Origin of the sequence: Paenisporosarcina sp. NPDC076907 (assembly GCF_050269735.1) — a bacterium.
In the GTDB taxonomy this organism is placed as follows: Bacteria; Bacillota; Bacilli; order Bacillales_A; family Planococcaceae; genus Paenisporosarcina.
This window is the reverse complement of the sequence record NZ_JBNNIX010000001.1, coordinates 620,753-678,423: the sequence shown is the minus strand read 5'-3', so window position 1 is coordinate 678,423 and position 57,671 is coordinate 620,753. Positions and strand designations below refer to the sequence as shown.

Annotated in this window: 59 protein-coding genes and 1 riboswitch (1 of these 60 cut by a window edge); of the genes, 11 read left to right on the top strand and 48 right to left on the bottom strand. The window is 42.0% G+C overall.

The genetic code is table 11. The annotated features are described in order from the left end of the window. Positions 1–234: 234 nt before the first annotated feature. The 8 genes from ACQKEV_RS03390 to ACQKEV_RS03355 form a co-directional block, all read right to left on the bottom strand. Positions 235–678 carry a low molecular weight protein arginine phosphatase gene (locus tag ACQKEV_RS03390; protein ID WP_427443365.1) on the bottom strand — a complete coding sequence of 148 codons (444 nt, stop codon included), beginning with the start codon at positions 676–678 and terminating at the stop codon, positions 235–237. A gap of 9 nt (positions 679–687) precedes the next feature. Then, positions 688–1,179 (bottom strand): manganese efflux pump, encoded by a 492-nt coding sequence (locus ACQKEV_RS03385; RefSeq protein WP_427443363.1) that lies wholly within the window; start codon positions 1,177–1,179, stop codon positions 688–690. Between the two features lie 57 nt (positions 1,180–1,236). Further along, positions 1,237–2,271, bottom strand: coding sequence for an L-threonylcarbamoyladenylate synthase (locus ACQKEV_RS03380; protein WP_427443361.1), 1,035 nt, complete (start codon positions 2,269–2,271; stop codon positions 1,237–1,239). An 82-nt stretch (positions 2,272–2,353) separates the two neighbouring features. Then, positions 2,354–2,920, bottom strand: coding sequence for a stage II sporulation protein R (locus tag ACQKEV_RS03375; RefSeq protein WP_427443359.1), 567 nt, complete (start codon positions 2,918–2,920; stop codon positions 2,354–2,356). A 44-nt stretch (positions 2,921–2,964) separates the two neighbouring features. Next, positions 2,965–3,831 carry a peptide chain release factor N(5)-glutamine methyltransferase gene (prmC, locus tag ACQKEV_RS03370; RefSeq protein ID WP_427443357.1) on the bottom strand — a complete coding sequence of 289 codons (867 nt, stop codon included), beginning with the start codon at positions 3,829–3,831 and terminating at the stop codon, positions 2,965–2,967. Further along, a complete protein-coding gene (gene prfA / locus ACQKEV_RS03365) occupies positions 3,815–4,894 on the bottom strand; it encodes a peptide chain release factor 1 (protein WP_427443355.1) in 1,080 nt (359 codons plus the stop codon). The genes prmC and prfA overlap by 17 nt, the downstream gene beginning before the upstream one ends. Before the next feature lie 183 nt (positions 4,895–5,077). Next, positions 5,078–5,692 (bottom strand): thymidine kinase, encoded by a 615-nt coding sequence (locus ACQKEV_RS03360; RefSeq protein ID WP_427443354.1) that lies wholly within the window; start codon positions 5,690–5,692, stop codon positions 5,078–5,080. Between the two features lie 125 nt (positions 5,693–5,817). Further along, positions 5,818–6,033 (bottom strand): hypothetical protein, encoded by a 216-nt coding sequence (locus ACQKEV_RS03355; protein ID WP_427443352.1) that lies wholly within the window; start codon positions 6,031–6,033, stop codon positions 5,818–5,820. 204 nt (positions 6,034–6,237) lie between these two features. On the opposite strand from ACQKEV_RS03355, the gene ACQKEV_RS03350 reads away from it, so the two are divergent. Continuing rightward, positions 6,238–7,080 (top strand): nuclease-related domain-containing protein, encoded by an 843-nt coding sequence (locus tag ACQKEV_RS03350; RefSeq protein WP_427443350.1) that lies wholly within the window; start codon positions 6,238–6,240, stop codon positions 7,078–7,080. Between the two features lie 304 nt (positions 7,081–7,384). On the opposite strand, the gene rpmE is transcribed toward ACQKEV_RS03350, so the two are convergent. The 10 genes from rpmE to ACQKEV_RS03300 all read right to left on the bottom strand — a co-directional run bounded on the left by rpmE (position 7,385) and on the right by ACQKEV_RS03300 (position 16,558). After that, positions 7,385–7,600: a 50S ribosomal protein L31 gene (gene rpmE / locus ACQKEV_RS03345; protein WP_016428276.1), complete on the bottom strand. Its 216-nt coding sequence runs from the start codon at positions 7,598–7,600 to the stop codon at positions 7,385–7,387. Positions 7,601–7,778: 178 nt separating this feature from the next. Next, entirely contained in the window at positions 7,779–9,062 is a 1,284-nt protein-coding gene (gene rho / locus ACQKEV_RS03340; protein ID WP_427443346.1) for a transcription termination factor Rho, read from the bottom strand. Between the two features lie 128 nt (positions 9,063–9,190). Then, positions 9,191–10,159 carry a class II fructose-bisphosphatase gene (glpX, locus tag ACQKEV_RS03335; protein ID WP_427443344.1) on the bottom strand — a complete coding sequence of 323 codons (969 nt, stop codon included), beginning with the start codon at positions 10,157–10,159 and terminating at the stop codon, positions 9,191–9,193. Between the two features lie 87 nt (positions 10,160–10,246). Then, complete coding sequence (locus tag ACQKEV_RS03330; protein ID WP_427443342.1) at positions 10,247–11,545, bottom strand: UDP-N-acetylglucosamine 1-carboxyvinyltransferase; 1,299 nt, start codon at positions 11,543–11,545, stop codon at positions 10,247–10,249. 32 nt (positions 11,546–11,577) lie between these two features. Continuing rightward, entirely contained in the window at positions 11,578–12,228 is a 651-nt protein-coding gene (fsa, locus tag ACQKEV_RS03325) for a fructose-6-phosphate aldolase (protein WP_427443340.1), read from the bottom strand. An 80-nt stretch (positions 12,229–12,308) separates the two neighbouring features. Next, complete coding sequence (locus ACQKEV_RS03320) at positions 12,309–13,166, bottom strand: class II fructose-bisphosphate aldolase (RefSeq protein WP_427443338.1); 858 nt, start codon at positions 13,164–13,166, stop codon at positions 12,309–12,311. Between the two features lie 100 nt (positions 13,167–13,266). Next, positions 13,267–13,626 carry a response regulator gene (locus tag ACQKEV_RS03315; protein WP_269927674.1) on the bottom strand — a complete coding sequence of 120 codons (360 nt, stop codon included), beginning with the start codon at positions 13,624–13,626 and terminating at the stop codon, positions 13,267–13,269. 262 nt (positions 13,627–13,888) lie between these two features. Continuing rightward, the gene (locus ACQKEV_RS03310; RefSeq protein ID WP_427443336.1) at positions 13,889–15,484 is read right to left on the bottom strand and encodes a CTP synthase; all 1,596 of its coding nucleotides are present in this window, start codon (positions 15,482–15,484) and stop codon (positions 13,889–13,891) included. Positions 15,485–15,775: 291 nt separating this feature from the next. After that, entirely contained in the window at positions 15,776–16,327 is a 552-nt protein-coding gene (gene rpoE / locus ACQKEV_RS03305; RefSeq protein WP_427443334.1) for a DNA-directed RNA polymerase subunit delta, read from the bottom strand. 66 nt (positions 16,328–16,393) lie between these two features. After that, positions 16,394–16,558 (bottom strand): hypothetical protein, encoded by a 165-nt coding sequence (locus tag ACQKEV_RS03300; protein ID WP_427443333.1) that lies wholly within the window; start codon positions 16,556–16,558, stop codon positions 16,394–16,396. Positions 16,559–16,722: 164 nt separating this feature from the next. Between ACQKEV_RS03300 and ACQKEV_RS03295 the strand changes: the two genes are divergently transcribed. Together ACQKEV_RS03295 and ACQKEV_RS03290 are read left to right on the top strand one after the other, a co-directional pair. Next, on the top strand, positions 16,723–17,103 hold the full coding sequence (locus tag ACQKEV_RS03295; RefSeq protein ID WP_427457703.1) for a hypothetical protein: 381 nt from the start codon (positions 16,723–16,725) through the stop codon (positions 17,101–17,103). A 57-nt stretch (positions 17,104–17,160) separates the two neighbouring features. Continuing rightward, positions 17,161–18,255 carry a hypothetical protein gene (locus ACQKEV_RS03290; RefSeq protein ID WP_427443329.1) on the top strand — a complete coding sequence of 365 codons (1,095 nt, stop codon included), beginning with the start codon at positions 17,161–17,163 and terminating at the stop codon, positions 18,253–18,255. Positions 18,256–19,526: 1,271 nt separating this feature from the next. Here the strand turns inward: ACQKEV_RS03290 and icmF are convergent. The 18 genes from icmF to ACQKEV_RS03200 all read right to left on the bottom strand — a co-directional run bounded on the left by icmF (position 19,527) and on the right by ACQKEV_RS03200 (position 39,190). Then, on the bottom strand, positions 19,527–22,787 hold the full coding sequence (gene icmF, locus ACQKEV_RS03285; RefSeq protein WP_427443328.1) for a fused isobutyryl-CoA mutase/GTPase IcmF: 3,261 nt from the start codon (positions 22,785–22,787) through the stop codon (positions 19,527–19,529). Continuing rightward, the gene (locus ACQKEV_RS03280) at positions 22,784–23,419 is read right to left on the bottom strand and encodes a TetR/AcrR family transcriptional regulator (protein ID WP_427443326.1); all 636 of its coding nucleotides are present in this window, start codon (positions 23,417–23,419) and stop codon (positions 22,784–22,786) included. The genes icmF and ACQKEV_RS03280 overlap by 4 nt, the downstream gene beginning before the upstream one ends. A gap of 12 nt (positions 23,420–23,431) precedes the next feature. Further along, positions 23,432–24,571: an acyl-CoA dehydrogenase gene (locus ACQKEV_RS03275; protein WP_427443324.1), complete on the bottom strand. Its 1,140-nt coding sequence runs from the start codon at positions 24,569–24,571 to the stop codon at positions 23,432–23,434. Between the two features lie 78 nt (positions 24,572–24,649). After that, on the bottom strand, positions 24,650–25,786 hold the full coding sequence (locus tag ACQKEV_RS03270) for an acyl-CoA dehydrogenase (protein WP_427443322.1): 1,137 nt from the start codon (positions 25,784–25,786) through the stop codon (positions 24,650–24,652). Positions 25,787–25,798: 12 nt separating this feature from the next. After that, positions 25,799–26,650 (bottom strand): 3-hydroxybutyryl-CoA dehydrogenase, encoded by an 852-nt coding sequence (locus ACQKEV_RS03265; protein WP_427443320.1) that lies wholly within the window; start codon positions 26,648–26,650, stop codon positions 25,799–25,801. A gap of 35 nt (positions 26,651–26,685) precedes the next feature. Beyond that, positions 26,686–27,879, bottom strand: coding sequence for an acetyl-CoA C-acetyltransferase (locus tag ACQKEV_RS03260; RefSeq protein ID WP_427443318.1), 1,194 nt, complete (start codon positions 27,877–27,879; stop codon positions 26,686–26,688). A 481-nt stretch (positions 27,880–28,360) separates the two neighbouring features. Next, positions 28,361–30,508, bottom strand: coding sequence for a (Fe-S)-binding protein (locus ACQKEV_RS03255; protein WP_427443316.1), 2,148 nt, complete (start codon positions 30,506–30,508; stop codon positions 28,361–28,363). Between the two features lie 282 nt (positions 30,509–30,790). Beyond that, positions 30,791–31,471, bottom strand: coding sequence for a hypothetical protein (locus ACQKEV_RS03250; RefSeq protein ID WP_427443314.1), 681 nt, complete (start codon positions 31,469–31,471; stop codon positions 30,791–30,793). Continuing rightward, positions 31,468–31,947, bottom strand: a complete 480-nt coding sequence (locus ACQKEV_RS03245) for an ECF transporter S component (protein ID WP_427443312.1) — start codon at positions 31,945–31,947, stop codon at positions 31,468–31,470. Before ACQKEV_RS03245 ends, ACQKEV_RS03250 begins: the two co-directional genes overlap by 4 nt. Positions 31,948–31,950: 3 nt before the next feature. Further along, positions 31,951–32,541 carry a cob(I)yrinic acid a,c-diamide adenosyltransferase gene (locus ACQKEV_RS03240; RefSeq protein WP_427443311.1) on the bottom strand — a complete coding sequence of 197 codons (591 nt, stop codon included), beginning with the start codon at positions 32,539–32,541 and terminating at the stop codon, positions 31,951–31,953. Between the two features lie 33 nt (positions 32,542–32,574). Continuing rightward, positions 32,575–32,973: a bifunctional adenosylcobinamide kinase/adenosylcobinamide-phosphate guanylyltransferase gene (locus tag ACQKEV_RS03235; RefSeq protein ID WP_427443309.1), complete on the bottom strand. Its 399-nt coding sequence runs from the start codon at positions 32,971–32,973 to the stop codon at positions 32,575–32,577. After that, positions 32,916–33,521: a histidine phosphatase family protein gene (locus ACQKEV_RS03230; protein ID WP_427443307.1), complete on the bottom strand. Its 606-nt coding sequence runs from the start codon at positions 33,519–33,521 to the stop codon at positions 32,916–32,918. The genes ACQKEV_RS03235 and ACQKEV_RS03230 overlap by 58 nt, the downstream gene beginning before the upstream one ends. Continuing rightward, positions 33,494–34,249 (bottom strand): adenosylcobinamide-GDP ribazoletransferase, encoded by a 756-nt coding sequence (gene cobS, locus ACQKEV_RS03225; protein ID WP_427457700.1) that lies wholly within the window; start codon positions 34,247–34,249, stop codon positions 33,494–33,496. Before cobS ends, ACQKEV_RS03230 begins: the two co-directional genes overlap by 28 nt. Beyond that, positions 34,246–35,079 (bottom strand): cobyric acid synthase, encoded by an 834-nt coding sequence (locus ACQKEV_RS03220; protein ID WP_427443303.1) that lies wholly within the window; start codon positions 35,077–35,079, stop codon positions 34,246–34,248. The genes cobS and ACQKEV_RS03220 overlap by 4 nt, the downstream gene beginning before the upstream one ends. A 12-nt stretch (positions 35,080–35,091) precedes the next feature. Next, a complete protein-coding gene (locus ACQKEV_RS03215) occupies positions 35,092–35,658 on the bottom strand; it encodes a bifunctional adenosylcobinamide kinase/adenosylcobinamide-phosphate guanylyltransferase (protein ID WP_427443301.1) in 567 nt (188 codons plus the stop codon). 112 nt (positions 35,659–35,770) lie between these two features. After that, complete coding sequence (locus ACQKEV_RS03210; RefSeq protein WP_427443299.1) at positions 35,771–37,231, bottom strand: adenosylcobinamide amidohydrolase; 1,461 nt, start codon at positions 37,229–37,231, stop codon at positions 35,771–35,773. A gap of 2 nt (positions 37,232–37,233) precedes the next feature. Further along, entirely contained in the window at positions 37,234–38,229 is a 996-nt protein-coding gene (locus ACQKEV_RS03205) for a FecCD family ABC transporter permease (protein WP_427443297.1), read from the bottom strand. Continuing rightward, positions 38,222–39,190 (bottom strand): ABC transporter substrate-binding protein, encoded by a 969-nt coding sequence (locus ACQKEV_RS03200; protein WP_427443295.1) that lies wholly within the window; start codon positions 39,188–39,190, stop codon positions 38,222–38,224. Before ACQKEV_RS03200 ends, ACQKEV_RS03205 begins: the two co-directional genes overlap by 8 nt. Before the next feature lie 136 nt (positions 39,191–39,326). Beyond that, positions 39,327–39,516: riboswitch (cobalamin riboswitch) on the bottom strand. A 193-nt stretch (positions 39,517–39,709) separates the two neighbouring features. Here ACQKEV_RS03200 and ACQKEV_RS03195 point away from each other — a divergent pair. Continuing rightward, a complete protein-coding gene (locus ACQKEV_RS03195) occupies positions 39,710–39,895 on the top strand; it encodes a hypothetical protein (protein WP_427443293.1) in 186 nt (61 codons plus the stop codon). Between the two features lie 437 nt (positions 39,896–40,332). Here ACQKEV_RS03195 and argS read toward each other — a convergent pair whose 3' ends face one another. Continuing rightward, complete coding sequence (argS, locus tag ACQKEV_RS03190; RefSeq protein WP_427443291.1) at positions 40,333–42,000, bottom strand: arginine--tRNA ligase; 1,668 nt, start codon at positions 41,998–42,000, stop codon at positions 40,333–40,335. Further along, positions 41,997–42,419 (bottom strand): DUF1934 domain-containing protein, encoded by a 423-nt coding sequence (locus tag ACQKEV_RS03185; RefSeq protein ID WP_427443290.1) that lies wholly within the window; start codon positions 42,417–42,419, stop codon positions 41,997–41,999. The genes argS and ACQKEV_RS03185 overlap by 4 nt, the downstream gene beginning before the upstream one ends. Before the next feature lie 311 nt (positions 42,420–42,730). Here ACQKEV_RS03185 and ACQKEV_RS03180 point away from each other — a divergent pair, with 311 nt between their 5' ends. Beyond that, positions 42,731–43,822, top strand: a complete 1,092-nt coding sequence (locus tag ACQKEV_RS03180) for a GGDEF domain-containing protein (protein ID WP_427443288.1) — start codon at positions 42,731–42,733, stop codon at positions 43,820–43,822. A 207-nt stretch (positions 43,823–44,029) separates the two neighbouring features. On the opposite strand, the gene speB is transcribed toward ACQKEV_RS03180, so the two are convergent. Together speB and speE are read right to left on the bottom strand one after the other, a co-directional pair. After that, a complete protein-coding gene (speB, locus tag ACQKEV_RS03175) occupies positions 44,030–44,902 on the bottom strand; it encodes an agmatinase (protein ID WP_427443286.1) in 873 nt (290 codons plus the stop codon). Between the two features lie 3 nt (positions 44,903–44,905). Continuing rightward, positions 44,906–45,739, bottom strand: a complete 834-nt coding sequence (gene speE / locus ACQKEV_RS03170; protein ID WP_427443284.1) for a spermidine synthase — start codon at positions 45,737–45,739, stop codon at positions 44,906–44,908. Between the two features lie 288 nt (positions 45,740–46,027). Between speE and ACQKEV_RS03165 the strand changes: the two genes are divergently transcribed. Continuing rightward, positions 46,028–48,139 (top strand): transglycosylase domain-containing protein, encoded by a 2,112-nt coding sequence (locus ACQKEV_RS03165; protein WP_427443280.1) that lies wholly within the window; start codon positions 46,028–46,030, stop codon positions 48,137–48,139. Positions 48,140–48,808: 669 nt separating this feature from the next. Here the strand turns inward: ACQKEV_RS03165 and ACQKEV_RS03160 are convergent. Beyond that, positions 48,809–49,324 carry a YwhD family protein gene (locus ACQKEV_RS03160; protein ID WP_427443278.1) on the bottom strand — a complete coding sequence of 172 codons (516 nt, stop codon included), beginning with the start codon at positions 49,322–49,324 and terminating at the stop codon, positions 48,809–48,811. Between the two features lie 67 nt (positions 49,325–49,391). On the opposite strand from ACQKEV_RS03160, the gene ACQKEV_RS03155 reads away from it, so the two are divergent. Then, positions 49,392–49,577 (top strand): 2-hydroxymuconate tautomerase, encoded by a 186-nt coding sequence (locus tag ACQKEV_RS03155; protein ID WP_427443277.1) that lies wholly within the window; start codon positions 49,392–49,394, stop codon positions 49,575–49,577. Between the two features lie 203 nt (positions 49,578–49,780). Here the strand turns inward: ACQKEV_RS03155 and ACQKEV_RS03150 are convergent, their stop codons facing one another. The 3 genes from ACQKEV_RS03150 to ACQKEV_RS03140 all read right to left on the bottom strand — a co-directional run bounded on the left by ACQKEV_RS03150 (position 49,781) and on the right by ACQKEV_RS03140 (position 51,957). Continuing rightward, on the bottom strand, positions 49,781–50,287 hold the full coding sequence (locus ACQKEV_RS03150; RefSeq protein WP_427443275.1) for a YwgA family protein: 507 nt from the start codon (positions 50,285–50,287) through the stop codon (positions 49,781–49,783). Positions 50,288–50,305: 18 nt separating this feature from the next. Continuing rightward, positions 50,306–51,610, bottom strand: a complete 1,305-nt coding sequence (locus tag ACQKEV_RS03145; protein WP_427443273.1) for an HD domain-containing protein — start codon at positions 51,608–51,610, stop codon at positions 50,306–50,308. Between the two features lie 122 nt (positions 51,611–51,732). After that, the gene (locus ACQKEV_RS03140; RefSeq protein WP_427443271.1) at positions 51,733–51,957 is read right to left on the bottom strand and encodes a DUF1450 domain-containing protein; all 225 of its coding nucleotides are present in this window, start codon (positions 51,955–51,957) and stop codon (positions 51,733–51,735) included. Between the two features lie 165 nt (positions 51,958–52,122). On the opposite strand from ACQKEV_RS03140, the gene ACQKEV_RS03135 reads away from it, so the two are divergent. Continuing rightward, positions 52,123–52,755, top strand: a complete 633-nt coding sequence (locus ACQKEV_RS03135; RefSeq protein ID WP_427443270.1) for an RsfA family transcriptional regulator — start codon at positions 52,123–52,125, stop codon at positions 52,753–52,755. A gap of 82 nt (positions 52,756–52,837) precedes the next feature. Here ACQKEV_RS03135 and ACQKEV_RS03130 read toward each other — a convergent pair whose 3' ends face one another. Continuing rightward, entirely contained in the window at positions 52,838–53,686 is an 849-nt protein-coding gene (locus tag ACQKEV_RS03130; protein ID WP_427443268.1) for a lipoate--protein ligase family protein, read from the bottom strand. 2 nt (positions 53,687–53,688) lie between these two features. Continuing rightward, on the bottom strand, positions 53,689–54,684 hold the full coding sequence (gene pta / locus ACQKEV_RS03125) for a phosphate acetyltransferase (protein WP_427443266.1): 996 nt from the start codon (positions 54,682–54,684) through the stop codon (positions 53,689–53,691). Between the two features lie 298 nt (positions 54,685–54,982). On the opposite strand from pta, the gene hemQ reads away from it, so the two are divergent. The 3 genes from hemQ (at position 54,983) to gerQ (ending at position 56,856) form a co-directional block, all read left to right on the top strand. Further along, the gene (gene hemQ, locus ACQKEV_RS03120) at positions 54,983–55,732 is read left to right on the top strand and encodes a hydrogen peroxide-dependent heme synthase (RefSeq protein ID WP_427443264.1); all 750 of its coding nucleotides are present in this window, start codon (positions 54,983–54,985) and stop codon (positions 55,730–55,732) included. Between the two features lie 344 nt (positions 55,733–56,076). Continuing rightward, complete coding sequence (locus ACQKEV_RS03115) at positions 56,077–56,496, top strand: cell wall hydrolase (protein ID WP_427443262.1); 420 nt, start codon at positions 56,077–56,079, stop codon at positions 56,494–56,496. Between the two features lie 18 nt (positions 56,497–56,514). After that, positions 56,515–56,856, top strand: a complete 342-nt coding sequence (gene gerQ, locus ACQKEV_RS03110; RefSeq protein ID WP_427443260.1) for a spore coat protein GerQ — start codon at positions 56,515–56,517, stop codon at positions 56,854–56,856. A gap of 288 nt (positions 56,857–57,144) precedes the next feature. On the opposite strand, the gene ACQKEV_RS03105 is transcribed toward gerQ, so the two are convergent. Next, on the bottom strand, positions 57,145–57,525 hold the full coding sequence (locus ACQKEV_RS03105) for a DUF423 domain-containing protein (RefSeq protein ID WP_427443258.1): 381 nt from the start codon (positions 57,523–57,525) through the stop codon (positions 57,145–57,147). Between the two features lie 75 nt (positions 57,526–57,600). Beyond that, positions 57,601–57,671, bottom strand: partial view of a YwdI family protein gene (locus ACQKEV_RS03100; RefSeq protein ID WP_427444810.1) — the final stretch only. Its footprint extends 208 nt past the window's final position; 71 of the gene's 279 nt are visible here — the last part of the coding sequence; the start codon falls outside the window, past its right edge; the stop codon is at positions 57,601–57,603.

The window sequence follows — 57,671 nt, the reverse complement described above, 5'->3', positions numbered from 1 at the left end:
ATAAAGTGTTCGATTTGAGCGATATTTCCTCCGTATGAGCGATAAATGTCGTGAGTGAGCGATAAACCCTCCGTTTTGAGCGTTAAATTTTTCACAAACTCAAAAGTTAGCTTAATCCTGTTTCACCAAGTCTACTAGTTATGAGACATCACTTCTTTCCAACAGCAGCGTAGCGAAAACCAAAACTAATAAGCTTTTACATAACAAAAAAACAGCTCCATCATTCGAGAGCTGTCATTTTTCTTCATTTAACTTAATATGTAATTCATTCGTTAGCTGTGTGAGTTCCAGGAATGTTTGACGGTACATGTGTGCGTCTCCGCCAAATGGGTCGGACACATCATGTGGGCCGTATGGGCGTACGTATTCTTTCAGGGTGAAGATTTTGTCTGCAGCAAAAGGAAAGGCTTGCATAATCAGTTGCTTATGTGCGGTCGTCATTGTCAATACAAGGTCTGCCCAGCGTATATCCTCTTCACTTACTTGACGGGAATAATGTGTGAAATCAATGCCAGCTTCACGAATGACTTGCTTGGCATTTTCAGAAATGTCCCCATCCTCCATGGCATAGATACCTGCAGAACGGACGTCCATTCCTTCCTTATTATGAGACTGGAAAATGGCTTCCGCCATCGGACTGCGGCACGTATTTCCGGTACAGACGAAATAGATGTTCATGTGAATCCCTCATTTATTTAGCAAAGTGAGCAAGCCCATCATGATGAGACAAACCCCTGATATGCGTGTAAGCAATGGCCCCTTGATCAGTTTGCTTTTTAGCGCCATATAAGAGAATGATAGGGCGAAAAAGCCGGCACTGAATAAGAAGAACCATTTGTGTAATTGAAGCATACCAAAAGATAAGCTAACTGAAAAGGTATCAATGCTGACAACAATGGCAAGAAACATGGGGGGAATGATCGTAGATTTAGGTTTTTGTTGGTACAAACACAAATGCACACCTGTTAAAAATAACAGTACACTGGAAATGAGACGCCCACCTTCTACGATGAACGAGGTTACCCATTCTCCCGCCAGGAACCCAAGGAGCGGGAAAATCATATGTAAAATTCCTGTCCAAATGGCAAGGATGAGCGGGAAGCGGATTTTTGGCAACACACTATACAGAGCGACGACATCCAGTGCGGTAAGGAGGCCCGCAAACATTTCTGTAGACAACGAAAAAATCTCCCCTCTCTTTTGCATTGCTACTAGCTTATGCAAAAAAGGAAGAGATTAGGAGTACCACCAGTTGCCATCCGCCGCTTTTTCCAAACGATTGAAAATGGCTGCGCCAACGCCCGTCCGCTCTGGTACTGTCACCAAAATCACGTCTGCCGTGGTCTCATCACAGGCACGTAAATGTGCGTATAAATATTGTGCGGAAGCTTCAAGTTTTTTTTGATCGCCAAATGAAAAGAACCAGTCCGCCTCACTTTGACTGAAATCATCTGGAGCAAGTAAAGCAACTTTCTGTTGTTTCATATGTATAGACTCAATGGCTTTCTTCACTTCATCCACGTCTGGTTGAATTAGATACACAGGAGCGTCCGGTGCATAGTGTGCATATTTCATACCAGGTGCCCGTGGTACAGATGCTTCATCCATTTTTGTTGTATCCGGTTCAATCACTTCTCCGATGACTTCGTGCAACATTTGAGCGGTTACGCCTCCTGGTCGAAGTATTACTGGAGGATCAACTGTGAAATCCACTACGGTTGATTCAAGTCCGATTCCTGTAGCCCCACCATCCAAAATCATTGGAATACGTCCTTCTAAATCTTTTTCCACATGTAATGCGGTTGTTGGACTTGGTTTACCACTGCGATTTGCACTGGGTGCCGCAACGGGTTTATTCAACATCGTCAACAATTCAAGTGCCACAGGATGATTAGGCATCCGCAATCCGACTGTTGATAAACCTGCAGTTACATTGAAAGCGAAGGTATTTGGTTTTGCATTTAAGATCAAAGTTAACGGACCCGGCCAAAATGCTTTAATACATGCTTGAGCTTTATCAGGAACTGTCGTCACATATTTTTCGATATCATTAGCTGCGCCTACATGTACAATCAAAGGGTTGTCAGATGGTCGGCCTTTTGCCTCGAAAATTTTCGCGACGGCTTTTTCATCCGTTGCAATTGCACCCAAACCGTAAACAGTTTCAGTTGGAAATGCGACAACTTCACCAGCATTTAATTTTTCCACAGCTTGTGAATAAACTAGGTTTTTATTCACAATGTTATCCACAATTAGTTTTTTCGTTTTCATGCGATAATTCTCCTTTCTTAAAGGATTTCGACTTAGTTATGCACATACTGTTGATAACTAGGTGTGTAAATGTGTATAACTCTTACCAAAACTTGCTTTTTATCCACTCCCATGTCCAAAACTTCACAGGCTCTTCTTTTACTTCTTCCTCTTGATAACAGACTTTTGGGAATAAAGCGCACCACCAATTGTCCCCTTTGCCGCTTCCGATTGTGACAATAAGTGCTTGGTGGAAATCTTGTGCATAAAAGAAAGTGCCATCTGTTTTTGGTGGAATCAATGCTTTTGATAAGCTGACATGAATGGCTTGTTCCGTAATGGCTTGCGCTTTTAACGAGATGTCAGTGGATAACTGCGTCAATTCTTTTTCAAGTTGTGCAGTTGTTTGAACACTCGCAGCTGCTTTTTCAAGAAGTGGCTGGATTTCTTGTTGAATTAACGACTTGATTTGTTGATCTTCGTCCGTGTTGCTGTTTGCGACGATTCTTATTTGAATAGCGTCCGCTGGCACTGCTTCTGCCGCTCCGCTGATAACTGGTAATAAAAATAGTAACGTTTGGATGAGTACGAGCGATAGAATCAATTCAATCCATGGAGACCGCTTCGTTTGCTGTTCTTCGTTTCTGAAAATCTCGTAATCTTGTATCATTGTTCATTCCCCCTTGACCACATTGTGGACAAGGTGTTGATCGTTTATACACGAATCTCACAAAAAATCATTCTTTCTTTTCCGTTTATATCTTTTACTATATCAACTTGAGCTGAAGGAAATGATTTTTGAAAGAAAGATCGGACAGCCAGACCTTGCGAATAGCCAATTTCCAGGCCAATCAGTGCCGGACGATTCATGAGTGCTGGGAGTTCCTCTGCTAACCTTTTATATAATTGAAGTCCTTGCTCATCCGCAAAAAGAGCACTATGAGGTTCATAATTCAAAACCGTATCTGATAGAGTAGGAGCTTCATCGTGTGCAATATAAGGTGGGTTTGATAATACGATATCCCACTTTTCACTAGAAATAGGTGCCGTCAAATCTCCCTGCTTGAACGTGATGTCTACTCCAAGTTCAGCTGCGTTCGTTTGAGCAACTTTCAATGCTTGTGTGGATAAATCCGTTGCAGTGACTTTTAAGGAAGGAACTTCAGCTTTCATCGTAATGGCGATTGCCCCACTACCTGTTCCGATATCGGCAAGAGTTAACTCTGTTTGATTGTTAAATAATCGTTTCATACGGGAAGTTGCCTCTGCAATGAGTTCTTCTGTTTCAGGACGTGGAATAAGAACGTGCTCATTGACTGAGAAGGTACGACCATAAAATTCTTCCGAACCGATAATGTATTGAACCGGTTTCCCGTCCTTATGTTGTTCAATGAGTGACCAATAGTGATTGAATTGTTCGGCAGAGATTTCTTCACGCATATCCATCAGCAACTGCACGTGTGTTTTATTTAATACATGTTGAAGCAACATACGCGCGACAGGTTCTTCACGTCCATTTTCTATTAAAAAAGACGAGGCTCGCGCGAGAGCCTCGTATACATATTTACACATTGGTTTCATTCATGCGCTCAAGTCGTTCGGATTGATCCGTCATAATAAGGACATTCACGATTTCGTCGAGTTTACCTTCCATGATTTGATCCAATTTTTGAATCGTCAATCCAACGCGGTGATCGGTCACGCGGTTTTGTGGATAGTTGTATGTGCGAATTCGTTCTGAGCGGTCTCCTGAACCAACTGCAGATTTACGGACAGCATCATATTCAGCTTGAGCTTCTTGGCGGAATTTATCGGCAACACGAGCACGAAGAACCGTCATCGCTTTCGCTTTGTTTTTAATTTGTGATTTTTCATCTTGGCAAGTAACGACTGTCCCGGTTGGAATATGCGTTAAACGAACCGCAGACATCGTTGTATTAACGGACTGACCACCAGCACCTGAAGATGCATACGTATCAGTACGGATATCATTTTCATGAATTTCCACGTCGACTTCTTCTACTTCAGGAAGACAAGCAACTGTCGCTGTTGAAGTATGAATGCGTCCACCAGATTCCGTTTCCGGAACACGTTGAACTCGGTGAGCACCGTTTTCATATTTCATTTTCGAATACGCACCTTTCCCGTTAATCATGAAGATAACTTCTTTATAGCCACCGATTCCGGTAGGAGAAGCATCCATAATCTCGATTTTCCAACCTTGCGTATCAGCGTAGCGGCTGTACATGCGGAATAAGTTCCCTGCAAATAAAGCAGCTTCATCGCCACCTGCAGCACCGCGAATTTCCATGATTACGTTCTTCTCATCATTCGGGTCTTTCGGAATTAATAACAACTTCAAACGTTCTTCCAACGCATCAATCTGTGCAGCCAGGTCGTTCATTTCTTCTTTGACCATTTCACGCATATCTGCATCAAGCTTATCGTCAAGCATCGCTCTTGCGTCTGCATGCTGTTCTTTCACTTGTTTGTATTCACGGTATGCATTGACTGTATCTTGTAAGTCCGACTGTTCTTTCGAAAGCGTACGTAATTTATTCATATCATTAACAATCTCAGGGTCACTGAGCAATTCATTTAAGCGATCATATCGGTCTTCTACCGACTGTAAGCGATCAAACATACTTTCACCTCATCCGTTCATGTGATTAACAGTATAATTATATAGAAAAAGAGGGGAAATTGCTACTCTAGCTTGGAAAAGTGGAACGGTGCGGCGTTCGTTAACTAGAAGCTTCTTACTGGAATGGGCATTTATTCCACGATTTTAATATTAACGAACAAAAAAGAAAAAGAGCAGCTCTGGCTACTCTTTATCGTACACTAATGAAGTTTGGTGGGTAACGCCTGCTGGTACTTCGTGGTGATGACGGCAACGTGGTTCGTAAGCTTCCGTTGCACCAATCAAAATGATTGGATCTTCGTAGCCAGCCGGTTCTCCATTGATTAGACGTTGCGTTCTGCTTGCCGGTGAACCACACACTTGGCACACAGCCTGCAACTTCGTCACTTGTTCAGCACCAGCCATCAATGTTGGCATCGGTCCGAATGGTTCCCCGCGGAAATCTTGATCAAGACCTGCAACAATGACGCGGAATCCATGATTCGCAAGACGTTGCACAACTTCCACAATTCCTTCATCAAAAAATTGCGCCTCGTCAATTCCAATGACATCGTACTCATCTGAAATATATCCCCAAATATCTTTAGAACGTTCGACAGGCACTGCAATCACTTTCGTGCCATTGTGACTTACTACTTCTTCTTCGCTGTAACGATTATCTAAACGCGGTTTGAACACAGCAATTTTTTGTTTCGCAAATTGCACGCGTCGCACACGACGAATTAATTCTTCTGATTTCCCGGAAAACATACTTCCGCAAATGACTTCTACCCAGCCAGTTTGTGACATCACGTACATGGAAGTCACTCCTTTCAAAACTCTCTATTCCCTATCATACAGAAAATAATGTTGCATTTCCTGTCTTTTTTTTCATGAAGTTATGTGATATGGCGTTACTAAATACATTCCCACAGAAACACCCACTAAGCAATGGCGTGTGGGGCATTATAAAAGGTTTTAAAAGCTTTAAATGGGGCTGTTCGCTTCGCTCGGCAGCCTTTTTTGTGAAGTGCTGGTGTGTTATAAATGTGGATTCCTACGTGGATGGCGATTTTTCCTACGTGAAGCTGTTTTTTTCCTACGTCAACCGTCGTTTTTCCTACGTGAACCCCGAATTTCACAACTGAGCGTTCGCTCACCAATTTACTAATCTCTAAACTTGCTATTAACACCGCAGAAATGCTAGCCTTTATTATATATCTGAAAATTCAATTTTAGGAAGGAGAATTCTTATCTTCACGGAACGAATATTACCTAAAGAATTTCATGTTTATAATCGTGCTCTTCATCGATTTCCTTTAAATCATCCTAATTTATCGCAATTCTTATCTAAAATCAAAGGTATGGAAGCTGGATTTATCGGTGAAACCTATGCAGATCGATTCCTTCATCAAATTGACTTCCCAAAAAGTCATGCTATTTTTAAGGGGCTACATATCCAAACCGGACCACAGTCTTATCTACAAGTCGATACGCTTATTGTTACACAGAAATATATCGCTATACTTGAAATCAAGAATATTAAAGGGAAGGTCTATTTTCAGAAAAACCCGAAACAACTAGTTCGCGAATTAAATGGGAATACTGAAACCTATAAATGCCCTGAACAACAAGTACTCAGACACCATGTAAAACTTCAAAAACTTTTGACACATCTTAAAATCGAATTGCCGATTCACGATCGGATCGTCTTCGCTTTTTCATCCACCCACATTGTGGAACCCCCTGAAAAAGTAACAGTCTTGATGGCTTGTGATCTCCCCAATCACATTGAAAAACTCAACCAACTCCCAGATGTTATCCGCCCAACTACCTTTAAAAAATTGGTCCAGTTTCTTACGGCGCATTTAACTACTTACCATCCAACTCCTATAGCCGATCAATTTCAATTTGACTGGAGCTTACTAGAAACTGGTGTCTTCTGTCCAAACTGTAAAGTGAAAATCACCACACATATGAGATGCCCGTTGTGCAAAGTTTCTAGGCAAACGCTGTATCACCTTGCTCTTGAAGAATGGTTTTATCTTTGTAAAACGTCCATTTCAAACAAAGAATGTGTCCATTTTCTTGAACTGAAAGATAAGTATGCTGCATCATATCTCTTTAAAAAGTTTGATCTTGAATCTCAAAGTCATAACAAGTATCGACGCTATCTCTATACTAATAATTTCTGGATAACGAAATAATCTACAATATAAGTAGATTGGATAAGGGTATTTCTCTAAACATTAAAGATTTTGAAGAGCTTTAAATGGGGGCTGTTCGCTTCGCTCGGCAGCCTTTTTTGTGAAGTGCTGGTGTGGTATAAATGGGATTCCTACGTGGATGGCGATTTTTCCTACGTGACCTCTTCTTTTTCCTACGTCACTGCCGTTTTTTACTACGTGAACCCCAAATTTTACAACTGAGCAACCGCTCACCCGCAATGTAATGTAAAAAATACAAAAAAACACCCGCTTAGAGTGGAAACTCTAGGCGGGTATTTTGTGATTATTCGTTGATTTCTTCTTTAAGACCGTATTTTTTGTTGAAACGATCAACACGGCCATCCGCTGCTGCGAATTTCTGACGGCCAGTATAGAATGGATGACATTCTGAGCAAAACTCAACTTTGATGTCTTCTTTTACTGATCCTGTTTCGAACGAGTTACCACATGAACATGTAACTGTAGCTGTTTTGTAATCGGGATGAATTCCTGGTTTCATCTTAAATCTCCTCTCGCCCTGAACCATCTGGAACAGAGTGGGTTATTTAACTGTAACCTTACACGACCCGTTCTTGTTCAGCCGTATATGTCACAGACTATGGTAAATCTACCGAGTTACAGTATAGCAATTTTTACGAAACAAATCAAGTACTTAATTCCATAAAGAAATTATCCTTTTACAGTAGACCTTTACCGCCACGTTTTTCCTTCATTTCGGTATTAAGCATATCAAAGAAGTCTTCGTTTGATTTGGTTTGTCGCAGTTTTTTCAGGAAGCGTTCGCCGAAATCGTGGGAATCCGAGAATGTTTTGCGAATCGCCCATAGTTTTTCGAGTTGGTCGGGTGGAAGAAGTAACTCTTCTTTTCGTGTTCCCGAACGACGGATGTCGAGTGCCGGGAAAATACGGCGCTCTGCCAAGCTGCGGTCCAGGTGAAGTTCTAGGTTACCGGTTCCTTTGAACTCTTCGTAAATTACTTCGTCCATACGTGATCCTGTATCGACTAGTGCTGTTGCGAGAATCGTTAAGCTTCCGCCTTCTTCGATGTTTCGTGCAGCACCGAAGAAACGTTTTGGACGATGGAACGCTGCCGGGTCAATACCACCTGATAATGTACGGCCACTTGGTGGGATGACCAAGTTGTAAGCACGTGCCAGACGCGTGATGGAGTCCATCAATATGATAACGTCACGTTTGTGTTCAACGAGACGCATCGCACGATCAAGAACCAATTCCGCTACTTTTACGTGATTTTCAGGTACTTCGTCAAATGTTGAACTGACAACATCCGCATTGACTGAACGTTCGATATCCGTTACTTCCTCTGGACGTTCGTCGATTAATAAAACAATCAGTTCAGCATCCGGATAGTTAGTCGTGATCGAGTTTGCCACTTCTTTTAGCAACATCGTTTTACCCGCTTTTGGCGGTGCCACGATTAAGCCACGTTGGCCGAACCCGACAGGTGCTACTAAATCCATAATGCGTGTTGATAGATTGTTTGACTCCGTTTCAAGCTTAATGTGACGGTCTGGATATAATGGCGTCAGTGCAGGGAAATGCACACGTTCTTTTGCCGAATCCGGATCTTCGCCATTTACTAATTCCACGTGCAATAAACCGTAGTATCGTTCATTTTCTTTTGGCGGACGTACTTTACCTGTTACTTTGTCTCCGTTACGTAAGTCGAAACGGCGAATTTGGGATGCAGAAATATAAATATCTTCTGAACTCGGAGAATAGTTGATGGGGCGCAAGAAACCGAACCCTTCAGATTGAATGATTTCCAGGACACCTTCCATGAAGAAGTAGCCTTCTTGTTCTGCGCGTGTTTTTAAAATCGCAAAAATAAGTTCTTTTTTCGTTAGTTTGCTGTAGTAAGAGATTTTGAACTTGCGTGCAAGCGCATACAGTTCTTTTAACGTCATACTTTCTAGTTCAGCAATCTTTAATGTTGTCATAAAGTGGCACCACTCTTTTACATATTTTGTTATGTCGATTCAAGTTGAAGGTAGGGTTGGTTCTGCAAGAATTGATTTTAGTAGAAGATGCCCGGCCATATTTCATGGCCAGGCACATATATTTGAAGTTAGTCTTCCATCATTAGATGAGGTTTTTTCTTCAAGCTGTGACGTCCTTCTACGAAACGGACTGTGCCTGATTTTGCACGCATAACTAATGAATGAGATTCTGCATAAGCTCCTTTGAATTGAACTCCACGCAGTAATTCACCATCCGTTACACCCGTTGCCGCAAAGATTGCGTCGTCGCCTTTTACAAGGTCTTCCATACGGAATACACGGTTTACATCTAGTCCCATACGAATACAACGTTCTAATTCTTGCTCATTAGAAGGAACTAGTTTACCTTGAATTTCGCCACCTAGACATTTCAAGCCAACTGCAGCAATAACACCCTCTGGCGCTCCACCAAGTCCGAATAAAATATCTACACCTGTTTCATCGAATGCTGTGTTGATTGCACCCGCAACGTCGCCATCATTGATCAGTTTAATACGAGCACCTGATGCTCTGATTTCATCAATGATTTTTTGGTGACGTGGACGGTTTAAAATCGTTGCCACAACGTCTTCGATATCTTTGTTTTTAGCACGTGCAACCGCACGTAAGTTATCTGTTACAGAAGCGTTAATGTCCACTTGGCCTCTTGCTTCAGGTCCTACTGCCAATTTGTCCATGTACATATCCGGTGCGTTCAGCAGGTTGCCTCTGTCTGCGATTGCAAGAACTGCAAGCGCATTCCATCCGCCTGAAGCCACGATATTCGTTCCTTCAAGAGGGTCAACTGCGATATCCACTTCCGGACCGCCAATGCCAAGACCTAGTTCTTCACCAATATATAGCATCGGTGCTTCGTCCATTTCGCCTTCGCCGATTACGACGACCCCTTGCATCGGGATGGAGTTAAAAACGTTTCGCATAGCTGTAGTTGCTGCGTCATCCGCTTCATTTTTCAAACCTCGGCCCATCCAACGTGCCGAAGCGATTGCTGCTGCTTCTGTTACACGCACTAACTCCATTGATAAACTGCGTTCCATTTTGTTTGTTCCTCCCGTTATCCGGTCATTTATTTAAGTCAAATCTTCCACCTGTCATTGTACCATATGTGACAAGTGGTCAGATTTTTATTTTTCGTTGTCTTCTTTGTTGGTTGTATGTTCGTGTTCATCTTCAATTGTTTCGCGTCGAATATCTGCTCCAAGGGCACGCAATTTATCAATCAACGAGCTGTAGCCGCGTTCGATATGATATATATCGCGAATTTCTGTTTCCCCTTCGGCAATCAATCCAGCCAGTACAAGGGCTGCTCCTGCTCGCAAATCAGATGCCCGAACTGAAGCGGATTCCAATTTCGCAGGTCCGGAAATAATGGCTGTTCGTCCTTCTACACGTGCACTTGCATTCATACGTTTTAATTCATCGATATGTTTGAAACGTGCTGAATAAATCGTGTCCGTAATCACGGAAGAACCTGATGCCTGTGTCATTAAAACAGAGAAAGGTTGTTGTAAATCCGTTGCAAAACCAGGGTACACCAGTGTTTTTACATCCACTGCCTGTAAATTCTCTGATTTCGGAATGAAAATACTTTCTTCGCCTTCTTCAATTTTAACGCCCATTTCACGCAGTTTTGCCGTCAGTGCTTCCATATGGAATGGAATGACATTGTCAATTGTGATACCGTCACCAGCCACAGCAGCCATGATCATGAATGTTCCAGCTTCAATTCGATCGGGGATAATCGTGTGGTTCGTCCCATGAAGTTCTTCCACTCCATCGATACGAATAACGTTTGTCCCTGCACCTTTGATTTTTGCTCCCATGTTTGTTAACAAAGTCGCTACATCAATGATTTCAGGTTCTTTCGCTGCATTTTCAATCGTCGTTTGTCCTTTTGCCATTACGGCAGCCAACATAATGTTGATAGTTGCACCAACACTCACAACGTCCAAATAAATCTTGGCACCGCGCAATTCATCCGCACGCAAATAAATGGCACCATGTTCGTTCGTCACTTTAGCACCAAGAGCTTCAAAGCCTTTGATGTGTTGATCAATCGGACGAGGTCCTAGGAAACAGCCACCTGGCAAGCCAATGACCGCTTTTTTGAAGCGACCCAGCATAGCACCCATCAAATAATAGGATGCACGTAGTTTTTTAACATTGCCGTTTGGCAAAGGCATGCCTTGCATTTTAGTAGGATCAATGTTCATTGTACCGTTATCGAAAGATACGTCCCCACCGATTTCCTCTAGCAATTCTTTCAGTGTCCAAGCATCCGAGATTTCCGGTAATCCTTCAATCGTGACAGGAGAATTCGCTAAAATAGATGCCGGGATTAAAGCGACCGCGCTGTTTTTGGCTCCGCTCACTTTAATCGTTCCTTGTAAACGTTTTTGCCCATTAATTTTATACACTTCCATGTAATTCACCTACAATCAATTCAAGAGTTAACTTATTCTGCACTTAATCGGTTATTCCAATCCGCTAAAAATGCATCAATTCCTTTATCCGTTAAAGGATGTTTGAACATTTGTTTCATTACGTTTATCGGCATTGTTCCAATGTGTGCTCCGTGAAGCGCTGCGTCTGTCACGTGTTGTGGATGGCGAATTGATGCAGCAATGATTTCTGTATCTATATTGTGTAACTCGAAGATTTGTGCAATCGTACCGACTAAATCCATGCCGTTATGACCGATATCATCCAAACGCCCAAGGAATGGTGATACATAAGTTGCTCCAGCACGTGCAGCAAGCAAAGCTTGGTTTGCACTGAAGATCAATGTGATGTTTGTTTTAATGCCTTCTTTTGAAAATACCGAACAAGCTGCCAAACCGTCTGGTGTCATTGGTAATTTCACCGTGATATTTGGTGCGATTGCCGCTAATTCGCGACCTTCATTAATCATACCTTCTGCATCCAATGCAATTACTTCTGCACTGACTGAACCATCTACAAGTGAAGTGATTTCACGTAAACGATCGTGGAAAGAAATATTTTCTTTTGCCACAAGTGATGGATTTGTTGTTACGCCTGACAAAATACCCCATGCGTGTGCTTCTTTAATTTCTTCAAAGTTTGCTGTATCGATAAAAAATTTCATTTTTATTTGCCTCCAGATGATGGAAAAAGAGGAGAAGGCCGTATTTCGACACTTCTCCTTTCAATTTCGAGTTGTTATATTTAAGCTTTTCCAGAACTTCCGAAATCACGCATTTTACCTTGTACAGTATTTTTAATTGCTTCACGAGCAGGAATTAAATATTTACGTGGATCATAAACTTCCGCATCGCTATTTAACATATCACGGATTGCTTTCGTAGCTGCAATTTGATTTTCAGTATTCACATTGATTTTCGCCGTTCCAAGTAGAATCGAACGTTGAATATCTTTTACAGGAATTCCAGTACCACCATGTAATACAAGTGGTAGGTCTGATAATTTCGAGATTTCTTCCATTTCAGCAAAACCTAAATTCGGTTCTCCTTTGTATGGACCATGAACAGAACCAAGTGCAGGTGCCAAGCAGTCGATATCAGTGCGAGAAACCAGTTCAGCACATTCTTTCGGATCTGCATAAATGACGCCATCTGCGATAATGTCATCTTCTTGTCCACCAACCGTACCAAGTTCAGCTTCTACAGACACGCCGTGTGCGTGTGCATATTCCACTACTTGAGACGTGATTGAAATATTCTCTTCCAATGGATGATGAGATGCATCGATCATGACAGATGTGAATCCAGCATCAATTGCTTCTTTACATTTCTCAAAACTTGAACCATGATCTAAATGAATCGCTACAGGAACCGTAATTTTATAGTCGTGCATCAATCCTTTTACCATGTGAACAACGGTTGTGAAACCGCCCATATATTTAGCTGCCCCTTCAGAAACGCCTAAAATTACTGGAGATTTTTCTGCTTCAGCTGCTTGTAAAATGGCTTGCGTGAACTCCAAGTTGTTGATATTGAATTGTCCAATTGCATAGCCTTCTTTTTTCCCTTTGATCATCATGTCTTTCATCGATACTAAAGCCATTGAGGAATCCTCCGTTTCGTGAATAGGAAATATTAAATTTACATCTTAACCATCTCTTATCATAACAAAAACAGGCAGTGTTTGCCACTGCCTGCTTGTGTCATTCTTTTAACATTCCGTTTACAGCATCGCGTACTTCGTAAATATCAAAGGGCTTTGTGAAATAATGTGAAGCACCTAAATCCATTGCTTCTTTGATTAAATCTAGTTCTCCGTACGCCGTCATCATCACGACCGGTAAGTCAGGAGTGCGCGATTTGATACGTTTTAAAATTTCGATTCCATCCATTCCCGGAATCTTCATATCTAGGAGCACACCGTCCGGCTTAACTCTCTCAGCTAGTTCTAATGCCTCAATTCCATTCGCAGCCAAAAATGTCGTGTAACCTTCACGTTTAAACACTTCATTTAATAAAAGTCGAATCCCTTGTTGATCATCCACAATCAGTAATTGTTTCATGAAAATGTTCCCCTTTGCTTGCACTGGTACTATTCTTAATAATTCTACAATCTTTTCCAATATCCTGCATAAAATAGCCCATAATTAATAAATATTTGTTGTTTAATCCGAAAAGAATAAGTTCTTTTATTATGATACAGGAAGTCAACTAAGATTAGTGTATTTTTTTAGAAATACTTAAAGTCAGAAGTCAGACAAATGTTGTACAAACCATATAAAAACCCGCTCCTTCATTCAAGAAAGGAGCGGGCTTTTGTACTTATTATTCCCCTACAGCCGCTTTGATGAACTCGCGGAATAGTGGTTGTGGTCGTTGTGGACGTGAGATGAATTCTGGGTGGAACTGAGATGCGACGAAGAATGGGTGATTTGGAATTTCGATCACTTCGATTAATCGGCCATCTGGGCTCGTACCCGAGAAAATGAAGCCTGCTGCTTCAAATTGCTCACGGTATTCATTATTGAACTCGTAACGGTGACGGTGACGCTCGTATACTAACTCTTGTCCGTAAGCTTCATACGCTTTAGAGCCAGGAACCAGTTTACAAGGTTGAAGTCCTAAGCGCAGTGTACCGCCTAAATCTTCGACGTCTTTTTGTTCCGGTAACAAGTCGATGATTGGGTATGGTGTTGCTGGATTCAATTCCGCAGAATGTGCGTCTTTCATATCCAAAATGTTTCGTGCAAATTCAACAGTTGCTAATTGCATTCCTAAACAAATACCTAAGAATGGTACATTGTTCTCACGTGCATAAGCAGTTGCCGCAATTTTCCCTTCAACTCCACGGTCACCAAAGCCACCTGGAACTAGAACGCCGTCAACATCGCTTAACCATTCAGCTACATTGCCTTCGTTCACGTGTTCAGCGTTGATCCATTTCACTTCAACGTCTGCATCAAATGCAAACCCTGCATGTTTCATCGCTTCAACGACTGAGATGTACGCATCTTGTAATTCAACGTATTTACCAACTAAACCAATGCGCACTTTTTTCGATAAGTTTTTCACTCGGTCTACTAGAGCAGTCCAATCGGCCATGTCTGCTTCAGGCGCCTTGATGCCGAAGTGATCAAGAACAATTTGGTCCATATGTTGTTCTTGAAGCATCAATGGTACTTCGTATAATGACTCAGCATCACGTGCTTCAATTACTTCGCTTGCTTTAATGTCACAGAACAACGCAATTTTATCTTTCATGTCTTGTGGTACTGCATATTCTGTTCGCACTACGATAATGTTTGGCTGAATTCCTAAACTGCGCAATTCTTTAACACTATGTTGTGTAGGTTTTGTTTTCATTTCGCCTGCAGCACGGATGTATGGAATTAATGTACAGTGGATGTACATAACATTTTCAGCACCGAAGTCGCCTTTCATTTGGCGGATCGCTTCAAGGAATGGCAGTGATTCGATATCCCCTACTGTTCCACCAATTTCAGTGATGACGACATCTGCATGTGTTTCTTTTGCAGAACGAACTAAACGTTCTTTAATTTCATTTGTGATATGTGGAATGACTTGAACCGTTCCGCCCAAATAGTCGCCACGACGTTCTTTTTTCAACACTGCAGAATATACTTTCCCTGTTGTTACGTTTGAGAATTTGCTGACATTAATGTCAATGAAACGCTCATAGTGACCAAGATCCAAGTCTGCTTCTGCACCGTCGTCCGTTACATAAACTTCCCCATGTTGGTACGGGCTCATTGTACCTGGGTCTACGTTGATATAAGGATCGAATTTCTGGATCGCTACGTTCAAACCACGATTCTTAAGTAAACGACCTAGTGATGCCGCGGTAATTCCTTTGCCAAGTGAAGAAACTACTCCACCTGTTACGAAAATATATTTTGTCAAAGCTAACTCCTCCTGTAAGGTGTATTTGTGAATTTGGTTGAGGCATGCTGTTAAAAAGTCCAAGATTGTTTCAAGTTTCGGCTTGTTTCCAAGTTTTGAAACTTAGTGAAAACTTCTTTTCTTACAGTTTTCTATAACTTCGAACTAATGTTGCGCTTTACACTTTTAAAATAAAAAAAGCGCCCCACCTGCAGCGTTTGCAGGGGGAGCGCATTATATAAGCGTTCAATCTCCCTTTTTAGGGAGCCCAAGTAAAAGAGTAATCCGAATGACCAAAGAAGTCAAGATTTATTATACTTCTTCTTCTTCGTCTTCTTCATCCTCATCTTCTTCGTCTACGATTTCGAATTCATCTTCTGTATCAAGAAGTTCTTCAGCAACCACTTCTTCGATTTCTTCTTCATCGTCGTCTTCATCCAAATCGAAGTCTTCGTCTTCGCCATCTACATCTTCAACGAATTCATCGAAGTCTTCTTCGAATGCGATTTCATCATCATCTGAATCATCTTCAAGATCGTCTTCATCCACAGCCGCTTTTGCTTTCTTCTTGCGAACTTTTACAGTCGGCGCTGTTTCTTCTTCAATTTGTTCCACTGGGTACCACTCGCGTAAGCCCCAACGATTTTCCGAGATCGCAAGGAAGCGACCATCGATGTTCATATCTGTATAGTACTGAAGCATACGTTCTTTCATTTGTGCATCAGTAAAATGATTTAATTTTTTAATCTCATCTAGTAATTCTTGCAAAGTCAGAGATTCGTGTTTTTCTTCCAATACTGCATATCCTAAATCTATAAACGATTCTTCACTTAGTTGTTCTGTTGTCATTTCACGAAATTTCAAATCGTGCACGTCCTTTCTACATACGTTGGCATAATAACCATTATATACAAACCTCATTGAAATATGCTACCGTGATTTGTTGTTTTTTGATTCACGCAATCTCAACCAGCCAAAATAAAACAAGTAAATCGATAATATTAGCAAAGGAATGGATCCCATTTGCTTATTATACAAGAAAAACGTCACGATAAGGCATGCCAAAATCACGACATAATGTATTGTATTTTTCATGATTGACATCCTCCTAAATCCTCTTGTTCTATTATACCCAAATAAGTTAATAAGTTCGTCATTTTATCAAGAGATTCCGAATATTATTTGATTTCTAATATTTATCAAATTGGAAAACTATGCCATACTAATAAAAAATACTTCTTTGTGCAAAGGACTCGATGATGAATAGAAAAATTAAACTATACACGATGGGACTCTTTCTCCTATTGATAGGTTCCCAGTATTGGGTCACCTTGAATGAACAGAAAGCGCCGCCTTCACCTGAATGGAGCCGATCTTTTCCTACAGATGAGCAAGCCAGTGATTATGTAAAACTCCAAAGTGTGCCGACTGAAAATGGCCACGCAATTAGCTTGTTGAATTTCAGAAGACTGGATTTATATGACTGTTCATTAGATATGGTTTGTAAAAAAACGTGGTCGAATACAGAATTGAACGCTAAGAAGAATACATGGAGCGACGGTAAAACTTCCTACTATCTCGTTGAAGATTCGCTCATTCGTTCGACTGTTTCTGGTGAAAAAGAAATGATTGCCGACTAGGTTGAGGATTTCATAAAGACTGGCGACACACTAGTTTATTGGACAGCGGATCAAAAAGTGTTCATTGAAAAAGGCAAGACAGTCCCAGTCTCCTACATCACCGAGAAACCGATATTCACTGCAGAGGTTGTGGGTGAGAAAATTTTCATCCTTACCCGTGACGTCCTCACGAATCGGTTCACCGTATATCAGGCTGATGGTGACATAAATGAATTGTTCGAGTTCACCACGAATTCCAGTGAAATCATTCAATCGCTGAGGATTTATTCAAAGCAGGATCAGCAATACGGCATGTTGTTAGATATTGGAATCAATTCCGGCGGCTCGCGACAAAAATTTATACGAACAACCACGTTCAATTTAGCGGAGCAAGAAACGCCTTCTTTCTCTGAACTTACTTTTGTCGATCAGAAAACCGGTGTCGAATTAACAGACGTTCGCTTTCCGAATCTCTATGTCGGAAAAGCCAATACATATATTTCTTTCACCGCTTCGCACTATGATTCATCTGGCAAAAAAGTGAATCAAGCGTATGTCGGTGCTGCTGCCGATAAACTGATTGAGGCATCGGCTTCTACGAAAGTTGGAGATCTTTATACTAATCCGATTCTACTCAATGACGATACCCTGGCATATTTCCAATCAAACGGAACTGTTCAAAAACTAATGTATTCTTCAACCACCGAAGAAAAACGTGAGCAAAGTTTGAACGGTCTTGAAAGCGACAATATGGAAGCACTCTATACATTGTTAACGATTCTGTTTAACGGCTTCGTGATGATGTTGCTTTCTTTCGCTTGGTTTATTCCGGCATTTAGCATTGGTTATGGCTCACTTGCTTTACTTCATAAAATGCGTAATGCCAATGCTTACTTCATTGCCTTACTGGTGAATACATTTGCTTTGGTTGTCAGCCAACTCACCTTGTTTGTAACCGTCTTCAACACTGAGAACATCATCATGAAAACTCCTTATATAACAGAGGTTTGGCAACTCAACGCGATACTTATTTTCGCAGGTATTTTATGTTTAGTTCCTATTTTCATTTCTCGCACAAAAGTAACGGAAGACAATGGCAATACGTTGATTTTATATTCGACTGCTGTGAATTTCATGATTCTATTTTTCTTGATTGGTCCGTATTTTTTATAAGACTTTGTTAGAAAAAAGGTTGATTTGTAGTCAGTTTATAAAAAGGGTTGCCCTTATGGAGATTTCCCCATTGGATGATCACCTAGCAAGATATGATTTATAGAGTTAAAAAAATCCCGTTTCCTTGGCGTCTTGCCGTGGAACGGGATTTTTTTTATTTGTAGGTTAACCTTCCCTCACAGAAAAGAGCCTGTAGCGAATAGCGAATCGGCTCCCATTCAGGGGTTAAAGATTTGATGGTTTTATTTTCGCTGCGCTGCTGTTGGGAGATGGGATGTCTCGAGGTTTTTCATGTTTTCAGACGTGGACGCAGATTTTTAAGACGTCAATGGCATATTTTCAGACGTCGAGCTCAATTTCTCAGACGTCAACTCCATAAAGTCAGACTGAGCAACCGCTCAGGTTACATCCCACAGAAAAGAGCCTGTAGCGAATAGCGAAATGGCTCCCATTTAGGGTTTAAAGATTTGATGGTTTTGTTTTCGCTGCGCTGCTGTTGGGAGAAGTGATGTCTCGAGGTTTTTCATTTTTTCAGACGTGGATGCTGATTTTTCAGACGTGAATGCCATTATTTCAGACGTCGAGCTCTATTTCTCAGACGTCAACTCCATAAAGTCAGACTGAGCAATCATTCGGGTCACATCCAACAGAAAAGAGCCTGTAGCGAATAGCGAAATGGCTCCCATTTAGGGGTTAAAGATTTGATGGTTTTGTTTTCGCTGCGCTGCTGTTGGGAGATGGGATATCTCGAGGTTTTTCGTATTTTCAGACGTGGACGCAGATTTTTCAGACCTGAATGCCATTTTTTCAGACGTCGAGCTCCGTTTCTCAGACGTCAACTCCATAAAGTCAGACTGAGCAACCGCTCAGGTTACATCCTACAGAAAAGAGCCTGAAGCGAATAGCGAAATGGCTCCTATTTAGGGTTTCAAGATTTTATGGTTTTGTTTTCGCTACGCTGCTGTTTGGAGAGGTGATGTCTCGAGGTTTTTCGTGTTTTCAGACGTGGACGCAGATTTTTCAGACGTCGATGCCATTTTTTCAGACGTCGAGCTCCATTTTTCAGACGTCAACTCTATAAAGTCAGACTGAGCAATCGTTCAGGTTACATGATAAAGAAAAGAGGCCCGACAAGTCGGGCCTCTCTTCTTTATTGTCTAGCTCCAAACGCCAGCTCACACCTAAGCTTCAGAACCTCATGCGAAAACAAGTTTTCGAATCGGTTCTTCCAGCGCCGGTGTTGAGCTACATGGCGTTCTCCGCTTTTCGTTTTACATATTACGACGGTATTGTCCGCCTACTTCGTATAGTGCGTTGGTGATTTGACCAAGTGATGCGACTTTGACTGTGTCCATCAATTGTTCGAAGATGTTGCCACCTGTTACGGCTACTTCTTTCAGGCGTTTTAGTGCAACTTCTGTTTCTGCAGCGTTTCGTTGTTGGAAGGCACGCAAGTTGAGGATTTGTGTTTCTTTTTCCTCCGTTGTCGCACGTGCGATTTCCATGTTGTCAATGCTTTCCGCTGAAGGCGGGTTCGGGTTTAAGTATGTGTTCACACCGATGATTGGTAGCTCGCCCGTATGTTTCAGCATTTCATAATGCATCGATTCTTCTTGAATTTTTCCGCGTTGGTACTGAGTTTCCATAGCACCAAGCACGCCACCACGATCATTGATGCGATCGAATTCAGACAGTACTGCTTCTTCCACTAGGTCCGTCATTTCTTCAATAATGAACGCCCCTTGTAGTGGGTTTTCGTTTTTCGCAAGACCGTGTTCTTTAGTGATGATCATTTGAATCGCCATTGCACGACGAACAGATTCTTCTGTCGGTGTTGTAATCGCTTCGTCATATGCATTTGTGTGAAGTGAGTTACAGTTATCCTGCAACGCCATCAATGCTTGAAGTGTAGTACGAATATCGTTGAAATCGATTTCCTGTGCATGCAAGCTTCGACCAGAAGTTTGAACATGATACTTCAATTTTTGGCTGCGGTCATTTGCGCCATATTTATCGCGCATAACGACTGCCCAAATACGACGAGCGACACGGCCGATTACAGTGTATTCCGGATCCAAACCGTTCGAGAAGAAGAACGATAAGTTTGGTGCGAAATCGTCAATGTTCATTCCGCGGCTCAAGTAATACTCAACATACGTGAATCCATTTGCCAGCGTAAACGCCAATTGTGAAATTGGGTTCGCTCCAGCTTCTGCAATATGGTAGCCAGAAATAGATACTGAATAGTAGTTGCGTACTTTTGAATCGATAAAGTACTGTTGAATATCACCCATCATGCGAAGTGCGAATTCCGTAGAGAAAATACATGTATTTTGTCCTTGGTCTTCTTTTAAAATATCCGCTTGAACAGTTCCGCGAACGACTTGCATCGTTTTTTCGCGAACTTCTGTGAATTCTTCAACCGTTAACGTACGACCTAACTTCTCTTCGTTCAGCTTCACTTGTTGGTCGATTGCCGTGTTCATGAACATTGCCAAAATAATTGGCGCTGGTCCATTGATCGTCATTGACACAGAAGTGGAAGGAGCACACAAATCAAAGCCATCGTAAAGTTTCTTCATATCTTCTAGCGTACAAATGCTCACGCCTGACTCTCCGACTTTCCCGAAAATATCTGGACGCTCATCTGGATCTTCCCCGTAAAGGGTTACAGAATCGAAAGCCGTAGATAAACGTTTCGCATCGTCGTCTTTTGATAAGTAATGGAAGCGACGGTTTGTGCGTTCAGGTGTTCCTTCGCCAGCAAATTGACGTTTTGGATCTTCCCCTTCACGTTTGAACGGAAATACGCCTGCTGTATATGGGAATGAACCCGGCACGTTTTCTTTATACACCCAACGTAAAATTTCACCATAATCCACGAACTTCGGTAAAACGACTTTCGGGATTTTCAGGCCACTTAGGCTTTCCGTACGTAAAATCGTGCGGATTTCTTTATCGCGAATTTGAGTGACGAATTCGTCTCCCGCATATGCTTCTTTCAACGCTTTCCAGTTGTCCAAAATGCGTTTGGATTCAGCTGTCAATTCGTCACGTACTCCTTGTGCAAGAGAAGTTAATGACTCGACCAATGCATCGTTTGGAGCTTTTTCGTTGACCGCTTCAATCGCACCTTCCAATTGGAACAAACGACGAGCGAACGCTACTTGTTGATCGGACTTTTTGTGGTAGCCACGTACAGCGTCCGTGATTTCACGCAAGTAATAACGACGTTCATTTGGAATGATGACGTTTTGCTTTTGCGTTTTCACAAATTGCTCATACGAAGTTTCCCAGCTCGTTCCGCATACTTCATTGACACGTGACACTAAAGCTGCGAACAAGGAGTTCGTACCTTTATCGTTGAACTGGCTAGCGATTGTGCCGTAAACAGGCATTGTATCAATACTTGCATCCCATAAACCACGGCTGCGTTGATATTGTTTTTGAACTTGGCGAAGCGCATCTTCCGAACCTTTGCGCTCGTATTTATTGATGACAATCAAGTCAGCGTAATCAATCATATCGATTTTTTCCAATTGAGATGGAGCGCCGAATTCACTCGTCATGACATACATCGATACGTCTGCCACGTTCGTGATTTCTGCATCCCCTTGCCCAATCCCACTCGTTTCCACGATGATCAAATCGTAGCCAGCTACTCGTACTACGTCCAGTACGTCGCCAATGGCACCCGATAATTCAGTACGTGAGCCACGTGTTGCCAAACTGCGCATGAAGACACGTTTATTAAAGATTGCATTCATGCGAATACGGTCTCCAAGTAATGCCCCACCCGTTTTTTGTTTCGTCGGGTCAATTGAAAGAACAGCGATTTTTTTATCCGGTAATTCCGATAAGAAACGGCGAATCAGTTCATCCGTCAATGAAGATTTACCAGCTCCGCCTGTACCTGTGATTCCTAGTACTGGCGTGCCTTTAGATAGTTCGCGTGCTTTTTCTACCAATGCTTTTGCTTCTGCGTTTTCATTGTTTGCACCGTCTTCAGCCACACTGATTAAGTGCGCTAATATTTCTGGATGTTCCGTATCGACTTGAGCCAATTGTTGAACTGCATTGTTTGCTTCAACTGCTTTGTCACAGTCTTCCACCATGCGATTGATCATGCCTTGAAGACCTAGTGTACGACCGTCTTCTGGTGAGAAAATCCAAGCGATGCCGTAATCATGAAGTTCTTTAATTTCTTTCGGAATGATAACACCGCCACCGCCGCCGTAAATGCGGATATGAGGTGCGCCTCGTTCTGCCAGTAAATCGTACATGTATTTAAAGTATTCAACATGCCCACCTTGATAAGATGAAATCGCAATTCCGTGTGCATCTTCTTGAATTGCCGCGTTCACCACTTCTTCCACGGAGCGGTTATGCCCTAAATGAATCACTTCAGCACCCGTTGATTGCAGGATGCGACGCATAATATTAATCGATGCATCATGCCCATCAAAGAGACTTGAAGCCGTCACGAAACGTACGTGGTTTTTTGGACGATAAATTTCCACTGTTGCTGTCATGCTTTTCCCCCATTCCCTTGTATCCCTTGTAAGAAAAATGTTGTTTGCTGTTCAATGAACTGTTCGATGGTTAGATCGCGGTGAAGCCCCCAACGTCTGAATGACCACATTTGCCCCTGGACAACGATATGGTGAGCCGCTAGTTTCACGGCATCTTCAGACAATTGCAGTTCCCCGGATTTGCGGCAAGCTTGAAGAATGTCTTCAAAAATGGCCACCATCTCAAGTTCTTTTTTCAGTACATATTGCAATGCATCTTTTGGCAGTGATTTTGATTCCTGGTACATGACCATGAATTCATCCTGCATTTCATCAATAAGCAAGTAGTAGTGACGAATAGCTGTTTTCAAGCCTTCCAGTGTTCCCGCTTGCGTTGGAAGTGCAGTCAGACGTTCCTGCACTTCTTCATAAATGCTGTCACACACTAAATACAACACGTCTTCTTTCGTACGGATGTATTCATACAGCGTGCCGATGCTGAATCCCGCTTCTTTTGCAATTTCACGAGTTGTTGTACGATGAAAGCCCTTTTGTTTAAAGAGCGCGACAGCCCCCTGAATCATTTGATTCCGGCGTTTAGAAATAAGGCTTTCATCTTTTACGGAGGACTGGACTTCGCGCTTGGACTTCATTTGCGTCACGACTTACTTCGTTAACATACGAGAAATAACAAGACGTTGAATCTCTTGTGTTCCCTCGTAGATTTGCGTAATTTTCGCGTCGCGCATGTAACGTTCCACCGGGTAGTCTTTCGTATAACCGTAACCACCGAATACTTGGACAGCTTCCACAGTCACTTTCATTGCAGTATCGCCAGCCATTAATTTCGCCATCGCAGATTCTTTTCCGTATGAACGGCCATTTGATTCCAACCAAGCTGCTTGGTACGTTAACAGACGAGATGCTTCGATCGATGTAGCCATATCAGCCAATTTGAACGATACCCCTTGGTTTGCAGCGATTGGTTTGCCGAATTGAACGCGTTCTTTTGCATAATCAACTGATGCGTCAAGTGCGCCTTGAGCGATTCCGACAGCTTGTGCTGCAATTCCGTTACGACCGCCATCAAGCGTCTTCATTGCGATGATGAATCCTTCGCCTTCAGCACCTAGCAAGTTTTCTTTCGGGATGCGGCAGTTATCGAAAATGATTTCCGTTGTTGGTGATGAACGGATGCCGAGTTTCTTTTCTTTCTTCCCAACCGAGAAGCCTTCGAAATCAGCTTCAACGATAAATGCACTTGTACCTTTATGTTTTGAAGTCGGATCTGTTACTGCAAATACTACGTAGATGTCGGCAATTCCACCGTTTGTAATGAAGATTTTCGAACCATTCAACACATAGTGATCGCCATCTAGTTTAGCTGTTGTTTTCATGCCGCCAGCGTCAGAACCTGAACCAGCTTCTGTTAGACCGTAACCGCCAATTTTTGTTCCTTCAGCCATTGGGCGAAGGTATTTTTGTTTTTGTTCTTCGTTGCCGTATTTGAAGATCGGCCATCCAGCAAGTGATGTATGAGCTGAAAGTGTTACACCAGTTGAAGCACAGACACGTGATAGTTCTTCAACAGCGATACAGTACGCAAGGTAATCTGAACCGATTCCGCCGTACTCTTCAGGCCAAGGAATCCCTGTTAAACCAAGCTCCGCCATTTTGTCGAAAATTTCACGGTCAAAACGTTCTTCTTCGTCACGTTCTGCTGCAGTTGGTGCTACTTCTTTCGTCGCGAAGTCGCGAACCATTTTACGAATCATTTCATGTTCTTCTGTTAGTTTGAAGTTCATTTTCATGCCCACCTTATATTTTTTAGTTTATTAAATGTAAATTATTAAAACGTTCACCTATCGCGGCTTTAGACCTTATTATTTCAATAAGTGCTTGCCGATTACGAGTCGTTGGATTTCTGATGTACCTTCATATATTTCCGTTACTTTGGCATCTCGGAAATAACGTTCTACTGGGTAGTCTTCTGTGTAGCCGTAGCCACCAAATACTTGAACTGCTTCAATCGCTGTTTCTACTGCGGTTTTAGAGGCGAATAGTTTTGCCATTGACGCTTCTTTTCCACACGCTAATCCACGAGAACGTAAATCTGCTGCGCGATAGACAAGTAGTTTTGAAGCTTCAACAGCTGTTGCCATATCCGCTATTTTAAAGCCAACACCTTGTTGCGCTGCAATTGGTTTACCGAATTGCACGCGCTCTTTTGCGTACCCTACTGCTGCTTCGTATGCAGCTTCTGCTATGCCAAGTGCCTGTGCGGCAATACCGATTCGGCCGACATCCAGATTGGCCAAGGCGATTTTAAACCCTTCACCTTCTTGACCTAATAAGTTTTCAACCGGAACTCTCATATCTTCAAATGTTAGCTGAACTGTACGTGAGCCATGCAAGCCCATTTTGTGTTCATCTTTCCCGATAATCAGACCTGGTGTGTCTTTATCAACGATGAAGGCTGAAACGCCTCTAGAGCCTAGTGATGCGTCAGTTGAAGCGAACACAATGTATACGTCAGCTTCTCCACCGTTCGTAATGAAAACTTTTGAACCGTTAATTTTATAATGATCTCCGTCTTTAACTGCTTTTGATTTCATGGAACCGACATCTGAGCCTGCAGATGGTTCAGTTAAGCAAAATGCACCTAAATATTCGCCAGCCGCTAATTTCGGGATATATTTTTGTTTTTGCTCTTCGTTACCGAAGTACAAAATCGGGTTCGTTCCCACTGATGTATGAACAGATAGGATTACTCCGACAACTGCACTTACTTTTGATAATTCATGAATGGCAATAATGTAGCTTGTGAAATCCATTTCCGAACCGCCGTACTTTTCGGGAATCGTTATACCCATTAAGCCAAGCTCCGCCATTTTATTTAAGACTTCACGAGGAAATTCACCTTGTTCCATTTTTTCAATGAACGGTTCGATTTCCGTTTTGGCAAAGTCGCGCACCATATTGCGCATCATGATTTGTTCTTCTGTAAATTTCAATTCCATTGGTAATGCCCCCTATTCGTACTCGTAAAAACCGCGACCTGTTTTCTTACCTAACCAGCCAGCTTTTACATATTTGCGAAGCAGTGGGCACGGACGATATTTGCTGTCGCCGAAGCCGTCATGCAGGATTTCCATAATATACAAACACGTATCAAGACCGATGAAATCTGCTAATTGCAAAGGTCCCATTGGGTGATTCATGCCAAGCTTCATCACGTCGTCAATTGCTTCTTTCGTTGCCACACCTTCGTACAATGTGTAGATGGCTTCGTTAATCATTGGCATAAGAATACGGTTTGAAACGAAACCTGGGAAGTCGTTTACTTCAACAGGCACTTTGTTCAGTTTTTTCGTCATCTCTTCGATACTTGTGTAAACTTCGTCTGTCGTTGCAAGTCCACGGATGATTTCAACCAGTTTCATAACAGGTACCGGATTCATAAAGTGCATGCCGATTACCTGTTCCGGACGATTTGTCGCTGCAGCGATTTCCGTGATTGGCAATGATGAAGTATTTGAAGCAAGGATAGCGTGCTTTGGTGTAATTTCATCAAGTTGTTTGAAAATCTTTTGTTTGATTTCCATGTTTTCAACTGCCGCTTCAATGACTAAATCAACGTCCGATGCATCATTTAAATCTAATGATTTTGTGATACGAGAAAGCACTTGTTCTTTCTCGTCTTCTGTCATGCGTCCTTTTTCTACATTGCGTGATAAGTTTTTTGTGATTGTCGAAAGTCCGCGTTGGAAAAATTCTTCTTTCATGTCGTTCAGTTTCACGTCAAAGCCAGCTTGTGCGCACACTTGTGCAATTCCTGACCCCATTTGACCTGCCCCGATTACGAGTACTTTTTGAATTGTCATCTTGTTGTCCTCCTCTATAGGTTCACGCTAAGTTATTAAGCTTTAGGAACTTCAATCATGATCGCATCGCCTTGACCGCCACCAGAACAGATTGCTGCGATTCCGATTCCGCCACCGCGACGTTTCAATTCATACGCTAATGTCAAAATGATACGTGTGCCAGATGCCCCGATTGGGTGACCAAGTGCTACAGCACCACCATTTACGTTGACTTTCGTTTCATCCAGGTTTGCAATCTGTGCAGATGCCAAAGCGACTGCTGCAAATGCTTCGTTGATTTCGAATAAATCGATTTCTTCTAGTTTTTTGCCTGTTTTTTCTAAGATGGCATTGATCACAAGACCAGGTGTTTGTGGGAAGTTTTCTGGTTCAATTGCCACTTCCGCGTGACCGATCACGTAAGCAAGTGGTGTTTTGCCTTCCGCTTTCGCTTTATCTTCACTCATCAACACAAGTGCTGCCGCTCCATCATTGACGCCAGGTGCGTTACCTGCTGTGATGCTGCCTTCTTTTCCGAAAACCGGCTTTAATTTCGATAAAGATTCGACTGATGTGTCACGACGAGGTGCTTCGTCTTGGTCAATTTTTAATGCATCGCCCTTACGTTGTGGAACTTCTACTGGTGTAATTTCTTCCGCGAATGTTCCATTGTCGATTGCTTTTAACGCTAAATCATGACTGCGGAATGACCAGGCATCTTGAGCTTCACGAGACAACTCGAATTGCTCAGCCGTCGTATTGCCGTAAGTGCCCATGTGAACGCGTTTTGGATTGAATGAACATGAAAGTCCGTCATAAATCATGCCGTCTATCATTTGTGCATCGCCCATGCGTAAACCGAAGCGACCTTTTGGCAAGTAATACGGTGCGTTTGACATCGATTCCATGCCGCCAGCAACGATTGTTTCTTCTTCACCTAAACGGATGAGTTGATCTGCCAACGTGACTGCACGCATACCAGATGCACACACTTTGTTAATTGTTTCTGTTTTTACGCTCCAAGGCAGGCCAGCTTTTGTCGCTGCTTGACGAGAAGGAATTTGTCCTTGCCCAGCTTGTAATACCGTTCCCATGATCACTTCATCCACTGATTCCGGTGCAACGCCTGCGCGGTTCAATGCTTCTTTGATGGCTACGCCACCTAAATCGCTTGCAGAAAGTGAAGCGAGTGCCCCACCCATTTTTCCGAATGCTGTACGTGCGCCATCTAAAATAACTGTTTTTGTCATGATTGTTGCCTCCTTTGATTTGTATACGCTTACAGTTTTGTGTTTTTCAAGAATTGCGACAATTTATTGTGTGGATAGTTGATTTTTCTATTGAATTATCGCGGCACGTAGGAAAAAACGGGCTTCACGTAGGAAAAATCAGAGTCTTAGTTGTAATAATTGACGTTGACGTAGGAAAAATCGACGTTCACGTTGTAAAAGGGTGTTTTCTGCATCGCGAGCCAGCTTCTTCGCAAAACTTTTGCGCCTGCGGTTACACGGCGCGAAAAGCATTGCTCCTGTTTCTGCATCGCTTCGCTAGCTTCGAAACATGAAAGTTCGTTGCATCGCTGCGCTAGTTTCGTCGCAAATAAATAATCCACTTTGGGTGGATTATTTATTGACTGAACGCTCGCTCGACTTTGACTCAAAGAAAAAGGGAGTTCTAGGACTCCCTTTTCCAATTGACTTAATTGTATCGAATATTTACTAATTTATCAATCTACTGAACGATTGGTTGTGGTTCTTCTACTTCAACTGGTGGCATGTAATCGCCTAGTACTGAGCGTTCTAGTAGTTCTGCGATGTCGTATGTGCCAATTGTTTCTTCTACTTCTTTTGCTTTCGTACCGTCTGAAAGCATGGTTAAGCAGTAAGGACAGCCTGATGAGATCATGGTTGGGTTTACGGCAATTGCTTGCTCTGTACGTGCTACGTTTACACGGTTTCCAACATGTTCTTCCATCCACATCATCCCGCCGCCAGCTCCACAGCACATACCGGTTTCGCGTGTACGATCCATTTCCACAAGCTTGACGCCTGGGATGGCACGTAAGATCTCACGTGGTGGGTCGTAAACATCGTTGTATCGGCCTAAGTAACATGAATCATGGAACGTGATGGTTTCGTCGATTGCATATTGCGGTTTCAAGCGACCTTGTTGGACTAAGTCATACAGCATTTCAGTATGGTGAAGAACTTCCCCGCTCCATCCGAAGTCTGGGTATTCATTTTTAAAGATATTGTATGCGTGCGGATCGATTGTGACAATCTTCGTTACGCCCGCTTTTTCAAACTCAGAAATATTTGATCCGGCAAGTTCCTGGAATAGGAATTCGTTCCCTAAACGACGTGGTGTGTCGCCAGAGTTCTTTTCTTTGTTTCCAAGAATCGCGAATTTCACGCCAGCTTCGTTCATCAAACGAGCAAATGCTATGGCGATTTTTTGTGAGCGGTTGTCGAATGAACCCATTGAGCCTACCCAGAACAAGTATTCAAACTCTTCACCAGCTTTTGAAACTTCTTTCACTGTTGGAATGTGCACATCTGGTCGTGCGTCACGCCAGTTTTCTTTTTCTTTACGGTTTAGACCCCAAGGATTTCCTTGGCGTTCGATGTTTGTCATTGCACGTTGTGCATCTCCGTCCATACGTCCTTCAGTCATTACTAAGTAACGGCGAAGGTCGATGATGTGTGATACGTGCTCGATCATAACTGGACATTGATCTTCACAGTTACGGCAAGTCGTACATGCCCAAAGCTCTTCTTCTGTAATAACGTCCCCGATTAATGCCGGGTTGTAAATATCTTCGATAACTGCGCCATCCACACGAGCTGCTACTGCCAATTGATTCCCTTGTGTGTTAGCAAAGGCCATTGCAGGAACCCATGGTTTTTGTTGAGTCATGACTGCACCTGTATTTGTCAGATGGTTACGTAGTTTTGTAATCAAGTCCATTGGTGACAGCATTTTGCCTGTTCCCGTTGCTGGACACATATTCGTACAACGTCCACATTCTACACAAGCATATAAGTCGATCAGTTGCTTTTGTGATAAGTCTTGAATTTTACCAACACCGAATGACGCTTCTTCTTCCGATTCTTCATCTTCAGCTTCTTCAAAATTTATCGGACGAAGTTTTCCGACGTTATCCGTACGGTTGAAGTAAGTGTTTGCAGGTCCTGTAATCAAGTGGAAATGCTTCGATTGAGGCACATACACTAAGAATGTAAGCAGGAATAGCAAGTGAACCCACCACATGATATAGAATATCGTGATAACTGCTGTTTCAGGAAGGAATCCGAAAATAGTTGCTACTAAAGATGCAACAGGCTCTGCCCATGTTGCTGCGTGATCATGCCAGATCATGCCCATTCCGTTTCCGACTAATACGGAAACCATTAATCCGCCGATGAAGATAAGAACAAGTCCTGATTTCCATCCGCGTTTCAAACGTACTAATTTTTCAATGTAGCGACGGTAGAATGCCCACACAACCGCAACAAGAATCATCAATGTAACGACTTCCTGGAAGAATGTGAATGCCGGATACAATGGACCTAACGGTAAATGTGACCCTGGCTTCAAGCCTTTCCAGATAAAATCGATTGCTCCAAATTGTACAAGTAGGAATCCGTAGAAGAACATCACATGGATAATTCCGCTTTTCTTATCCTTCAATAATTTCTTTTGACCAAATACATTGACCATGATTTTACGCATACGCTCTTTGAAGTTATCTTCGAACTCCACTTTCTTGCCGAGTTTGATGTATTCATAGCGTGTCTTCAGCAAATACGTGAAAAGACCGACTGCGTAAGCGGTTACAACTAAGAATAAAAACCAGTTTGCCATTAATAACGGGTTCATCGCTCTCTCCCCTTCCCTTTGTTAAAATCAGTTATTTGTTATTATTCTAATAACATCAGTTTAGTAGATTGATGGAATGTTGTCGATGTTAACTTAAAGTTTAAAACTGAATGAGCATTCAGTCAATAGAAAACATTAGAAGTTTTCAGTGAAATGAATATCTCCTCCAAATCTAAAAATGAGGTGTCACCATTCATTAGCAGAACACACTAAGTAACTATAACTTAGCATACTCTTGCGAAAAACTGGAATGAAAAAAATCCTTCAGCTGTGTCTGAAGGATTAATGCTTTATCATCAATTCTCTCAATTCATTACCAAAATGATGTGATGCTCGCTTGATTGATCCTTTTTTGACACCAACTAAAACTACAGTGCAAGGTCCAGCTGACTTTTCGACATCAACTTCTGAATGAACAAATAGTTTATCATTGGCAAACAGAATCCTGACCTCTTCCTGAATCCCTTTTGATCCGACTGGCCAGATAGAGGTCACAAAACCACCATCTATTGCTAACTTCACTTTTTTCAAGTCAGCTATGGCTTTAGAATTATTAAGCACTTCACTACCCACAAAAGGTTGTCCATAAATAAACCAAGTAATATCACTCTTCACAACTTCTATGCAACGACCAATCATTGTAACTGACATAGCGGATTGTAAAAGGTCCATATTGGTTTCACTACTGCCTGTTACTAAAATACGCTCTAAATCTACGTCTTTCAGAATTCGATTAACACCTTGAACATAACCTTGCCATGCTGCGTCACCTGAAAAGTTGTGGATAATTACAGATTCCACTTGGGCATTTGCAGCCCACTGTTCGAGTAATGCTACACGAGCTGCAAAATAACTGACGACATCATTTGGTGCAAATACAAGATCGGCTTGTTTTTCACCTATACCTCCAGAGTTATCAGTTGTAACGACAAATCCGTTAGCCAGTTTCAGCGCATTTCTCATTTAACAACGACTCTCTGGTATAATCGCTTCACCACTGGTTCTAATAAAAAAGCAATGCCTGCATTTAAACATGAAGCTAGAAATAATGAAGGCACAGCTCCATAAAAAAAAGCAGGACTTATCAAAAAGTAAAATGGGAGCGGAGCAATTACGCTATTAGCTAAAATAAAAAATAGCCACTTCCATCTAACCCATCCTTTTTGATGGAGTACAGCAAAAATCCACAGTATCCCAAACATTTCTACTGCAATTAATGCATGAAATGGTCCGAATGGCATTCCTATTGATAAAGCAGACACCAAATGACCGACTGATGCAGCTATTCCTGAAAATACAGGTGGTAAAATGGCAACGGAAACTAAAGCAGGCACTGCGTCTAAAGCTGCCGAACCGATTCCCACAGGTAATTTCACGAGCGCACCAATCGCACATAAAGTTGCAATCATAGCGGTTACTGTTATTAAACGAATGTTCATCGATTATTCCTCCACTTTTTTCGCTCGTCCACCATTTCTAAAAACTTTCGCAGAACGCACGTATTCGTTGTCAGGTACGTTGACCCGCGAGTTGGCGACTCGTGAAGCAGCAAATAAATAATCGGACAAGCGATTCAAATAACGTTGCACTACAGTAGGTATGTCTTCTTCTACTTTCATCAAGGTCACCATTTGTCTTTCAGCACGCCGTGTTATGGTTCTCGCGATATGCAGAGTTGCTGCAGCTGGTGATCCTCCTGGTAAAATAAATCGTTCTAGCATTGGCGGTTCTTCCATTAGTTCATCAATTCGTTTCTCTAATACTTCTACTGGCTCTTGGGACATTTTATATGTTCGATTTGGTTTGACGTTTGCTAAATCTCCGCCACAATCGAATAATTCATTTTGAATTGCTTCTAAGTCTGTAAGCAAGTCCATGAAAATGGTTGAGTCTAGCTCTGTCATTGCTTTTCCAATAAATGAATTCACTTCATCAATGGTTCCATAAGTTTCAACTCGTGGATCATCTTTATCTGTGCGTGCCCCAATTAAACTTGTTTGTCCTTTGTCTCCAGTTCGAGTATATATCCTCAACTTGATTGTCCCCCTTAGAAAGAATTTGAAGAATTATTTTAATGATTCAGTTAAGCCGTACCAAATACGTGTAACGTTTGTAGCTTCCTTGAAAATCTGCTGGCATAACCTGCCACATCGATCTCGAAGCTCACGCGTTTCGGCTAAGATTGGTACTATTCCACGTCCATTTTCTGTCACAATCACTATGACATCACTTTGTGCGACATATGTATTTAATGTTTTCATGAAATCTTCAATGACCCGTTCTTCTGGACTGTTTATATGATTTTCAACAAAAGCTTCCACCCCAGCAAGAACAATTGTCTGAGCGTGAGCTTCTGGTAAATCCACAAAATCTGCACATTCAATCCATTGCACTTCTCGTTCAACTACTAGTTGTCTGACATACTCCCTCTTGCCGCTATACGCTCCACCGATATAGACTTGCATCTTTTTTCCTCCTCAAAGCTTTTACGACTGTCCCAGCTAAATGTCCATTTGTCTCCATGCTTGACATCACTTGACCAAAAATCACGCACATCAGGTGCAAACTTATGTAGCACAAGCCGAATAGGTCCACCATGTGTTACTACATGTGGGTGATTGCCAGAAATATTTTTCAGACCAGTAAGGACGCGTGTAGCCATCTGGTGTAAAAACTCACCGTTTGGAGGGGAGATTTCATCTGGATTAGACACCCACTTTTGATAGTTGGCATCTTCCTTTAAGTCCTCATAAGTCTTTAGCTCCCAGTCACCAAACGACATCTCACGAAAAGCTGGTGAACTTTTGTAGGATGATTTAGGATAAAAAATGGCAGCTGTTTGATAGCACCGTTTTAGGTCACTTCCGTAAATAATCTCCGGGGACAAAATCCCTTGAATACCTACATTGGACAACTGGTAAATTGATTCGTCACTCCAACCGATGTATCGACTTTCAACATTCGCTAAGGTCGGCAGATGCCGTATTAAAGTAAGACGAAAATCAACAGCCATAATATCACTTCCATCCCTTCAACGAAAGCACCTGAGACATCTCCCGTGACTCCCCCGAAATGTTTTTTTGTCCAACGTTTATATGCATGTGCACAAATAAAAAGAGCAAGCAGTGTGGTGACTGCAAATAACATATCTACTCCAATAATACCGATAAACCCAAGGCCTATAGCAATTGAAACGAGTGTTGCTGTGAGTAACATTCTATGGTCGTAGCGTTTTTTAAAGAACGCTGCCAATCCTTTATCCTTTGCTTGAGGTGTTATGAGAAAGTAGTAAACCATTCCTGCTCTCGCTAAAAACGAGATAACCACTAACCACTCCCACTTCATGCCGTTTTGTGTAATTATTTCTGCAAGCAAAACAATTTTCCCCACAATAAGAAATAGTAAAGCCATAGTCCCAAAAGCACCGATCCGTGGATCTTCTAATATTTCATGACGTTTATCTTTGTTACGATAAGAAAAAAAGGCATCACTCGTATCAGCAAATCCATCTAGATGTAGTCCACCTGACAGAACAATACCGATTAACACGATGGTAAATGCTATAAAAAGAGGACTTGCATCCAGGTACAACCAAACAATGGAAGTGATCAGTCCGAATGCTCCCCCTATCCAAGGGAGAGTGGCAAACATCATCGTTACTGAGTCCCGATTCATATTCAGTTCTTTATTAATTGGGATAATGGTGAAAAATTGTAGCGCGAGCAATACCCCGCGCATCATGGTAGCTTCACCATATTCTTTATTTTTTCCCAATTGAGATGGGATGCAACATGAAGAGCCCATTCATCATATTTATCTTCACCAGACTTGTTTGCAATTGAATCGTGTTGAGTAATAAAAGAATCTTCCTCTTCAATTTCGTGGTTATCCATAAATGGAATAACTCCGAGAACTGAAATTCCTGTGTAGGACTCAATAAATGATACTCCTTCCTGAAACAATTCCTTATCTCCACGAAATTTATTAATAATGATTCCCTTTACTCGATTCCGATGATTTGAAGACAATAATTCCAAAGTCCCAACGATTGATGCAAAAACTCCACCACGTTCAATATCAGCAACAAGCAATACTGGCACATCCGCTAAATCAGCAATTTTCATATTGACAAGTTCTCGGTCTGTTAAGTTTACTTCTACTGGACTTCCCGCTCCTTCTAACACAACTACATCATAGTGCTCACTCACATACAAAAGCGATTGTTTGATAACTGTGAAACCATGATCATAAAAAGATTCACGATACACTGTCCCGGACATTTCCTCCACTTTTTCACCTAACATCCATACTTCAGAAGACATATGTCCAGAGGGCTTTAATAAAATAGGGTTCATTTGTGGAAGAGGTTGAACTTTTGCCGCTTCTGCCTGTGCAAATTGAGCGGTACTGATTTCTAAACCATTGTCAATTTTTGTAGAAAAGGTCGACATGTTTTGAGATTTAAATGGAGCTACATGAAAACCCTCATTTGCAAATAACCGGCAAAGTGCTGTACAGATCATGCTCTTTCCGACGTTAGAAGCTGTCCCTTGTATCATGATACCGTTCATATGTATTCCCCCTTACTTCCACTTCTTTGCAAGTCCATATGTAAGTTCATATGCATAATCACTTTCTTTGACGAGCCACTGGTGGAGCCTTCCCAGCCATTGCTGATAGAGCACTACATCTGGAATTCTCGACAAAGGCTCATCTAATACTTCATTTGAGATGACGACTAAAGTGGTTCCGTTCTTTAGCAACGAAAAAATCGTTTCATGGAAACGTCTCTCTTTTTCTTCCATGCAGTTTTCACGTTTAAAACATGGATCATCCATTGCCCATCCTTCGTACAGTTCGTTGGCTAACCACGTAGTGATGCAGTCGATTAAAACCCCATCGCCAGGTTGGATAGATGACAGAATTTCTTCTATTTGACGAGGTTGTTCAATCGTCAGCCAGTCGTTTTTATAGTCTTTTCGATCCTGTTGATGGCGTTTGATGCGTTGTTCCATTTCACTGTCATTGGCAACGCCCGTCGCGAGATAGATTAGTCGTGAACAAGATTGATTCATTAGCCATTCTTCAGCAAAACCCGTTTTTCCACTTCGTACACCGCCAGAGATAAATGTTAGCGTCCCTCGAACCATACTGTTAACTCCTTTTTCAGGATTTCCATATCATCTGCGGTCTTCATACCAATTCTGTACCAATGGCTGCCATGTAATCTAAGCGCAATAATTTGAGCAGAGATACTTACTTTCATTTCGCTTCTTTGTAGCTTTTGATAGCTAGTGTAGTACACTCAAATACGCCTCGCCCAATGCATTTCCCTAACTCTGTAATAGGTCCAGCATACGGTAAAAGTTCTCCTTTTTGAGTGGCCGCTACAAGTAAACTGTCCGTACCTGTTCCAGATGCAAGTGTATTTGTTAAAGAGTCTCTTACATCTTCGTTTTGAAGAGCTTTAGTTTTTGCTTCTGTCGCTGTAATCATGGCTTGTATGAATGCTTCGTCAGATAATTTCCCATTCACAATTATCCAGGTATTAATCGTGCCTACATAAGGTTCATCTTCGCGTTCAAATGCTTTTGAAACATCCACTGCATTTCCTACGCCCGCTGTAACGGCAATGATAATGGATCCAAATGTTCCATCATACTCTTCAATGACTACATGTTTCGTTTGAACAGCTGTCATCATTCCCACTGTATCTGTTGTTGAAAATCCTTGTGCTTGTAAATAATCAAACATCTCTTTTGTGCTATCGTCACATTCGTAATCAGCTTTCACATGACGATTTACTAACGTACGGAACCAACCGAACCCCGCATTTACTACAGCTGATGAAACTGTTTTTAATGGGAAGTTTGTTTGCAAAACCACAGATTCATTCGACACTGAAAAATGGTCTTTATTAATGATGTGCTCTTCCTGAAATTCACTCAAATTTGGCAATAATGTAATTTGTGGTTTCGGTTGTTCCGGATGTGGGTGGCTTCTTATCCGAGCTTTGTAGACACTTTCTAACTGTTTTTGTTTTAGTACAGCATGCGGTTCATCACTTATTTTCACTTCGCCATCTTCCATTAATAACAACCGGTCGCAATATAAGGAAGCTAAATTTATGTCATGAAATACTGAGATGATTGTCAATCCATTTTTAGTGGCTTGCATTCTAATCGTGTCTAACAATTGCTGTTGATGTGCGATATCTAAATGGTTAGTTGGCTCATCTAGAAGCAGCACTTTTGCTTGCTGTGCGAGTGCTTGCGCCACAAAAACGCGTTGTTGTTCTCCTCCAGATAGCTGATCGAGGTAGACATGCTCATACATTTTCACGTCGGTTAGCTGCATTGCTTCTTGAATTGCTTGTTCATCGTTCTCAGACCAAGATGAAAAGAATCCACTTTGATGAGGGTACCTTCCAAGAGAAATCGTGTCTCGAACAGTATATGAAAAAGCATGTCCGTGTAATTGAGGTAACACAGCCATATGCTTAGCGAGTTCTTTTGAAGTATATGTTTCAACTGGTTTGCCATCTAATTCAATCGTACCTGCTTTCAAAGGAAGTACACCACTAATGATTTTTAATAATGTTGACTTTCCACTCCCATTTGGACCTAATATCCCTAGAACTTCCCCTTTAACAACATGAAAAGACACTTCTTTTACAACAGGTGCGTCGTGATAACCACCTGTTAATCCTTTGACTTTCAGCATATTTACGCACCCACCTTTCGTCGTTGTTTCCAAAAAATAAATGCAAACACTGGGGCACCAATAAAGGCTGTTATTACTCCTATTGGCAGCTCAGATGGTGAAATTATAGTGCGTGATACCAAGTCACAAATAATGAGTAACGTAGCGCCATTTATAAATGATAAGGGTAATACATGTCGATTATCCGACCCCCACAACATGCGTGTCATATGTGGAACGACTAAACCAACAAAGCCAATAGTTCCAGAAACCGCTACCGCAGCTCCAGTTAAAATTGAACCTCCTGTTAAAATCATCATTTTACGATGTTTCACATTTACACCTAAATGTTTGGCACGTTCCTCCCCAAAAACTAGTGCATTTAGTTCTCGTCTATTTAACCATAATAGTAAAAAACCAATTGCCATAAACGGTAATGCCATTGTGACATATGGCCAACCTCGCATCGACACACTACCAAGCAACCAACCAATAATTTGGCGAAGTTCTTCACCTGAAAGTGAAATCATAAGGGAGAGGACAGATCCCAAAAATGAACTAAATATTATTCCTGTGAGTATGATCGTTTCCATTTTCATAGCACGGTCAATGAGCTTGGCAAAACTCATAACAGTAACCATCGTTAAAAACGCGCCGAGCATACTCAAAACTGGCAATGTGAACAAGCCCAGAAAGGGTACAGAAATTCCGAAAAAGAGTGTCACCACGGCGCCAACTGAGGCACCGGACGACACTCCTAACGTATATGGATCAGCTAATGGATTTTTCAACAATCCTTGGAAAGCTGCTCCCGCTATAGCAAGTGAGGCACCAACTAAACCAGCTAGCACAACACGAGGTATGCGAATATTCCAAAGGATGTTTGATGCAGCTTCATCCATGTCAGGATTCCACAAGACTTGCACAGGAATCGAAACCGATCCAGCCGTTACCCCAACCAGCATAGCAGCAATCAGTACGAATACAGAAGCTACATAGGCAAACCAGGTTTTATTCACTGAAGACCTCAGGATGAATTGCTTTTGCCAATTCTAATAAGCCTTCTGTTAAACGAGGACCTTGACGACTTGTCGTATCAGCATCCACATCTATTACTGCCTTGTTTTTCACAGCTGTAACTGTACCAAAACCTTCACGATTCAAAACTTGCTCCGTTGCATCTGGTACATAATTTCCGTAAGTTGTTAATATTACATCCGGATTACGCTTTACAATTTCTTCAGGGTCCATCATGATCCAACCTTCTTGATCTGATGCAATATTTTCCGCGTTCAACATCTCGATCATTTCGTTCATAAACGTGTTATTTCCTGTAGTAAAAATTTCTGGAGCTGGAGATACTTCCGCAAATACTTTTTTCTTTGTTTCAATGGTTGAAGCCTTTTCTTGTATTGTTGCAATTTCTTCCTTCATTGTTTGGACCATTTCTTCCGCTTCTTTAATCTTACCTGTCGCTTGGCCAATAGTAGCCATCGTGTCATAAACTTCATCAAAACTTACTGCAGTTTTCACAACATACACCTTTACCCCTGCGTCACGCAGTTGTTTAATTCCAGCATCACCTACACCAAGTCCTGATTCATGAGCAAGTACCAAATCTGGATTTAAAGAAATAATTTTTTCAACATTGAATTCTTGTCCACCAATTTTTTCTTTTGATGTTACTTCTTCTGGGTAGTTATCGTAATCAGAAACGCCCACTATTTGTTCTTCTAAGCCAAGTGCATACAAAATTTCAGTATTACTTGGAATCATTGAAATGATTGCTTTTGGTGCTTCTTCCAAAGTAATTTCAGAATCTGTGACATCCTTGAGGGTAAGCGGGAATTGCGAAGCCTCTTTCCCTTCTTCCGTTTCTGGTGTTACGTCGTCTGCAGGTTTTGCTTCTTCCTGCCCACATGCTGTCAGTAGGATCGCCACAAGTGCTGTTGCGAGCCATAGTTGCCAAATCTTCTTCATTGTTAATTTCCTCCTTGATGTGAATGTTTTTGACACAAAAAAATCCTCCGCGTTTAGTCGGAAGATGGCTGGTTGAATAAAGGCTTTGCTAGTTAAGCGTAAGCTGATTCACACCATTCCTATCCTCGTAGGTTTGCGGGTGTTGCGCACGTAGGCAGGTCTCCTGGCTTGTGATCAGTGGTTAGCGCGTCTTCCCAAAGCTATGTTTGCTTCAGTGACTTAATGCGCTTTCCTCTCACATACAGTGGCGGGACCGCGTCGGATTTGAACCGACTTCCCTTTTAACTCTGCGATTGAAGCAGAGCACCTTCGTGTTGGGGCTATGTAATTCATTTTTCATTATACATGATTTGTCTTTTGTGTCGAGGGGGATTTTATGAGGTGGGCTGGTTAGTGACATGCACGCTTGATTGTATGAGAAACTGCAGATATCGTGGGAAGTCGTGGGGATATCAAGAAATGTCGTGTGAATATCAAGAAAAGTGATGTTCATCCGGGGGGAGAGGAGAAAATCGAGCCTTGGTTGTAATAATCGAGGTTGACGTAGGAAAAATTGGCGTTCACGTAGGAATTATCGCCGTTGACGTAGGAAAAATCGACGTTCACGTTGTAAAAGCATCTTTTGATCCTCGCCACTTCTCCCATTTCCAACGAAAATCACTATTTGTCCAACGAAATTGTCATAATGTCCAACGAAGTCTTTAAAACGTACAACAAAATGACTTTTCACTTCTCTTACCAAAATACCACCAAGCCACAGCTGGTGGGCCATTTAAATGCTTTTAAAACCTTGATCGGTGCTATTCGCTTCGCTCGGTAGCCTTTTCTGTTAGTGACAAAAAGCTTGTGCTGCCTTTGCGCTTTTTCTCCATTTCCAACAAAAAGCTCATATCTTCCAACTAACATCACCTTCGTCCAACGAAATTGTCATAATGTCCAACGAAGACTCCAAAACGTACAACTAAATCACTATTCAACTCTTCTTTTACCAAAATACCACGGAGCTACAGTTTTTAAGTGCTGAAATGGTGCCAATTGGCGGACCAACTGGCACTTTTCTGTGGGGTTTTCTTGACTTACATTTCGCCAACTATAAAAAAACCATTTCACTGACCCTCCAGTGAAATGGCTTAGATAGTAGTTTACATTTTTTCAGGTGCGCTTACGCCGATTAGGCGAAGTGCATTGGCGATTGTTGTGCGGACTGCTGTGATCAATGCAAGACGTGCACGGGTCATATCTTCGTTTGAAGCGTCCAATACTTTTTCTGCATTGTAGAAGCTATGGAATGTTGCTGCAAGTTCTTGGATGTACGTCGCAACACGGTGTGGCGAGCGGATTTTAGCTGCATCGGCCACGACTTGTGGGAAGTTACCCATTTTCTTCAGAACATCGATTTCTTTTTCTGCTTGCAGTAAGTTCAATTGCGCGTCTGATGCAATGAATCCTTGTTCTTCAGCTGAACGTAGGATCGAGCTGATACGCGCGTGTGCGTACTGTGCGTAAAACACTGGGTTTTCGTTGGATTGAGAAACTGCTAAATCCAAGTCAAAGTCCATATGTGAATCTGCAGAACGCATCGCGAAGAAATAACGAACGGCATCTAGGCCCACTTCTTCAACTAGTTCACGCATCGTAACGGCTTTACCGGTACGTTTGCTCATTTTCATTTTTTCGCCGTCTTTGTACAATTGAACCATTTGAATTATACCAACTTCAAGTGTATCGCGATTATACCCAAGTGCTTGGATCGCCGCTTTCATACGTGGGATGTAACCATGGTGGTCTGCTCCCCAGATGTTGATTAATTTATCAAAACCGCGTGCAATTTTGTCTTCGTGGTAAGCAACGTCAGGCAATAAGTACGTAAATGAACCGTCGTTTTTAATAAGTACGCGGTCTTTGTCGTCGCCAAATGTTGTCGAACGGAACCAAGTTGCGCCTTCTTCTTCAAATACGTGACCGTTTGCACGCAATTTATCCAAAGCGACCTCAATCTTGCCATTTTTGTATAATGAAGTTTCTGAATACCACTCGTCAAATTTAACACGGAAATCTGCTAAGTCTTGTTGCAGTTTCGCAAGTTCCACTTTAAGTCCATGTGAACGGAAGAAGGCAAAACGCTCTTCATCCGTTTTCTGAAGCAATGCGTCTCCGTGCTCAGTTGCCATGTCTTTTGCGATATCAATGATGTCCTGACCGTGATAGCCATCTTCAGGCATTTCCGTATCTTGACCCAATGCTTGCTTATAACGAGCTTCTAAAGAATAAGCTAAGTTGTTTATCTGATTCCCAGCATCATTGATATAGTACTCACGTGACACGTCGTACCCTGCGTAATCCAATACGTTACATAAAGAATCACCGACAGATGCGCCACGGGCATGACCTAAATGCAAGTCACCCGTTGGATTCGCTGATACGAATTCCACTTGAATTTTTTCACCAGCACCAGCGTTTGAACGGCCATAGTCAGCACCTTGTTCCAAGACAGCTTTCACAACGTCCACCAAGTAATCTTTGCGAATTGAGATGTTTATGAATCCTGGACCTGCAATTTCGATTTTCTCGATGACTGTGCCAGTTGTATCAAGGTTTTCTAAAATCGCTTCCGCAATCGCACGTGGTGGTTTTTTAGCAAGCTTCGTCAGTTGCATCGCAATGTTTGTTGCATAATCACCGTTCGTTTTGTCGCGAGGAGATTCCAAATGAATGCCTGGCATTCCTTCCGAATCAGTTAATTCGGCTTTCATTATAGCTTTTTGTAACGCTTCTTTAATGGATTGTTGAACTTGTTCTACTGCGTTCATTGCGATCCCTCCGTGTAATGAAATTCAAGTGTGTATTCGCCAACGGGTTCCCCGCTCACGTGTAAATCATATTGAACGACGAAATGTCCGTCGTGTTCATTTTTTTCAAATGTCATTTGATGTGTATTAGTTGTTACCATCAGCATGCCATATTCGCTTTCATAACTGCCTGTCTGCTCTGCGTCCTTAATAAAAGGAAGCCGCATATTGATTCCGCCACTCCGCATAACAAGAGCCTTGGTGTCACCCATTTTAACAGTCGTGTTCACATCTTTATCTTCCTGAACTTCCGTATATTTTAAATAGGTTGTCTCGCCTTTTTCAATAAAAGTGCCAGATGCCCACAATTCATAAATTTCCGGTTCTTCATTCGGTTGCCGGATGGTCGTTTTCAACCTTACTTTTACTTGTGTGTTCATGACAAGTCCACCCGCTTCCTTGCGATAAATTTTACTTTAATTGAGATTGAGTACAATTAAGTATCTCTATATCCAGCTTAAAGCGCCAGGATTACTCAGCAGAGGAAAACTTTCCTTCCCGTGCCGGCATCAACCTAATACGATATGTAACGCTTTTCTATGATTAACCTTTTTATTATAAGTGATTTAAGTACCTGATTTCAAATATCGTTTTTTAATTTTTATTGTTGCAATAACAACCAAGAGTTTTACCTCTCGAATTTTTAGGTATGTTATACTAAACGCTAGAATTTCACCTTGGAGGAAAAGTCATGGTTTTTGAATTATTGATTAACTTTTGTATATTATTCACCTTTGCCGTATTGTCGTATTGGCCCTTCCAAGATGCTGTGCGATCTAATTTTCCTTTTCCGAAAACACATCCATATATAATTGGTTTTATGGCTGGTTTGGCTGGCTTTATATTATTGGAAACTTCTGTACGTCTGTCGGACACGATTCTACTTGATGGAAGACACGTCGTGATTGTGATTTCCGGAATTTTCGGTGGACCTATCGCGCCAATCATCAGTGGATTTATTATTGGTGTGGCAAGGATGTTTATGACCGATGAATTTACAACAACCGGACTTCTTGCCGGATGGAATATTATCATTATGGGCGTAGTAATCGGAGCGTTCAGTTTTAAATATAGGATGAACTTTAAAAATGCGCATCTTTATTTTTATTATGCGACTGCTCAAACTGCCCTGTTAATCATCTATTTAACTTACCCATCAATGGTTGTCTTGTCCCAAGTTCTTTACTTTGTTATTTACTCAGCCTTTTCATTCTTTACCGTGTTATTTATTTTAATCGAACTGAACGAGCATTTTAAGAAAATCCGCCATACTGAATTATTGTCAGAGACCGATTATCTAACCGGCCTTTATAACAATCGCAAGTTTCACCAGCTAACAGATACTTACATCAATGATTCCACTAAGCCTTTCAGCATGATTTCCATTGATATTGATTCCTTCAAAAAAGTGAATGACATTTACGGTCATCCTGCGGGAGATGACATATTAAAACAGCTCGGAAAGCGTCTGAAAGATTTAGTTTCGGAAAGTGAAGGATACATTACCCGAAATGGTGGAGAACAATTTGCTGTACTTATCGCCAATTCTCCACCCGCAATGGGACTTTATTTAGGTGAACTCATTCGCTCGAGCGTGGCAAGTACCCCATTCATTGTTTCAGATGATGAGGAAGTTTCCATTACGGTATCAGTAGGTGTCAGTTCTTATCCGGACAATGGATCGACCATTCAAACGCTTTACAGTGCCGCAGATGCAGCTATGTATGAAGCAAAAGCGAACGGACAAAACCGAGTGATTCATTTCACCAATAAAAAAGCGTGATGCTTCTCAGAAATGAGAGCATCACGCTTTTCTATTTAGAGGATGAGAGACACAATTTGAGGAACAATTGTGTCTCCTCATCTAGGGAAGCATAACCGCAGGCGATTACTGTCCACCTACTATAACGAACTCCACCAGGGTACCAGCGAAAGCCACAAATAAAGAACATTTGTGGCTCTCACTAATACACCTTTATTGATTACGTTTTTATTTAACCCAGCCTAAGAGCATTTCACGGATTAGTTTACTTGCCGTGTTAGCCGTTTGTTCAGATGAATCGTAGATTGGTGCCACTTCAACTAAGTCGAAGCCGACAACGTTTACGTCTGAACCAGCAATCGCATGGATAGAAGCTAACAATTCGCGAGATGTAATGCCTCCGCAGTCCACTGTTCCAGTACCTGGAGCGTGTGCAGGATCAAGTACATCAATGTCAATCGTCACGTATACCGGGCGACCTGCCAATGTTGGCAATACTTCTTTTAATGGCTCTAGCACTTCAAATTTTGAAATGTGCATGCCGTTTTCTTTTGCCCAAACGAATTCTTCTTTCATACCTGAACGAATACCGAATGAGTACACATTTTTTGGTCCGATGTGATCGGCGATTTTACGAATTGGTGTGGAGTGAGAAAGTGCTTCACCTTCGTAAGATTCACGTAAATCAGTATGTGCGTCCATGTGAATGATGGCTAAATCCGGATATTTTGCAGCTACAGCTTTCATGACCGGCCAAGACACTAAGTGCTCGCCACCCATACCAACTGGAACTTTTCCGTCAGCTAATAATTTCGTCACGAACGTTTCGATTTCGTCCAAACTTTTTTGCGGGTTCCCGAAAGGTAATGGGATATCCCCTGCATCGAAGTAATTTACGTCATCAAGGTCACGGTCTAAATACGGGCTGTATTCCTCAAGACCGATTGATACTTCACGGATGCGTTGAGGACCGAATCTTGAACCAGGACGGTAAGAAACTGTCCAGTCCATTGGCATGCCGTAAATGACAGCTTGTGATTCTTCGTAGTTTGGATGACTTTTAATAAACACATTGCCAGAATAGGCTTCATCAAATCTCATCAATTATTCCCCCGCTAAATCTTTCACGAACTTCGGTAATACGAAAGCCGCTTTGTGCAATTCTTTCGTGTAATACTTCGTGTCGATTTCGTGGAAACGTGCATCTTCCACTGTCAAAGGATCATGTTTTTTAGATCCTAGAGTGAAGCACCATAGACCACTTGGGTACGTAGGAATGTTTGCCGTATATAAACGAGTGATTGGGAAAATTTCTTTCACGTCTTGTTGAACTTGCTTGATTAAATCAGGTGTAAACCAAGGGTTGTCCGACTGTGCCACGAAAATTCCATCTTCTTTTAACGCTTTTGAAATTCCTGCATAGAAGCCTTTTGTGAACAAGTTCACTGCTGGGCCAACAGGTTCTGTAGAGTCTACCATGATTACATCGTATTGGTTTTCAGCTTCAGCAATGTGCATGAAACCGTCGCCTACTTGTACATCGACACGTGGGTTTTCCAATTCTGATGCGATTGTTGGTAAATATTTTTTAGAGTACTCAATTACTTTGCCATCGATGTCTACAAGTGTTGCTTTTTTCACTTGTGGGTGTTTCATGATTTCACGAATAACCCCACCGTCTCCACCACCGACAACTAGTACGTTCTCAGGGTTTGGATGTGTGAATAAAGGCACGTGTGCCACCATTTCATGGTATACGAATTCGTCTTTTTCCGAAGTCATTACCATGCCGTCTAGGAATAACATATTGCCCCATTCAGCCGTTTCCGCCATTTCGAGCAATTGGAAATCCGTTTGCTCCGTATGCAAGGTACGGTTCACCTTCATCGTAATGCCAAAATTCTCGGTTTGTTTTTCTGTAAACCAAAATCCAGCCATAATGCATTCTCCTTTACTTACGAGGTTAGTGGATCCGTTCCCGGCATGTAGCGAAAGTGAACGCGGTCTGCCGAAAAACAAATACAGAAAAAGTATAGATGTTTTTGACAAAAGTGCAACTGTTTTTTCTTTTCAGTTGTATTTTGATTCGGTAACAGATCCATTTATCTCGTCTAATATTGATGAACTAATCGATTTAGCATTCGTCATTTTCTCATATACATGCGTTTAATCCTTCCATGACTTTACCATACTACTAAGAAGTATGGATGAACGGAGTGAAGGTAAATGCGACGAGCGGACTTACAATTTAAAAAACGAAAACGCCAAAAGCTTCGATCCGTTATCTGGTACTCCATTGTGGCACTCAGCGCATTGTGTACCGTTCTTTTAGCCTTACGCATATATGCACAAATTCTTGGTCCACCTTCTCTTGCCGTGTCACAGGCGACCGTATTTTTGGATCGCAACGGGCATTCAATCGGGGACCGTTTCGCGGAGCAACGCCGTTATTGGGTGAAGTTAGAGGAGATGTCTCCTTTCATAAGCGACGCCATTTTGGCAGTGGAAGATCAGGAATTTTACGAACATCATGGATTTGATTACACCCGGATTGCATCGGCTTTATTAAAAGATGTAAAAGCCATGCGAAAAGTGGAAGGTGCCAGCACCATTACTCAGCAGTATGCCCGGAATCTCTATTTAACCCACGATAAAACGTGGACACGTAAAGCAAAAGAAGCTTTGTATGCGTACCGCATGGAAACCTTTTATGAAAAAGAAGAGTTGTTGGAAGGATACTTGAACACCGTATACTTCGGTCATGGCATGTACGGCGTGGAAGCCGCAAGTCGCTATTATTACGGCAAGCCGAGTAAAGACTTAACACTCGCTGAATCCGCGCTACTTATTTCCATTCCAAAAGGACCAAGCATTTATTCGCCTTTGATTAATGAAGAAAATGCATATGAACGACAAAACCTCGTGCTAGGGTTGATGGAATCGCAAGATATGGTGACAAGCGAAGCCGTGCGTCGTGCCCGTGATGAGCAAATTGTTCTGAAAAATGAAGAATGGAAAGCTACAAAAACCGTAGCGCCCTACTTCCTGGACGAGGCATGGAGTGAAGCGGAGCGGATTTTGGCTAAAAAAGGTCGTGCCATCGCTGAAGGTGGTTGGACAATTGAAACGACGTTGAACACACAGCACCAAAAAGTGGCGGAAGAAGTGGTCGCGGAATGGATGCCGAATGATAAACTCGAAGTCGGATTTGTCAGCATGGAGCCTGAAACGGGTTATGTAACGGCGTTAATCGGCGGTCGTTCCTACACAGAAAGTCCATATAACCGGGTTACACAAGCGAAAAGACAGCCTGGATCAACTATTAAACCATTACTGTATGCAGCCGCTCTGGAAGAAGGATTTTCGCCTTTGACATTCCTCGAAAGTGAACGAACCATTTTTACGTATGACGATGGACGTTCCCAATACGAGCCAAAAAATGTCAACGGTGAGTTTGCGAATCATCCGATTTCACTGGCTCAGGCGTTAGCCATTTCAGATAATATTTATGCCGTAAAAACGCTTGAAAAAGTCGGCTACAAACCGTTCGAGTCGATACTTAAGCGCTTAGGTGTGGATACGACCGTACAGGAAACGCCGTCCATGGCCCTTGGAACTTCCGATGTATCATTGAAAGATTTAACAGGTGCTTTTAATAAAATAGCCAATGGTGGAGTCAATCGGGAATTCCGAACTGTGCTGTCAATTAGAGACAGTCATGGCGAAGTCGTTTTTGAAGCAGATCCGAAAGAACGCGATGATGATGACCGGGTAATGTCCGCTCAAGATGCGTTTATTTTAACGCATTTGATGACCGGCATGTTTGACCCTGTGTTTAATGATTATGCACCTGCAACCGGCCTATCGATCCGCGGAAAACAAACGCGACCTTATGCCGCAAAATCAGGAACCACGATTTCCGATCAAGTGCTCGTTGGGTATACGCCAACGTTAACCACTGGCGTTTGGAATGGGTATGATGCGAGCAAGCAACTCCAGCTCGCAGAAGACAAACAAGCAACTAAAAATATTTGGATTGATTTTATGGAACGAGTTCATCAAGGCGTAGCTGCTGAACCTTTCTTGCCGCCTAAAGGTGTGACAGGCGTCATTGTGGATATCGAGACTGGCGGACTTGCCGTTTCAGCTTGCACGAAGCAACGCTTAGTATATGTAAAAAAAGAAGACATCCCGAAACGCCTGTGCACTGATCCGAAGTTACAGAAACAACTTTTGGAAGATGTGAAGTCAAATGAGGATGCGGATAAAGTAATCGAAATGGAAGGCGACGATCCATGGTCACTGTTCCCGTTTTCATTCTTTAGGAACGATGATTAAGTTTTAGTTTATTCCTTTAAGATCCGATTTTTTTCACGTTCGAGCTATTTTTGTTCCCGTTCGATGCGAGTTTATTCCCTTTCAATCAAGGTTTATTCTCTTTGAATCGAAGTTTATTCCTTTTCACCAATATTTCCTAACAAAAATACCCCTCGAATGAACTTTTCGAGGGGGCAATTTAAGGTTTGAGTTTTAAGGAGACATTCTTGGTTGTAATAATCGGGGGTCACGTAGGAATTATTGGGGTTGACGTAGGAAAAATTGGCGTTGACGTAGGAATTTTCGACGGTCTCGTTGTAAATGCATCTTTTGGCGAGTGATTCGTCTCCATAACTCCGCGTCTGCAAATAATTTCTAGTCTCATTCCTTAAAATAAGTTTCTATTTCTTCTTTGTTTCGAGAATATAAAAAAAGCTTTCTCTTTCACGGAATTACTCATCCGTTGAAACAGAAAGCTTTTTTCTTGGTTAGCGCTGACATGAGAAACATGAGGCATTCGGCTTGGGTTTGACACAAATGTCTCACGGCGCTCATGTACAGACGCGTTTCCAATTGTCCTAGCTCACTTTTTGTCAGCTATGTTTCAAGTGTACTTGCTTTTTTCGACATATTCAACCATTCAGCTGAGGTGGATGAAAATGTCACATTTTGTACACCTGTTTGACAATTTTAGGAATTGAGTTCCTGGTGAAGTTTTTCTTCACTGCGTGCCCACATTTCTGGGTTATGCGATTGTAAAAAGTCTCGCAATAATTCTTTAGATGAATCGTCCATATGGTCAACAATGATATGACGTTTCATCGATTTGTCCATTTTGTTTACATGGTCAGCCAGAATTTTGAAACCTCTGCGCTTTTCACGGTTAATGACCATTTCGCATCCGGTCACACCAGCATAGTAGGGTCCTGTTGCTTTGTGATCAATGGTTACCCAAACAAGCCAAAATAATTTGCCGCCTTCAGAGTCTTCCCGATTTGTTGTGAATTTGATGCCGCGTTCCGTATCGCTTCGAGCATGCATCGCGCCAATTTCAACTTTGGCTGTTTTTTCTTCGACGTCAATGATGACCGGGGATACATGTTCGAGTGTCAATGAACCTACACCGAAACCACCGTGTCCATCTGTCGGGTCATTTTTTATAATGGTGAATCCAAGCTTTTGTTTTGGTTTTTCTTCATTTGTCATACGTTAGTCCCCTCCGTTCTGTTATTATAACGAATAGATAAACTTTTGTGAAAGAGGAGGAACTCCAATGCCATACGTAACTGTCAAAATGCTTGAAGGTCGCACAGACGATCAAAAACGTGCACTTGTTGAAAAAGTAACAGCAGCTGTTGCTGAAACAACAAATGCGCCTGCTGAAAACGTAGTTGTCTTTATCGAAGATATGCCAAAAAACCACTACGCAGTCGCTGGGAAATTGTTCAGTGATAAATAAGTAAACTACGCGGACAGTGTAACTGCCGTTCAATAAAGTTTAACCGAAGCGGATCACATTTCTTCATGTGATTCGCTTTTTTTGATTGAGATTTTTACTGAACGTGAAATGGTGACTTGATTCGCGAATAGAAGTCTTCTTAACGCGAATAGAATGACCTACAACGAAAAGGCCTTCCGTATAATAGACGGAAGGCCTCTTTCTTATGCTTGAATACATAATTGAAGGTCTTCGATAAACGCGAAAGCTTCTTCAATTTCTGTTTCTGTAAAATTCAGTTTCCCTTTGACAACGTGCAATTTCTCCACTTGTTCTGCTCGTTCTAAATGATCGAAGTACAACAAAGTCGAAACCATCTCTAGAAAGCGGGAGCTCTTGTTATTCAAACGCTCAATGCACAGATCGAGTTTTGGGTGATTGCCATCCATCGTGGATAAAAACTGACTTCCTTCTTCGGTACATGCATACGTATATTGCACATATGACCCTTTGTCTTCTTTCTTTTCAGACAAGAACGCCATATTGCATAATTCCTCTACACGTAAAGTGAGCTCTTCTGAATAAGGCCCGTACATGTGGAATTGGTATTTCTCCTGGAATGGAAAGTTCATTTTCTTTGCGATGTAGACCATTTTTTGAAGCTTTTTACGCCCCGTTACTTCTCCCGCCAGCGTGATAAACTGGACGATTTTTGCGTGTTCTTCTAACAATTCAAGGCACCTCCTGTTCTATGCTTGTCCGTAAAGCAATTGTAGAATTTGCTTTTTGACGGCTTTTTTCTTTGTATCATCTTTTAATAAATCTTCTGGGAAATACAATTTATGATCTGTTCTTCGTTTACCTGAAATGGCTTCTACGATTTCAGATGACCTCGATAATTCACGAAGTTCATCGTTAGGCATCAATAAGTGGATCGGCACACGTTCGCCTTCCTCCCCCGGTCGATAAAAATCATAGGGCAAGTCGGATGAAGAATCGAACACTAAATAATACGCAGGGTTGATGCCCGCTTTTTTAAACAGTTGCTCCAGTTCCGATAGTTTACGGTAATCCTTTGCCGGATCGAATTCAATGTATTGGAACAGACGACGATTTACGAAGCGGTCACATAAATCAGCGAGAATCTCGTCTTCTTCGTGCACCCATTCCTGAAAATACGTCATGACAATGCCTTCGTCGAGTGCAATGTAATCAGCTAATGAAAATGTTTGATCAAAAAACGTCTTGAAATGACGCGGTTCGTACGCAAACTTGTAGCCACTCTCACTCAGCTCTTTAGCACGGTGAAGCGCTTTTGTCAGAATCACTTCCGCACTTCGCGATACTGGATGGAAATACACTTGCCAATACATCTGATAGCGACTCATGATGTAATCTTCCACCGCATGCATACCGCTTTGTTTGATGACCACTTGATCTTCACGCGGACGCATGACTCGCAAAATACGCTCCATATCAAAATGACCGTAACTTACTCCTGTAAAATAAGCGTCTCGCTGTAAATAATCCATACGATCGGCATCGATCTGGCTAGAAATTAAACTGACCGCTTGTTTATTGCCATATGTTTTGGCAATGACATCTGACACATGCTGTGGAAATTCCGGTGCCACCCGTTTTAAGATTTCGTTTACTTCGGTATCGCCAAGCAGGATGGCCTGCGTGAATTTCTCATGATCCAGATCAAAAACATGTTCAAACGAATGCGAAAATGGACCATGGCCGAGATCATGAAGAAGCGCTGCGCAAAGAACCACCAATCTCTCAGATTCATCCCATTCTGGTCGTCCTGTAAAAATATCATCAATGATGCGTCTCACAACTTCGTAAACGCCCAGTGAGTGGTTGAAGCGGCTATGTTCAGCCCCGTGGAAAACGAGATACGTCGTGCCAAGTTGCTTGATTCGTCGCAATCTCTGAAATTCTCTCGCCCCAATTAAATCCCAAATGACTTGGTCGCGAACATGTATGTATCGGTGTACCGGGTCTTTAAATACTTTTTCTTCAGCCAACTTTTGCGTTGCATAACTCACCATGGACACCTCTTTTCAGCAAAAAATACTTGTATTTTATTATAAAGAAAAAGCCTCCTTCAGGAAAGGCGGCGAAAGTATGAAGATCTATATTTTAAATTTAAAAGATTGCATTCGCGAGATTATGCCTTTAGCTTGGCGCGTACTTTTTCCATTAATTCGTCTTCAGAAAGCGCTGCTACAGGTCGGTTGTTTACAAACGCGAACGTTTTTTTACGTCCTGGACCGCAATAAGACTGACACGCAATATCAATCGATGCATGAGGATCGATTTCTTTTAACTTAGGAATTAATGTTTTTAAATTCACGGCCTGACAATCATCGCAAACTCTGAATTCGTTTGCCATTTGTCAACAACCCTTTCTTATTTGAAGTAAAAGTCTACAGGTCATTGTATCTTATTTTTCCATCGTGATTCAAGTACATCAAAAGGTTGAGTGAATAAAACCTGTGAATCTTGTACAAGCTTGAAGTAGAACATCAAAACTATTAACATTTCGGGAGGGACATGTATGGTAAAAATTAGACAAGATGCTTGGTTAGATGAAAATGATGAATTGTTGGCAGAAACCGTGCTGCGACACGTTCGCGAAGGGAGTACGCAATTAAATGCATTTGAAGAAGCAGGAGATGCATTAAATCGCACGGCTGCTGCTTGCGGGTTTCGCTGGAATGCAGTTGTAAGAAGAGAATACGAGAAAGATTTGCGTGATGCGAAAAAAGATCGCAAGCAAAAAATGCGCGTCCTTGGAAAAGAATATCGTCGCAGAGGACAATCTCTGTTTCTCGTAGGTAGTGAAGAACAGCCACAAGAACGCGTCCAAATTCCTTTATCCGCTCTATCACTTGATGTGGTAATCGCATACTTATTACGTTTGCAACAAAACGGTACTGGTGAAGGTGAATCTCATCGCTGGCGCGCACTACTATCTCATTCTCAAGAAAAAATTAAACAACTTGAACGTGATATCGCGAGATTGGAAAATGAAAACGCAACGATTCGCGAAGATTACGAACAGTTTGTTCATATCATGAACCGCGCTCGTCGTTTAGTGACATTGAATGACGATGCTGATAATATCTCACCTGTTTTTCAAATGGAACGCAATGGTAACTTAGTAGCAAAAGAACCGCCAATCAATTGATTGGCGGTTTTACTAGTTATATGTGCGATTTTCTATCTTAAACAATAAAAAATCCACGACAACCAGATGTCGTGGACGTAGCTTATGCTTCTATTTTCGATAGCATTTTTTGGTTGCGTTCAACGACGCGGGTCAAGTAGTACATATATAAATCAGTTTCTTCCGGCTGCAACGATTGCATGTGCACATTTTGCATCAAATGGTTCATTAATCGTTGCGCATGAATCACGGTATCCTGAACTGTTACGTTTTCTTCGATAATTTCGCTGACCGAAGCCATCACTTCCGGCACAATTACCGGAAAAGCAAATTTTGTTTGTTCTTCCTTTAATCCGGCTTCATAAAAATCACGAATTAAAGATGCCCTCTCCGCTCCACTACCTTCAATACATATATAGATTTGAACGGCAATCCCATTACGCAAGCGTCTTTGTGAGATGCCAGCGAATTTCTTGCCTCCCACACTTAAATCATAAGAGCCAGGACAGTACGAACCGACAATCTCATAGGCTTCGATTGAATCCGCTATTTGTGGAAATAGGTGACGGACGAATTCGACCATGATGTCATATCCGGCATTAATATCAATCGAACTGTTCAGCTCGGAAACCACGATGGAAATATTCAGTACGCCACTGTCTAAAACAACGGCAAGTCCACCTGAGTTTCGAACGATCGATTGGTATCCGTGTGCCTGCAAGACGTCACGGCCATCTGCTATATGAGGAAGACGATGATCTTGTATGCCGAGAACGACTGTGTTTTCGTGTACCCATGTGCGGATCGTCGGGAGAGACTCCCCTTTTCCGACCCGTTCACATAGCAAATCGTCCGCAGCAAAAGATTCTAGAGCGGATCTCGAACGGCCGCTCATGGACTGATCCCAAAACCGCCATTCTTTATTTACAAATAAATCATTAAACCCGGACATTTTTACTCTCCTGCCATCACGCTTTGAGCTGCGGTCATTAGTACTAATTTATACACATCATCTGCCGAACAGCCTCGTGACAAGTCATTCACGGGCATGTTCAAGCCTTGCAATATCGGTCCGATTGCTTCAAATCCGCCAAGTCTTTCCGCTAATTTGTAGCCAATGTTTCCTGCTTCAAGTGAAGGGAAAACGAACACGTTCGCATCACCTTGAATACTTGAACCCGGTGCTTTCTTCTTCGCAACAGCTGGTACAAATGCTGCGTCGAACTGAAATTCACCATCAATGTTGACTGATGGCGCTTTTTCTTGTGCTAACTTCGTCGCTTCCACTATCTTCAAAGTTTCAGGAGAAACGGCAGATCCTTTTGTCGAAAATGACAGCATCGCTACTTTCGGCTCAATTCCGAACGCTTTCGCCGTTTTTGCACTTTCCACTGCGATTTCGGCCAAGTCTTCACTTGTTGGAGCGATCGTAATGGCACAGTCAGCAAAGACATAACGCTCGTCTCCACGCACCATAATGAAGGCTCCACTCGTTTTAGACACACCAGGTTTCGTTTTGATAATTTGTAATGCAGGACGTACTGTATCAGCAGTCGTATGAGCTGCACCACTTACCAAGCCGTGCGCATAACCTGTGTAAACAAGCATTGTGCCAAATGTGTTGACGTCTTTTAGTTGAATGCGTGCTTGCTCTGGTGAAGATTTTCCATTGCGGCGCTCTACATATTGATCAATAAGATTGTCCAACTGCTCGAATTGCACAGGATCTATTACTTCGATATCAGTCAAATCGATTCCGGCTTGTTTCGCTGCCACTTTCACCAAATCGTATGATCCAACTAAAATGGGTGTCACAATGCCTTCGTTATGCAATTTAACTGCTGCTTGAAGTACACGCTCGTCCGTTCCTTCAGGCAATACAATTCTTACCTGCTTGTCGGTAATGGTTTGTTTGATTTCATCAAATAAGTTCGTCACGATGCATTCCATCCTTTCAGTATCTTAAGGTTGATTTTATGGTTGGGTTAATTGTGTGCTTTCTTTTATTGTGATGTCTAGCTGCGCAGGGTAGACCTCACCTAAGCTTCAAGTCCTCATGCGAATGCGGGCATTCGATTCGGCCTTTCCAGCGCCGGCGCAGGTCTTACATACCCCGCTTCGCTTTTCCTTCATAATAACACGAATTTGTCATATCTCATCATGTACGAATGGTGACAATGTAGGTTTCTTATAGGCTTTATGCTAAACTTATCTTGAATATTTAATTAGATGAAGGAGTGTCCCATACATGAATGAAGCAGCACAAACTTTAGATGGTTGGTACGCATTACATGATTTCCGTACGATGGATTGGACTTCTTGGAAACAAATTTCTGCTGAGGAACGTACAGCAGCTGTAAATGAATTTTTAGGATTTTTAGAAGAATTGAATGTTGCACATGAAGCGAAAACTGGGAGCCATGCTTTCTATACAGTTATTGGCCAAAAAGCAGATTTCATGCTGATGACATTGCGCGAAACAATGGATGAGCTTCAACAAATTGAAGCGAAGTTCAACAAATTAACAATTGCTGAATACACAGTTCCTTCATATTCATACGTTTCTGTAGTGGAACTTTCAAACTACTTAGCTGGTGAATCGAATGAAGATCCTTATCAAAACCCGCATGTTCGCAGTCGTCTATACCCTGAACTTCCACGTTCACAATATGTTTGTTTCTACCCAATGGACAAGCGTCGTGAAGGCAATGACAACTGGTATATGCTTTCGATGGAAGACCGTAAATCGATGATGCGCAGCCATGGTATGATTGGCCGTGGATACGCTGGTAAAGTGAAGCAAATCATCAGTGGTTCTATCGGATTTGACGATTTTGAATGGGGCGTTACGTTATTCTCTGATGACGTACTTCAATTCAAGAAGTTAATTTACGAAATGCGTTTTGATGAAGTAAGTGCACGTTTCGGTGAGTTCGGCTCATTCTTCGTCGGAACACTACTTGATGCAGACAAAACAACTGACTTCTTAACTGTATAAAATTTTTGGCTACGCAAAAATGCGTAGCTTTTTTTATTGAATTCCAGCTGACTAGTATGAAAAGCGTGTGAATAAAGTTATGTGGCAACTGATTCCTACGTCACCCTCGATTTTTCCTACGTCGTCCTCGTTTTTTCCTACGTGAACTCTTAATTTTCCTACGTGACCCCCGTTTTTTCCTACGTGACCTCTTAAATTTTACAACTAAGGCGTATATACCACTCGACAGCACTAAGGTTTATCCATACTTTTAAGACAAAGCTGAGGGCTACGCGAAAATGCTTTGCGTTTTTTGTTCTAAAATTCCAGTTGATACGTATACTAATTTGCGAGGAGGTTGTGCTGTGGCGGTAATCCGCGCAACTGAAAAAGATATCGAAACTCTTGCTCGATTAATGCGTGCTGAGGCAGAAGGTGAAGGCAAGCAAGGAATGCTTTTGGTTGGAAATGTCGGTGTTAATCGAGTGCGAGCGACGTGTCTGGATTTCAAGAATATTCGCAACGTGCAGCAAATGGTTTTTCAAAGCCCTGGTGGTTTTGAAGCGACAACCAAACCTTATTTCTATCAACGTGCACGTGAACAAGACAAGGCACTTGCCCGTCGCGTGATCGCTGGTGAACGTTTTGACCCTGGTACACGCTCGTTATGGTTTTTCGAACCTCCGGGAGGTTGTCCTGCCACATGGTATAACCAACCGAACACAGGTCGCTACAAGTCGCATTGTTTCTTTGCGCCGAGTAGCCAAGATTGCCCAAACCTCTAATTTGGAAAGGATGATTTCTTGGTACAATATTATTGGAATCCTGCTTATGCGCAACAAATGCAACAGCCACAACAAATGATGCCCCCTACATTACCTGCAGGTGGTCGCCCTACTTCTCCACCAGCAGGTGAGGAATCCTACATCGAAAACATTTTACGCTTAAACAAAGGCAAGCTTGCGACTGTTTATTTAACGTTTGAAAACAACCGTGAATGGAACGCAAAAGTTGTAAAAGGAGTCATTGAGGCAGCGGGCCGCGATCACTTAATTGTCAGTGAGCCGACCTCCGGAAAACGTTATTTAATCCCATTGATTTATTTGGATTATGTAACGTTTGATGAAGAAATCAATTACTTTTAACCACCGGTGAAAGAAATTGGGATTAGGCAAACAACTTAGGACGTCTCGTTTCCAACTTGGGATGAATTTCACTCAACTTGGGACATGATATTTCCTACTTGGCATGCGTATTTTCCAACACGGCACTTATTTTTCATATCATTTTAAAATGCCCTTCCACTTTGTCTTATGGAAGGGCATTTTCGTTATGAATAATGGTTTTCACAGCCATTTTATCTTTCAGAGACATGTGCTTCGTCCCCACAGATGTAACAAAAAAACGCCCTTCGCTTGGAAGGACGCACATTATTAATTCATATGTTTAACTGCCGCGACAATTACAAGAACCCAGGCTGCAAGGAATGCAACGCCACCGATTGGTGTGATCGCACCTAAAATACCGATACCACTCAAGCTTAATACATAAAGTGAACCAGAGAAAATCACAATGCCCGCTAACATTAAATAACCTGCCCAGCTAAGCTGTGACACATGGCCAATGATATTTGTGCTCATTAAGATACCGATTACGATTAGTCCAATCGCATGATACATCTGGTATTGAACTGCTGTTTCCCAAATCGCTAAGTACTTTTCAGATAGTTTTTCTTTCAGTGCATGGGCACCGAAAGCTCCAAACGCAACGGCCAAAAACGCGTTAATGGCACCTGCAATGATAAAAAATGGCATTATTATTCCTTCTTTCAATTGTGTTGTTATATAGGTCGAATCTTTTCAGACTCCTAATAAAATCTATTATTAATATTAAAAATCAAACAACGAATCACCGTTCGCATCGTCTTCTTTCATGCGCTCTCCAGCTGAGATGGACGGCA

Bases quoted from the DNA above. Each gene is read 5' to 3' on its own strand.
- ACQKEV_RS03390 (WP_427443365.1), bottom strand. From the start codon at position 678: ATGAACATCTATTTCGTCTGTACCGGAAATACGTGCCGCAGTCCGATG.
- ACQKEV_RS03380 (WP_427443361.1), bottom strand. From the start codon at position 2,271: ATGAAAACGAAAAAACTAATTGTGGATAACATTGTGAATAAAAACCTA.
- ACQKEV_RS03375 (WP_427443359.1), bottom strand. From the start codon at position 2,920: ATGATACAAGATTACGAGATTTTCAGAAACGAAGAACAGCAAACGAAG.
- prmC (WP_427443357.1), bottom strand. From the start codon at position 3,831: ATGAAACCAATGTGTAAATATGTATACGAGGCTCTCGCGCGAGCCTCG.
- prfA (WP_427443355.1), bottom strand. From the start codon at position 4,894: ATGTTTGATCGCTTACAGTCGGTAGAAGACCGATATGATCGCTTAAAT.
- ACQKEV_RS03360 (WP_427443354.1), bottom strand. From the start codon at position 5,692: ATGTACGTGATGTCACAAACTGGCTGGGTAGAAGTCATTTGCGGAAGT.
- ACQKEV_RS03350 (WP_427443350.1), top strand. From the start codon at position 6,238: ATGGAAGCTGGATTTATCGGTGAAACCTATGCAGATCGATTCCTTCAT.
- rpmE (WP_016428276.1), bottom strand. From the start codon at position 7,600: ATGAAACCAGGAATTCATCCCGATTACAAAACAGCTACAGTTACATGT.
- rho (WP_427443346.1), bottom strand. From the start codon at position 9,062: ATGACAACATTAAAGATTGCTGAACTAGAAAGTATGACGTTAAAAGAA.
- glpX (WP_427443344.1), bottom strand. From the start codon at position 10,159: ATGGAACGCAGTTTATCAATGGAGTTAGTGCGTGTAACAGAAGCAGCA.
- ACQKEV_RS03330 (WP_427443342.1), bottom strand. From the start codon at position 11,545: ATGGAAGTGTATAAAATTAATGGGCAAAAACGTTTACAAGGAACGATT.
- fsa (WP_427443340.1), bottom strand. From the start codon at position 12,228: ATGAAATTTTTTATCGATACAGCAAACTTTGAAGAAATTAAAGAAGCA.
- ACQKEV_RS03320 (WP_427443338.1), bottom strand. From the start codon at position 13,166: ATGGCTTTAGTATCGATGAAAGACATGATGATCAAAGGGAAAAAAGAA.
- ACQKEV_RS03315 (WP_269927674.1), bottom strand. From the start codon at position 13,626: ATGAAACAATTACTGATTGTGGATGATCAACAAGGGATTCGACTTTTA.
- ACQKEV_RS03300 (WP_427443333.1), bottom strand. From the start codon at position 16,558: ATGAAAAATACAATACATTATGTCGTGATTTTGGCATGCCTTATCGTG.
- ACQKEV_RS03295 (WP_427457703.1), top strand. From the start codon at position 16,723: ATGAATAGAAAAATTAAACTATACACGATGGGACTCTTTCTCCTATTG.
- icmF (WP_427443328.1), bottom strand. From the start codon at position 22,787: ATGACAGCAACAGTGGAAATTTATCGTCCAAAAAACCACGTACGTTTC.
- ACQKEV_RS03280 (WP_427443326.1), bottom strand. From the start codon at position 23,419: ATGAAGTCCAAGCGCGAAGTCCAGTCCTCCGTAAAAGATGAAAGCCTT.
- ACQKEV_RS03275 (WP_427443324.1), bottom strand. From the start codon at position 24,571: ATGAACTTCAAACTAACAGAAGAACATGAAATGATTCGTAAAATGGTT.
- ACQKEV_RS03270 (WP_427443322.1), bottom strand. From the start codon at position 25,786: ATGGAATTGAAATTTACAGAAGAACAAATCATGATGCGCAATATGGTG.
- ACQKEV_RS03265 (WP_427443320.1), bottom strand. From the start codon at position 26,650: ATGACAATTCAAAAAGTACTCGTAATCGGGGCAGGTCAAATGGGGTCA.
- ACQKEV_RS03260 (WP_427443318.1), bottom strand. From the start codon at position 27,879: ATGACAAAAACAGTTATTTTAGATGGCGCACGTACAGCATTCGGAAAA.
- ACQKEV_RS03255 (WP_427443316.1), bottom strand. From the start codon at position 30,508: ATGAACCCGTTATTAATGGCAAACTGGTTTTTATTCTTAGTTGTAACC.
- ACQKEV_RS03250 (WP_427443314.1), bottom strand. From the start codon at position 31,471: ATGAGAAATGCGCTGAAACTGGCTAACGGATTTGTCGTTACAACTGAT.
- ACQKEV_RS03245 (WP_427443312.1), bottom strand. From the start codon at position 31,947: ATGAACATTCGTTTAATAACAGTAACCGCTATGATTGCAACTTTATGT.
- ACQKEV_RS03235 (WP_427443309.1), bottom strand. From the start codon at position 32,973: ATGCAAGTCTATATCGGTGGAGCGTATAGCGGCAAGAGGGAGTATGTC.
- ACQKEV_RS03230 (WP_427443307.1), bottom strand. From the start codon at position 33,521: ATGGCTGTTGATTTTCGTCTTACTTTAATACGGCATCTGCCGACCTTA.
- cobS (WP_427457700.1), bottom strand. From the start codon at position 34,249: ATGATGCGCGGGGTATTGCTCGCGCTACAATTTTTCACCATTATCCCA.
- ACQKEV_RS03220 (WP_427443303.1), bottom strand. From the start codon at position 35,079: ATGAACGGTATCATGATACAAGGGACAGCTTCTAACGTCGGAAAGAGC.
- ACQKEV_RS03215 (WP_427443301.1), bottom strand. From the start codon at position 35,658: ATGGTTCGAGGGACGCTAACATTTATCTCTGGCGGTGTACGAAGTGGA.
- ACQKEV_RS03210 (WP_427443299.1), bottom strand. From the start codon at position 37,231: ATGCTGAAAGTCAAAGGATTAACAGGTGGTTATCACGACGCACCTGTT.
- ACQKEV_RS03200 (WP_427443295.1), bottom strand. From the start codon at position 39,190: ATGAAGAAGATTTGGCAACTATGGCTCGCAACAGCACTTGTGGCGATC.
- argS (WP_427443291.1), bottom strand. From the start codon at position 42,000: ATGAACGCAGTAGAACAAGTTCAACAATCCATTAAAGAAGCGTTACAA.
- ACQKEV_RS03185 (WP_427443290.1), bottom strand. From the start codon at position 42,419: ATGAACACACAAGTAAAAGTAAGGTTGAAAACGACCATCCGGCAACCG.
- ACQKEV_RS03180 (WP_427443288.1), top strand. From the start codon at position 42,731: ATGGTTTTTGAATTATTGATTAACTTTTGTATATTATTCACCTTTGCC.
- speB (WP_427443286.1), bottom strand. From the start codon at position 44,902: ATGAGATTTGATGAAGCCTATTCTGGCAATGTGTTTATTAAAAGTCAT.
- speE (WP_427443284.1), bottom strand. From the start codon at position 45,739: ATGGCTGGATTTTGGTTTACAGAAAAACAAACCGAGAATTTTGGCATT.
- ACQKEV_RS03165 (WP_427443280.1), top strand. From the start codon at position 46,028: ATGCGACGAGCGGACTTACAATTTAAAAAACGAAAACGCCAAAAGCTT.
- ACQKEV_RS03160 (WP_427443278.1), bottom strand. From the start codon at position 49,324: ATGACAAATGAAGAAAAACCAAAACAAAAGCTTGGATTCACCATTATA.
- ACQKEV_RS03155 (WP_427443277.1), top strand. From the start codon at position 49,392: ATGCCATACGTAACTGTCAAAATGCTTGAAGGTCGCACAGACGATCAA.
- ACQKEV_RS03140 (WP_427443271.1), bottom strand. From the start codon at position 51,957: ATGGCAAACGAATTCAGAGTTTGCGATGATTGTCAGGCCGTGAATTTA.
- ACQKEV_RS03135 (WP_427443270.1), top strand. From the start codon at position 52,123: ATGGTAAAAATTAGACAAGATGCTTGGTTAGATGAAAATGATGAATTG.
- ACQKEV_RS03130 (WP_427443268.1), bottom strand. From the start codon at position 53,686: ATGTCCGGGTTTAATGATTTATTTGTAAATAAAGAATGGCGGTTTTGG.
- pta (WP_427443266.1), bottom strand. From the start codon at position 54,684: ATGGAATGCATCGTGACGAACTTATTTGATGAAATCAAACAAACCATT.
- hemQ (WP_427443264.1), top strand. From the start codon at position 54,983: ATGAATGAAGCAGCACAAACTTTAGATGGTTGGTACGCATTACATGAT.
- ACQKEV_RS03105 (WP_427443258.1), bottom strand. From the start codon at position 57,525: ATGCCATTTTTTATCATTGCAGGTGCCATTAACGCGTTTTTGGCCGTT.